The organism is Streptomyces sulfonofaciens (genome assembly GCF_014656295.1).
GTDB classification, from domain to species: Bacteria; Actinomycetota; Actinomycetes; order Streptomycetales; family Streptomycetaceae; genus Streptomyces; species Streptomyces sulfonofaciens.
In genome coordinates, this window is record NZ_BNCD01000009.1 from 1 (window position 1) to 57,671 (window position 57,671).

Below are 57,671 nucleotides of genomic sequence, written 5' to 3' on the forward strand. Positions count from 1 at the left end.
TCAAGGAACGGACACTTCCTTCGTACTCACCGCGACCCTCCGCGGCTTTCCTCCGGGCGTTTCCCTTCGGTGTTTCCAACCTTACCAGACTCGATTTCCTGCCGTTTCCGGTCGGAATTCTTCTCCGGTGGCCGTTGGAGGGCCTACGCTCTGGCTGCCTCTCGGCTTCCTTTTCGCGTGTCCCGACTTTATCAGATGGTTTCGGCCGGACTAACCGGCGTCATATTCCAATCGAGTCGGAGGACTCCTCCGGAATCCAGGACCACAGAGGAGTTCGCAGATCATAGCTGATACCCCGAACCGGTCTGATCGAACCAACCTGATTCAAGGCAACTGCTCTAACCTAGCTCCCCACCTAGTCCCTGTCAAGAGATCTCGGCGAAGTGAAGTGGACACTAGCAGCTCACGCGGTGCCGATGCACATCAGGCCGCCAGTGGGAGGTCCGCGCTGCGTTCCTCGGGGGCCAGGTCACCGGTCTCGCCGGCCCGTGCCGCCCTGCCGCCGACGACGAAGACGTACACAAGGAACGCCGCCTCCGCGGCGACTCCGGCTGCCACGCGTGCCCATGTCGGCAGTCCCGACGGTGTCACGAAGCCCTCGATGGCGCCCGAGACGAACAGGACCAGGGCCAGGCCGATGGCCATCCCCATGGCGGCCCTGCCTTCCTCCGCGAGAGCGGTCCTGCGCGGCCGCGGGCCTGGATCGATCACGGTCCACCCCAGTCGCAGTCCGGTACCCGCCGCGACGAAGACCGCGGTGAGCTCCAGGAGTCCGTGGGGCACGACGAGGCCGAGGAAGGTGTCCAGGCGTCCCGCTGAGGACATCAGGCCGATGCCCACGCCCAGGTTCAGCATGTTCTGGAACAGCACCCACAGGACAGGTACGCCGAGGAGGGCCCCCAGGACCAGGCAGAGGCCCGCGGCCTCCGCGTTGTTCGTCCAGACCTGGGCCGCGAACGAAGCCGCGGGGTGGCTGGAGTAGTACGTCTCGTACTCGCCGCCCGGCCGGGTCAGGTTCCGCAGCTCCGCGGGGGCCGCGATGGTGGCCTGCACCTCGGGGTGGGTGCCGATCCACCATCCCAGAAGGGCGGCTGTCGCCGTGGAGACCAGAGCGGTCGGCACCCACCAGTGCCTGCTGCGGTAGACCGCGGCCGGGAAGCCGTGCGTGACGAAGTGCGCCACGTCGCTCCAGGAGGCCCGCCGGGTGCCGGTCACCGCACTGCGCGCGCGTGCCAGCAACTGGGTGAGGCGGCCGGTGAGCCGGGGATCGGGGGCACTGGACTGGATCAGTGAGAGGTGCGTGGCGGTGCGCTGGTAGAGGGCGACGAGTTCGTCGGCCTCGGCACCGGTCAGCCGGCGCCGGCGGCGTACCAGGGCGTCGAGGCGGTCCCATTGCGCGTGGTGCGCGGACACGAACACATCGAGATCCATGCGGCCTCTCCTCGTAGCTCCTCGTAGCTCCTCGTTCCCCGCCGCCCCCGGCCCGGGCCGGGGGGCCGCACCGACCCCGGTCCGGCGCCGCCGGCCCCGGCCACGACGCGTACCGCGTCTCCTGGTGCGGCGCGACAGACGTCAGCTTGGCAGACTGGCCGCTCCCGGGTGCGGGTCGGGCCACCGCGCAAGTGGGCCCATGGGCGGGTTCGGGTGCGGGCGGAGAGAGGACGGCGGGCGTGAGCGAGCTTGTGACGGGTGAGGCGGTGGCGCTGGAGCTGCGGCCGGCGAGGCTGCCGAGCCGGGCGCTGGCCGAGCTGGTGGATCTGGCCGTCGCGCTGGCGGTCTACGTCACGTCGATGGTGGCCGTACTGGCCTCGACGTCGTCCCTGGACGATGCCGCCGAGGCGGCCATCGCGGTTGCGTCGTTCCTGTTGCTGCTGGTGGGTGCGCCGATCGCGGTCGAGACACTCTCCCATGGCCGGTCGCTCGGGAAGCTGGCGTGCGGACTGCGGGTGGTGCGGGACGACGGGGGGCCGATCCGGTTCCGGCATGCGCTGGTCCGGGGTGCGATGGGGGTCGTGGAGATCCTGCTGTCGACCGGCGTGATCGCGTGCGTCGCCTCGCTGGTGTCGGCGCGCGGCCGGCGGCTCGGTGACGTGTTCGCGGGGACGCTGGTCGTGCGGGAACGGGTGCCCGGGGCGCCCGGCGGGTTCGTTCCCCCTCCGCCGCCGTGGCTGGCGGGGCGCTTCTCGGGGCTGGACATGTCTGCCGTGCCGGACGGGCTCTGGCTGGCGGTCCGGCAGTACCTGACCCGTATGGGGCAACTGGACCCGCAGGTGAGCTGGTCGATGGCGGAGCGGCTGGCGGCCGATCTGGCGGGGCGCACGGGGGCTCCTGCGCCCTCTGACGTGCCGCCCGCCGCCTATCTGGCGGCCGTGGTGCACGAACGGCAGACACGGGATGTCCGACGGGCCTTCGGCGGGAGTGACGTGCCGGGTCACTGGAGCGGAGGGCCTTCAGGGGGTCCAGGGGAGTCGGGGCATCCAGGGGGCGCATGGGGTTCGGGGGGCGCCGCGTGGTGGCCGGCTCCGGCTCCCGCCGTACCTCTCGCACCCACTGGTGCCCCCGCGCCCCCTCGGGCCCCGAACTACGCGGACCCGGTCCCCGCCCCGGCTGCGGCCCCGAGCTCCGCTCCGGCCCCCTTCCCCGCTCCGAAGACGGAAACGGAGACGAGCACAGGGACAGGGGCAGAGGCAGGGCCGGAGGCGTCCGGCAGGCCCGGCACGGGATTCGTACCGCCTGCGTGATCCGGCGGCCACGTCCGCGCTCGTCGCAGAGCGGGCCCACGCCGGCCCCGCCCCTACGTGCACCGGCCCGGGCCCGGCCCCGCGTCCGGCCCCGCGTCCGGTCCCGAACCCGACACGGGCCCGCCCCGAGCCCGACCCGAATCGGGTCCCGGTCCTACCCGAGTCGGTCGAACGCCGACGGTGGCGATTCGAGGTCGTCGAGTTCGACGCCGGGAGCGGCGAGCACCACGTCGCCGGTGAGGTGGACGGTGCGCCGCTCACCCGTGTCCAGGGCGCTGACCTGGTATTCGTCCACGGTCAGAGGGCCGTTGTCAGTGGCGTGTGCTTCTCTCTTCACCAAGGCCCAGGACTGGTCGACGGTGCGGGGCGCCAGGACGGGGTGGGTGAAGGTGACGAGGCGTACCCGGGTCGCGGGGGAATCGGGGGTGAGGCGCAGCAGCCGTGCGGTCGAGACGAGGAATGCGGGGGAGGTGCCGGTGAAGGCGTGGGCAGGGGCGTTGCCCTCGGTGGCATGGGTGCCGGTGGGGTCGGTGCGGACCCAGGTGACACCGTCGAGTGCGGCCCCGCGCACCTGCCAGCTCGACGCATGGAGTTCTAGGCGGATCGGGCGGCCGAGCTCGTCCACGGCCAGGTCGACGGAGCCCGCGTGGTCGCCGGCGGGAGTCGTCAGTTGAGAGACGTAGCGCCAGCCGGAGGGGCCGGGGGCGCACTGGAAGTGTTCTTCGCCAAGGGGGGTGTGATCGTGCGGATCATGGAGCGAATAACGGCCGCGGGGCATGGGAGGTCCTGAATCTTCCGGCGCATGGGCACGGACGGCCGGGCCCGTACTCCACGAACCGTACCTCCGGAACGGAGCAGGCCCCCGGCACGGGGGTCCGGGGGCCTGCTCACATCCGGTTCACCGACCAGGCCGCCGCCGCACCGGGGCGGCGGGGCCCCACCCCGCCGCACACCGGCGGCAGAGCCGGGCCGGTGTGCCGCCGGCAGCGGCAGGTGACATCAGCGGCGGAGTCGGAGCCGGGGCCGGAGTCGAATCAGTAGCGGTAGTGGTCCGGCTTGTAGGGACCCGCCACCTCGACGCCGATGTAGGCGGCCTGCTCGGGACGGAGCTCGGTGAGCCTGACGCCCAGCGCGTCCAGGTGGAGGCGGGCGACCTTCTCATCCAGGTGCTTGGGCAGGACGTACACATCGGTCGGGTACTGGTCCGGCTTGGTGTACAGCTCGATCTGCGCCAGCGTCTGGTTCGTGAAGGAGTTCGACATCACGAAGGAGGGGTGGCCGGTCGCGTTGCCCAGGTTGAGCAGGCGGCCCTCGGACAGCACGATGATCTTCTTGCCGTCCGGGAAGGTCCAGGTGTGGACCTGCGGCTTGACCTCGTCCTTGACGATGCCCGGGACCTTCGCGAGGCCCGCCATGTCGATCTCGTTGTCGAAGTGGCCGATGTTTCCCACGATCGCCTGGTGCTTCATCCTGGCCATGTCGGCGGCCAGGATGATGTCGCGGTTGCCGGTCGTGGTGACGAAGATGTCGCCCTGCTCGACGACATCTTCGAGCCTCGCCACCTGGTAACCGTCCATCGCGGCCTGGAGGGCGCAGATCGGGTCGATCTCGGTCACGACCACGCGGGCGCCCTGGGCGCGCAGGGACTCCGCGCAACCCTTGCCCACGTCACCGTAGCCGCACACCACCGCGGTCTTGCCGCCGATCAGGACGTCGGTGGCGCGGTTGATGCCGTCGATGAGGGAGTGGCGGCAGCCGTACTTGTTGTCGAACTTGGACTTGGTGACGGCGTCGTTGACGTTGATCGCCGGGAAGAGGAGGGTGCCGTCGCGGTGCATCTCGTACAGGCGGTGGACGCCCGTGGTGGTCTCCTCGGTGACCCCGCGGATCTCGGCGGACAGGTTCGTCCACTTCTGCGGGTTCTCGGCGAGGGTGCGGGTGAGGAGCCCGAGGATGACGGCGTGCTCCTCGCTCTCGGCGGTGTCGACGGAGGGCACCTCGCCGGCCTTCTCGTACTCCACGCCCTTGTGCACGAGGAGGGTGGCGTCGCCGCCGTCGTCGAGGATCATGTTGGGGCCGCCGGTGGTGGCGTCAGGCCAGGTCAGCGCCTGCTCGGTGCACCACCAGTACTCCTCCAGGGTCTCACCCTTCCAGGCGAAGACGGGGACGCCCTGGGGGTTGTCCGGGGTGCCGTTCGGGCCGACCGCGACCGCGGCGGCGGCGTGGTCCTGGGTGGAGAAGATGTTGCAGGAGGCCCAGCGGACCCGGGCGCCCAGGGCGACCAGCGTCTCGATGAGCACGGCGGTCTGCACGGTCATGTGCAGCGAGCCGGTGATCCGGGCGCCCGCCAGGGGCTGCTGCGCTGCGTACTCCTCGCGGATCGCCATCAGGCCGGGCATCTCGTGCTCGGCGAGGGCGATCTCCTTACGGCCGAACTCGGCCAGTGAAAGGTCGGCGACCTTGAAGTCCTGGTCCTGTCGGTTGGCGACAGTCGACATACGGGCTGCTCCTCGTGATGAGTCGAGGTGGGTACGGCTGTTCTGCGCGAAACGGGCAAACGGGCATACGAATGCCCGGGTGCGCGCGGCGCAGTTCGTCGGAGGCCCTCTCTCCCTCGGTCGGCCTCCTGGGGCCGCCCGACCGCCATCAGCAGCGACGTCTGGCTCGGTCACGAATTTACACCGATCCGGCCCGGGGCCCCAGTCCGCTCCGGCACTTCCCGTTGGCATCTGCGTGGTTTGGCCAATGTTGTACGCCCGGTTCCCCGCTGCCGTCGGCGGTTCGCACATCCTGGGGCCCTACCCGTGCAGCGGGCGGCCATCACTTCGCACGGCACGGCCGTAGCGCCACGATCCCGCGGCAGGTGGATGCGCTGCTCACGGCGAAAGCGCTGCACTCCGGCCGCTTGGAGACGAAGGCGGCGTCCTGCGGACGCCCGCCCGGGAGCACCTGTCGCAGCAGGCCAAGGGCAGCGGGGGGCCGCCTGCCATGGGGGGAGAGGTGCCCAGGGCGGTCGGCAGTTGAAAACGGTGGCCGAAAAGTGCCCTTGGAGGGTCCTCTCTCGGCATGCCCGAGCGGCCGGGCGCCGCCGACCCGCCGCCGACCCGGCGGCAGGGACGGCGGCGGGGCCGAGGACTCCGACGCCCAGGACCCGGCCGAGACCGGTGTCACGACGGATGATTCCGGGACCGGTGTCAGCGGGACCGGTGTCAGGAGGATGAGGGCCCCGGCCTCAGCGGCCCGGGCCGGGAACTAACGGGGCCGGGAACGAGGCCGGGGCCGGAGCCGGGAACGAGGCCGGGGCCCGAGGCCCGGCAGGCCCGAAGCCGGGGAGCCGGCGTCCGAGGTCAGTGGTCCGAGTGGTCGTTCGCCGGTCCGGGGCCGCCCGGGGTGGCCGCGGGGTCGGGACCCGCGGCGGCCTCCTCGGCACTGTAGATGTCCGGCTCCAGGTAGATCACGCGGGCGATCGGAACGCTGCTGCGGATGCGCTCCTCCGCGGCGTTGATCGCGGCGGCCACCTCCGCGGCGGTGTCGTCGTGCCGGACGGCGATCTTGGCTGCGACCAGGAGTTCCTCGGGGCCGAGGTGGAGGGTGCGCATGTGGATGATGCGGGTGACCGTGTCGCCGTCGACCAGGGCCCGCTCGATCCTGCCCACCTCTTCCGCGCCCGCGGCCTCGCCGAGCAGCAGCGACTTCGTCTCGACGGCGAGCACCAGGGCGATCGAGATGAGCAGCACCCCGATGCACAGGGTGCCGACGCCGTCCCAGACGCCGCTGCCGGTGAGCAGCGCGAGGCCGACGCCGCCGAGCGCGAGCAGCAGGCCGATCAGGGCGCCGAAGTCCTCCAGCAGGACGACGGGCAGCTCCGGAGCCTTCGCCCGGCGGATGAACTGCGCCCAGGAGAAGGTGCCGCGCAGCTCGCTCGCCTCCTTGATCGCCGTGCGGAACGAGAACCCCTCGGCGATGATCGCGAAGATCAGGACGCCGACCGGCCAGTACCAGGAGTCCAGGTCGTGCGGGTGCTTCACCTTCTCGTAGCCCTCGTAGAGCGCGAACATGCCGCCGATCGAGAAGAGGACGATCGAGACGAGGAAGGCGTAGATGAAGCGCTCGCGGCCGTAGCCGAAGGGGTGCTGCGGGGTGGCGGCGCGCTTGGACTTCCTGCCGCCGAGCAGCAACAGGATCTGGTTGCCGGAGTCGGCCAGTGAGTGCACGGCCTCGGCGAGCATCGACGAGGAGCCGCTGAAGACGAACGCCACGAACTTCGAAGCGGCGATCGCCAGATTGGCGCCGAGCGCCGCCACGATCGCCTTGGTGCCTCCTGAAGCGCTCATGTCTCCCCGCATCCCCTTTGTCGCGTCGTTGTCGCGTGGTTGTCGCGTTTGGCCGCGCGTTCACCGCCTCATCGCGTGCAGCGCACCATCGCGTGCAGCGCACCGCAGTGACGCCGATGCGGTCGCGGCACCGCTGTGCCGTCACGCATCGCAGTCGCCGCTGCCGCCCGGTCCGGCTTTGCCCGTCCTTTGCGGTGGGTCATTGTTGCAGCCCGCGTCGGCGGCGCCGCATGCGGTGCTCCCTCAGGCGACCACGGTGGCTCGGAAGAGAGTTCCCTCTCCGGTCGCTTCGACCGGTTCATCCGCCGGTACGAACACCGACTCGCCCGGGCCCAGGCGCAGGCCGCCCGCATGGACGGCGCCTTCCGTGCAGAGCAGGATCTGCGGAGTGGGGGCGGTGAGCCGGCGGACCGGCCCGCCCTCGGCCAGGACGTACCGGGAGAGCCTGAACTCGTCGATCGGAGTCTCGTAGACCTGCTCGCCGTCCGGGCCGGCCGCCGGGCGGAGCACTCCGGGGCCGCCGGCCTCGAAGCGGACGATCCGCAGCAGTTCGGGGACGTCGACGTGCTTGGGGGTGAGGCCGCAGCGCAACACGTTGTCGGAGTTGGCCATGATCTCCACGCCGAAGCCCTGGAGGTAGGCGTGCGGTACGCCGGCGCCCAGGTACAGGGCCTCCCCCGGCTGCAGCCGGACGTGGTTGAGGAGCATGGCGGCGATGACACCGGGGTCGCCGGGGTAGTGGTGTGCGATGGAGGCGTACGCGGCGTACTCCGCGCCCCACGTGGCACCCGTGCCGCGGGCCTGCTCGGTGAGCCTGGCGCAGGCCGCGGCGGCCTCGGCGACGGTGACGGCCATCTGCTCCGGATCGGCCGTCAGCAGCGCGGTGAGCACCTCCCGCAGGGCGGCCTCTTGAGGGTGCGCGCCCAGCAGGTCGACGTAGGGCTTGAGGGAGTCGACCTCAAGGCGGGCCAGGAGTTCGGCGGCCGCGTCGGGCGCGCGGAAGCCGCAGAGGCCGTCGAAGAGTGTGAGCGCGCAGATCAGTTCGGGCTTGTGGTTGGGGTCCTTGTAGTTGCGGTGCGGGGCGTCGAGGGGGACGCCGCGGCGCTCCTCGTCGGCGTAGCCCCGCTCCGCCTGGGCACGGTCGGGGTGCACCTGGAGGGAGAGCGGCGCGCCGGCGGCCAGCAGCTTGAGGAGGAAGGGCAGTCGGGGGCCGAACCTGGCCGTGGCCCGCGGCCCGAGTGCCCGCTCGGGGTCGGCGGCGATCACCTCGTCCAGGGTGCCGCGTGGAGTGCGTGAGGGGGCGCCGGGGTGGGCGCCCATCCACATCTCTGCCTGCGGTTCACCCGTCGGCTCGACGCCGAGGAGGTGCGGGATGGCGGTGGCCGAGCCCCAGGCGTAGGGCCGGATCGGGTTGGCAAGGCGGTCCATGGCTTCTTCCGGGGCTCTTTCGGGTTCCGTCGGGGTCGGTTCGGCCTGTTGGGCCTGTTGGGCCTGTTGGGCCTGCTGGGCCTGCTGGACCCGGTGGGTCCTGCGGGTCCTGTGGGCTTGTTGCGGTTACGTCGGTTACGTCGGTTCCGTAGAGATTCTGGCCCAGTGCTTCCGGATGGAGCCGGCCGGGTCGACGGCGAGCGAACCCCGGCCCGGGCAGAGCAGCGGCCGGCGAGCGGCGGACCGCCGACGACAAGCGACAGGCGACGGCGACCGCACTGCGCGGGGCGGGGCCGGCCGGGTGGGGCAGGGCGGTTCAGTGCGCCTGGGTGGCCAGGCCGAGGTAGACGGCGGCGAAGTCGGTGATGGCGATCAGCTCTGCCAGGGTCTCCAACTCCTCGCCGTCCTCCGGTTCGAGCTCGCTGATCGCGGTGTCATGGCTGAGGGCCAGGTCACGGGCGGCCTGGGCGGCGCTGAGGTTGTCGGTGGGACGGTCCCGGAGCAGCACCACGCGCGCGTGCAGTACCTGGGCCTCCTCCACGCGGTCGCGGAAGAAGTCGTCGGGGTCGGCACCGGCGGCCAGGGCGCCGACCAGCAGGGCGCCGTGGGCGGGCATGGCCTCGGGCAGTTCGGCGGCGAGCGCGGGGCGGCCGGCGAGCTCCGCGAGCGCGGCGGCGAACCTGCGGCCCGCGGGCCCGGCGGACGGGCCCTCCGTCCAGATCAGCGGGAGCGCGTCGGCCAGCTCGGCGGCGAGCGTCTTGGCCGGGTTGCTGTAGGTGGCGATGGCCGGGCCGCACCGCTCGGCGACGTGGTCGAGCCGGTCGGCGACCTTCTGCAGGGTCGACGCGGACGCGGTGAGCAGGCCGGTGCGGTCGAACAGCATGAGCAGCGGTGTGAGCAGCGCCCACAGAGCGCCCGGCGCGGATGCGGCGTCCGGTTCGTCCTGCTCGTACGGAGCGGTGGCCATCGGTACGGCGAGGCCGTGCGCGCCGCCGACCGCCTCGGTGAGGGGTGTGCCGGAGGGCGAGACGGAGACGACCGTGCAGCCGCGGCGGTAGGCCTGCTCGACGAGGAGCGCGAGACCGGGCTCGGTGCCGTCCGGGGTGGTGATCAGCAGCAGGTCGACCGGGCCGGCCCAGCCGGGCAGCGCCCAGCGCAGCGCGCCCGCCGCGGGGGCCACACCGGTGGGGCTCAGCCGGGTGACCGGGCAGCCCGCGCCGACCAGCGTGCCGAGCAGGTCCGCGACTCCGACCGCGGCGGTGCCGGGACCTGCGATGAGCAGGGCCCGGGGGCGGCCGTCGGGCTTCAGCCCGGCGACACCGGACTCGGTGGCGTGCCGCAGGGCGGTGCGGACGCGGGCACCGGCCTCGGCGGCACCGCGCAACAGGCCCCGGCGGTCGGCCCTGGCCAGGTCGTCGGGTGCGTCGAGCAGCGATTCGTCCAGCATGGCTGGGGTGCCTCCGGGGTTACGCGGGGCGACGGGCCTCGTCGACGAGGAGTACGGGGATGCCGTCCCGGACGGGATAGGCGAGGCCGCAGTCCTTGCCGGTGCACAGCAGCTCACCGTCCTGGCCGCCGGTCCCCTCCTCCGTGAGCGGGGCGTGGCAGGCCGGGCAGGCGAGGATGTCCAGGAGGCCGGATTCGAGGGGCATGCGGGGTCCTTTTCTGGAGCGTGTTTCCCGGTCAGGGTAGCGCGGTGGCACCGGGCTTCCGCGGGGTGCTCGGGGCGGTGCGCAGCGGCCTGCACGGCGCCGCGCGGATGCTCGGGCGCCTCGGGAGCGGGCCCGGGGTGCCGCCCTGGGGCACGGGCGCCGCCAGGGACGGCAGGGCGTGGGCGGTGCGGTACGTGCGCGGGGCGTGCGGCGCGGGGCGCGGGCATACGCGGCATACGGCTTGGGCGGCGTGCGGCTCGGGCGGCCGATGTCGTGCCCGGGCCCGGAGCGCCCCGTGGGCCGAGGCACCGTCGCGGTGCCGCCGAGGCACCGCCGCGGTGCCGGACGCGGGACGGGCGGGCGCCGCGGTCACCCCCGGACGAGGGCGAGCACCTCGTCCCTGATCTTGCTCATGGTGGTCTCGTCGCGGGCCTCCGCGTTCAGCCGCAGGAGGGGCTCCGTGTTGGAGGCGCGGACGTTGAACCACCAGTCCGGGGCCGTGACCGTGAGGCCGTCGAGCTCGTCCAGGGTGACGTCCTCGCGGCCCTCGAACGCCGCCTTGAGCGCGGCGAGCCGGCCGGCTTGGTCGTCGACGGTGGAATTGATCTCGCCGGAGGCGGCGTAGCGGTCGTACTGGGCGACCAGGGCCGAGAGGGGGCCCTCCTGGCCGCCGAGCGCGGCGAGGACGTGCAGGGCGGCCAGCATGCCGGTGTCCGCGTTCCAGAAGTCGCGGAAGTAGTAGTGGGCGGAGTGCTCGCCGCCGAAGATCGCCCCGGTCCTGGCCATCTCCTGCTTGATGAACGAGTGGCCCACCCGGGTGCGCACCGGGGTGCCGCCGTTCTCGCGGACCACCTCGGGCACCGACCAGGAGGTGATCAGGTTGTGGATGACGGTGCCGGTGCCGCCGTTCCTCGCGAGCTCGCGGGAGGCGACGAGGGCGGTCACGGCGGAGGGCGAGACGGGGTCGCCGTGCTCGTCGACGACGAAGCAGCGGTCCGCGTCGCCGTCGAAGGCGATGCCGATGTCGGCGCCCTCCGCGCGCACCCGCTCCTGGAGGTCCACGATGTTGGCCGGGTCGAGCGGATTGGCCTCGTGGTTCGGGAAGGTGCCGTCCAGTTCGAAGTACATCGGCACGAGTTCTATGGGGAGGCCGGACAGGACCGTGGGCACGGTGTGGCCGCCCATGCCGTTCCCGGCGTCGACGACGGCCTTCAGCGGGCGGATCGAGGCGAGGTCGACCAGGGAGCGCAGGTGGTCGGCGTAGTCCTGGAGGGTGTCGCGCCGGGTGAGGGTGCCCGCGGTGGCGGCGGGAGCGGGGGCGGAGGAGGCCAGCCACTCCTCGACCAGGGCGCGGATCTCGGCGAGGCCGGTGTCCTGGCCGACCGGCGCGGCACCGGCCCGGCACATCTTGATGCCGTTGTAGCGGGCGGGGTTGTGCGAGGCGGTGAACATCGCCCCCGGGAGGTCGAGCGCGCCCGAGGCGTAGTAGAGCTGGTCGGTGGAGCAGAGCCCTATCTCCGTGACATCGGCGCCCTGGGCTGCCGCACCGCGCGCGAAGGCCCGCGACAGGCCGGGCGACGAGGGACGCATGTCGTGCCCGATCACCACGGCGTCCGCGCCCGTCACCCGCTGGAAGGCGGCGCCGAACATCTCGGCGAGCGGCTCGTCCCACTGGTCGGGGACCACTCCGCGGACGTCGTACGCCTTCACGATCTGCGACAGGTCAGCGGTCACAGTGAGCCCTCCTGAAGTCCTCTGCGGTAGGCCAACGCTACCCGCACGGACTGACGGTCACGTGTACGGAGCCCCGGCCGGCGCGGACCGTACGGCGACGTGCGCACCGGCGGGCCGGGGACACTCTCCGCCCTACCGGACGTATACCCCGTATCACCCGTGACCCATCCAACCCCTCCCCGGACTTCCCTGGCCCCTCGGCCCACCGGGCGCCCCTGGGGTCCTCGTGCCTCCCGGGAGGCACGGGGACCCCAGGGGGCTCCTCAAGGCAGCATCCACCCCAGGACCACCGTGCTCTGGGCCATCACGATCAGACACATGACCAGCAGCAGGAGCAGGCTCCACGGGAGCACCTTGCGCAGCAGATCGCCTTCGCGGCCCCTGAGCCCGACGGCCGCGCAGGCGATGGTGAGGTTCTGCGGCGAGATCATCTTCCCCAGTACGCCACCCGAGCTGTTGGCCGCCGCGAGCAGGTCCGGCGGGAGTCCGGACTGCTGTGCGGCACTGACCTGCAACGCCCCGAAGAGGGCGTTCGCGGACGTGTCGGAGCCCGAGACGGCGACGCCGAACCAGCCAAGCACCGGCGAGAGGAAGGCGAGCCCCGCACCCGCGGCGGCCACGAAGTGGCCGATCGTGGCCGCCTGGCCCGACAGGTTCATGACGTAGGCGAGCGCCAGCACCGAGGTCACGGTCAGGATCGCGTACCGCAGTTCGTGGACGGTCGCCGCCCACTCCCGTACCGCCACGCGTGCGTGGACCCCCAGTACCACCGCCGTGAAGAGGCCGGCCACCAGGACGAGGGTGCCGCCCGTGGACACCAGGGGAAGACTCAGCACATTGGCGCTGACGGGTGTGCCGTCCGGGCCCGCGACGTTCAGGAAGGGCCAGTCGATCGCCTGGGTCGCCTTGTCGAAGACGTCCTTGACGGGCGGTATCTGGGCCACCGAGAAGATCACCACGATGAGCGCGTAGGGCGCGTAGGCGCGCAGCACCTCGGGCCGCGGGTCCTCCTGGTCCATGTCCTCGCTGCGCGCGCCGGTCAGGACGGCGGCGCGCACCGGCTCCGCGGCGGGCCTGCGGGACCGCGGCAGCGCCACCAGCGCCCCCGCGCCGGCCAGCGAGGCACCGATGTCGGCGAGTTGCGGGGAGACGTAGTTGGACGCGGCGAACTGCACCACGGCGAAGGCCACCCCGCACACCAGGGCGGGCAGCCAGGTCTCGCGCAGCCCGCGGCGGCCGTCCACCAGCCCGACCAGCACGAGCGGCACGACCAGGGCCAGCAGCGGCGTCTGCCGGCCGACCACGGAGGCGACCTGGTCCAGCGGCAACCCGCCGACCTGGGCCAGGGTGACGACGGGGGTGGCCATCGCGCCGAACGCGACGGGTGCGGTGTTGGCGACCAGGGAGACGACGGCGGCGCGCACCGGGTCGAAGCCCAGCGCCACCAGCATCACCGAGCAGATCGCGACGGGCGCTCCGAAACCGGCCAGCGCCTCCAGGAGCGCGCCGAAGCAGAAGGCGATCACGAGGCCCTGGATGCGCGGATCGTCGGAGAGCCGCCCGAAGGAGCGGCGCAGGATGTCGAAGTGCCGCGTGCGGACGGTCATCCGGTACACCCACAGGGCGTTGACGACGATCCACATGATGGGCAGCAGTCCGAAGACGGCCCCCTCGGCGGCACTGGAGACGGTCTGGCCGACCGGGAGCCCGTAGGCCAGCCAGGCCACGAGCGCGGCGGCGAGGAGCCCCAGGAGTCCCGCGGCATGCGCCTTCATACGGACGACACCGAGGAGGACGAGGACGACGACGAGTGGGAGGCACGCGACGAGCGCGGACAGGCCCAGAGAGTCGGCGACGGGCTCAAGCTGTTGGGTGAACACGGACAAGCTCATCTCCCCGGATTCCATGATGCGGAAAGCGATCTCTCACGGGTGGGGGAATGCTCGTGTCTACGGGAGCGTGCGTCAATGGGTTGTACAGAATTGAACGACGAGGGTGTCCCACGCGCGCGTGGGCGCGGGCCTGCGGGCAGCACTCCAGGAGGGGGACCGGCGCCCGGGGCCGGGTCGGCGTCCGGGAGGTCAGGGCGTCGCGACGGGCTCGGCGGGCACTGGCGCGGCAGGCGCCGGCGGGGCCGGTGCGGACGGGGCGGGTGCAGGCAGGTTTCGGCTCAGTTGTCCGGGGAGCGCAGGACGCGCAGGTGGCCGCGGCGCGCGACCTCCATGGGGTCCGCCTGGCGTCCGCCGCCACCCGCCCCGGCGGCACGCTCCTGCGGCCGGGCCGCTTCCCGTACCGCGTTCGCGAGCGCTTCGAGGTCGTCGCCACTGGGGCGGGGCGGGCCCGAGGCGTCGGCGAGCCGGACGACCTCCCAGCCGCGGGGGGCGGTCAACCGCTCGGAGTGCTCGGCGCACAGGTCGTAGCAGTGCGGCTCGGCATAGGTGGCGAGCGGGCCGAGAACTGCGGTGGAGTCGGCGTAGACGTACGTCAGCGTCGCAACGGCAGGCCGGCCGCAGGCGGTGCGCGAACAGCGACGTACAGGGCTCACGACGTTGGACGGTACCGCACTCTTGAGCGGGCCGCGACGACTCTCCCGGAGGTCACCCCACCGTGTCGTGGCGGGATCTCGTCGCGGCGCATTTCGGACGATCCCGCACTGACCTGCACGGACAGTACGCGGTACGAGGGGCCGTGCCGCACGATCCGGTCATCACCCGCCATAAAACCCGTCAATTGCCATGAGCACCGCGGTCCGGGACAGAAATGTAATCGTGCTCAAGCCAAGCCCGAATGGTCGCGAAACGATGCGGTACGTGCACTGGCGAAACGGAGGGCGGACGGCGGTGGACGCCGGTGCGCGCCGCCGTCCCCGGCGCTGCCGGGCGCACCCGGCAGCACGGGCCCGGGCCCTCGGTCTCGCGCGCGCGGGCGGGTGTGCGAGGACTAGGCTTCATCAGTGATGGAGAACCCAGTACCGCCTCCCACGACGGGCCCGGGACCGCGCCGCCGCGACCGCCATGGACGGGGCATGCGCGGGCCCGTGGCACCACCGCAGGTACCGCTCTCGGCGAGCCGTGCCGAGGTCTTCGCCGACCTCGTGCAGGACTCCGTGGAGCGACTGGAGCGGCGCTGGCCGCAGCTCGCCGAGATCGACTTCCTGGTGCTCGAGGTGCCCCAGCCGGGGAGCGCTCCGGACGGCGGGGGATGGAGCGATGACGCGGTTCCGCTGGGCGGCACGGTGTCGGCGGGCCGGGGACGGCCCGCCCGGGTCGTGATCTACCGGCGGCCGGTGGAGATCAGGACCAAGAGCCGGGACGAACGCGCCGTGCTGGTCCACGAGGTGGTGGTGGAGCAGGTGGCGGAGTTGCTGGGGCTGACTCCCGAGACGGTGGATCCCGGGTACGGCGAGGAGTAGTCCTGCTCGCCCCCGCCCGATGGGCTCGCGCCCCTGCGGCTTCCGAATCCCGGCCGACAGGCTTCCGAGCCCGGCCGATGGGCGCCATCTGATCCCGGCCGATGGGCGTCCGATCGCGACCCCGCGGGCTCGTCGCGGCGCGCCCGACGACTCGTGGTGGGCGGCCCGCGGGCTCGTGGTCGCGTACGGGGCTCGTCCGCCGTCCCCTGCGGGCCCGTCCCCGCAACGAGCGCTGCGGCACGGCCCGGTGCGTGCCGCGGCCAGGGCGGCGGCCAGCGGCCGCCGCCCTGGGGCTACTTCTGCAGGATCGACAGGTCCTGTTCCGCCTTGGGCACCTGGACCATGCCGTGGTCGTCGGCCAGGGGCTGGACGGTGAACATGGGGATGCCGTCCTCGGGGAGTTCCAGGGTGCGGGCGGCGTAGAGGGGCCCGCCCGAGACGGGTTCGACCGTGACGGCGTAGGTGCCCTTCAGGCCCTGGGGGACGGGAGGCTGGACAGCGAGGGTGGTACGTGCCTTGACGGAGTACGTCCGGGAGACGGCAGAGCCGCCGCCGGTGCCCGCGGACGAGGTGATGCGCACCTGGACGGGGCCGTCCGGGGCGGTGAGCGAGAGGGTGGTGCCCTTCGCGTGGTTGCCCGCGGCCGTCGCCCGCTCGCCGACCGGGGCGGTGGCGGGGATGAACGCCGACTCCTGGTGCGCGCCCTGGCCGCGCACCACCCGCAGCGCCGCCACCACCGGCACCGGGCGCCCTTCCGCGTCCGAAGGGGTGAGCAGGAGCGAGCCGGCCTCGCCCCGGGTGACCGGCCCCAGGTCGACGGCGGCGGTCATCCCTGACTTGACGTGCAGCGTCTCGTGTCCGGCCGGAGTGATCGAACCGGTCGGCGAGGACAGCTTCACGTTCAGGTCGGCGTCGTCGTCCCCGGGCGCGAAGGCGACCAGTCGCACGGCTGTGGCGTCCTTGGGGATGCCCGGCATGACCAGGCTGCGCTCGGGCGAACCGGCCGCGGGCAGCCAGTCGCCGCCGGCCTCGGCATCGGCGACCCGCATGGCCGCCGCGACCCGGCCGCTGCGCACGCCCACGTGGACGGTGAGGTTGGTCTCCGGCCGATCGGTGAGTGTCGAAAGCAGCACACGGACGCTCTGGTGCGGCCCGACCTGGATGCCCTCTCCGACGTCCGACTTGATGGCGCCGCCCTTGCCGTACAGCTCGATGTCGGCGACGGCCGCGGAGTCGTCCGGGTTGGTGAGGTGGACGTAGTCGGTACGGTCGTCCGCCGTGCTCGCGCCCGGGAACCAGAAGTCCGTGTCCGGCGCCGAACAGGCCACTCCATAGAGGCCGCGGCCGTCACCCGCGGCGACCTGCGTGGTCTGCTGGACGGTCCAGCCGGGGGCCATGGCGCCGTCGGCGGAGCCGAGCAGCGCAGGGCGGTCGGCGCCCGAGGCGTCGGCGGAGGACGGCTTGCCGGGTTGCGTACCCGAGAGCACCGGCTTGCCGGCGGCCGCGCCGCCCTTGTCCCCGTCCGTGCTCTTTTCCCTGCTCCTGCCCTTGCCCTTGCCGTCGGCGGTCTTGTCGCCGCTCCCGTCCTTGCCGGCGTCCTTGCCGCCGGAGCTGTCGTCGGCCCCGCCGCCCGACTCCGACGGGTCCGCTGCGGGCAGCAGTTCGGCCGATCCCTTGGCGGTACCGCCCGTGGAACCCGGAGTGAACGAGGTGTACGTGGTCTCGGCGAGGTCCGAGGGGCCGGGCGAGGGGCAGAGCAGGCTGCTGCGCTCCACGGGTCGCCGCTGCGCAGAGCCGCCGGCGTCGTCGGCCGAGCCGTCCGGTGCGGTGAGGGCCGCCAGACCTGTGACGGCCACGAGCGCGGTGGTCCCGGCGATCAGGGACAGGGTGGTGCGGTTCACTGCTGGCTCCCGTCGGGGCGGTCGCTGTCGGTACCGTGCGGCGGCCTGGGGGGCGGTGGCGGCACCTGGCCGTAGCCGTTCTCGTAGCCCTGGCCGTAGGAGGGGTCGTAGCCGGGCTGGGCCCGGGGATCCTCCTGGCCCTGCTGGTCGTACCCGCTCCCGTACCCGTACGGGTCGTACTGGCCGCCCTGCCCGTACTGGCCGGCCTGCTCGAAGCGGCCGTCCTGGTAGCCGTCGACGGGGTACTCGCCCGACGGGTAGTCGCCGGAGCCCGCCGGGGCGTACTCACCCGGCTGGTACGCACGGCCGTACGCGTCCGTGGCGTACTGGCCGCCCTGGTACGCCGCCCCGTCCCCGAACTCGCCCTCCTGGTAGGCGCCGCCGGAGGCGTACGACCCCGACGCGTACGGGCCCTGGGCGTACTGCTCGTCGCCGTACGCGCCGTACCCGCTGGCTTGGTAGGACTCGCCCCGGCCGTCCCACTCGCCGTACCCGCCCTGCTGCGGGACCTGGCCGGGGGGCGCCTGGGGCGGCAGCGCGCCGGTGGGCTCCGGCCCTGCCGGCTCCTGCGGCACGGCGCCGGCCGGCTGCTCCGGACGGCCCGGTGCCATGGTGTCGTCGTCGGTAGTCGAGCCGGCCTCACCGGGGGCCGCGGCACCGGGGAGGCCAGGGCCCGTGTCGTCCCCCTGCGCGGCCGGGCCGCCGAAGTCCGCCTGGCCGCCGAAGCCGGACCGCTGCGCCGGGTCCGCGAAATCAGGCCGGTCCGACCGGGCTGCGGGCACCGCCGCGGCCACGGCCGCCGCCTCCGGTGCGCGCGGCCCGTCCTGCCCGGCGGCCGGAGCATCACCCGCGGCCCCGGCGGTCTCCATGGACTCCGCCTGGGCCCGCAGCCTGCGCGCGCGGCGGCCCTCGCCCTCGACGGGCTGGGCGGGCACCACGGGCTCCTCGGGCATGTCGTCGTCGACGTCGCGGCGCCGGCCCGGCAGGGCGAGGACGACCAGCACCACGGCGAGGGCGGCCTGCGCCCAGAGCCAGACGGTGTGGCCGATCGGGGTGTCGAAGGTGACGTCCAGACGACCGCCGGCGGCGGGCAGCCGGAAGCCCTGGGCCCAGCCGTCGACCGTCGTCCTGGCCAGCGGACGGCCGTCCAGCGTGGCCGTCCAGCTCGGGTCCGCGGTGTCGGCCAGGCGCAGCAGGCGTCCTTGGGCACCGGACGGGATGGTGGTGTGCAGTTCGACCGGCCCGGCGGCGACCGGCACGGGCTCGGCGGCACCGGCACCGGCACCGGCACCGGGCGGCGGTACCACGACCGCGCGTGCCACCTGCCGGTCGAGGCGCCACAGTGCGGTGCCGTCCTGCTGGCTGAGCCTGGTCAGGCCCGGGGTGGAGTCCAGGACGCGGCTCATCTGCCGGGGCGCGCCGTCCTGCACCAGTACATAGCGCACGGCGAAGCCGCCGAGCTGCGCGGCCTGGTCGGCTCCCGAGCCCGCGACGAGGTTGGCGACCACCTTGTCCAGCCGGGAGTTGTCGCCGAGCGCGCCGGCCAGCTCGGCGTCGCCGAGCCGGGCGCCCGAGCCGCGCACGAGGCTGTACGAGACCCTGGCGGCGGAGTCACCGTCGAGCACGAGGGTGCGCGCCTGGTCCTGGGTGCCGCTCTCCTCCGCGACGAACGCGGGCACCTGCACCGGGTCGCGCCGCTCCACGGGGCCGTCGGCGCCGCCGGCCATCCAGGAGAAGGCGGCCACCAGCGGTCCCACCGCCGCGGCCAGGGCGATGAGCGCGGCGACCGGCTGCCGCCAGCCGAAGCTCAGCTCCGCCACGCGTGCGCGTGCCCCGTCGGCTCCGACCGTCGCCGCCGCCAGGAGCGCGATGCCGTACACCAGGGTGGCGGGGCCGGCCCAGGTGGAGGAGTTGGAGAGCACCGCGAAGAGCAGAGCGGCGAGGGCGACGGCCCAGGCGGTGAACACGGCCGCCTGCCGCTCGCCGCGGAGCAGGGCGGCGAGGGCGGCGAGCGGGATCCCGATCAGCAGCAGTCCGGCGAGGGTGCCGGGGCCGCCGGGCGAGGCGCCCAGCAGGTCGAGCGCGGACGCCGCGCCCTTCCCGTACGGCAGGCCCGCCTCGCTGAAGAAGCCGAAGGGCAGCAGCGAGAGCGACCAGGGGGCCAGGATCAGCAGGGGCGTGCCGAGTGCGGCCAGGAAGCGCAGCCCGTGCGCCGCGAGGTCGTCGCGGCGCACGACGAGCACGCCGAGGCCGAGCACCAGTGCGAGGGGCCAGACGATGGGCGTGAAGGCGGTGGTCACCGTGAGCAGCAGGGCGTAGGCCCAGGTGGCACGCCAACTGCCGCGGGTGCCCGGTGCGGTGCCTGCGGCCAGTCCGCCGGCCGCGACGCCCGCGCGCGCGATGAGCGGCAGCAGGATGGCGAGCACCGCGGTGCCGAGCCGGCCGCCCGCGAGCGCGCCGGTGGCGGCGGGCAGGAAGGCGTAGGCGACGCTGGCCCAGGCGCGCAGCAGCCGGGACTCCACCAGCGGCCGCGAGGCGAAGTAGGCGGTGAAGCCGGCCAGCGGCACCGAGCAGACCAGCAGCACGGTGACCGCGAGGCCCGTGGAGCCGAACAGCAGGGTCGCGAGGAGCGCGACGACGGCCAGGTAGGGCGGCGCGGACTCGGTACCGCCGGTCCCGACCGGGTGCCAGCCGTCCGCGTAACGGCCCCACAGCTCGAAGACGTCGGCCGGGGCGGGCAGCAGGGCACCGCCGGAGAGGGCACCGCTGCCGAGCAGGGCGCGGCAGGCGACGAGGGAGATGAGGAGCAGCACCACGAAGAGCATCGGACCGGGCTTGCGGGCGATCCGCTTGAGGCGGGCGAACTGCTCGATCTCCAGGAAGTCGGCGTCGTCGCCGCCGGGTCCTGACTCGACGGCGCCGCCGTGCCGTCCGGCTCCGGCCGCGACCTCCGGGTCGGAGCGGCCCACCAGGTTGGCCGCGGCCTGCTCGATGGTGAGCCGTACGGTGGCGCCGGGCGGTGGGAACAGCGGACGCAGTTCGTCCTTCTCGACGGCGGGCGCCCCTCGACCGCGCCGGGCGGCGAGGATCCGCTCGGGCCGCAGCAGTGTCGCGAGCAGGCCGGTGATCTCGTCGAGCGCCTGGCCCGGGACCTTGCCGACGAGGTAGGCGAGGGTGCGCAGCAAGGTGCCGAGCACCAGCCGCAGCAGCACCCAGGGCAGCACGGCGGAGCGGGTGTTGACCAGGAGGGTGTAGGCCGCGCCCGCCTTGTCGACCTTGTGCGGTGAGGCCGAGGTGCGGCCGACGCAGTCGACGGTGCGGCGCTCGCGGGAGGCCGCCTCGGCATGGCGCACGACGGCGTCCGGAGCGATCAGGACGCGGTGGCCGGCGGTCTGGGCGCGCCAGCACAGGTCGACGTCGTCGCGCATCAGCGGGAGTCGGCGGTCGAAGCCGCCGAGCGCGTCGAAGACGTCGCGGCGGACCAGCATGCCGGCGGTGGAGACCGCGAGCACGGGCCGCACCTGGTCGTGCTGGCCCTGGTCCTGCTCGCGGCGGTCGAGTCCGGTCCAGCGGCGGCCGCTGTTGGCGATGGAGACGCCGACTTCGAGGAGCTGGCGGCGGTCGTACCAGCCGCGGAGCTTGGGTCCGACGACGGCGACGTCCTTGCCGGCCTCGTGCTCCTGCTCCACCACGCGCAGCAGTTCGGCGAGGGCGCCGGCCTCCGGGGCGCAGTCGTCGTGCAGCAGCCAGAGCCACTGCTCGGGCTCGCCGTAGGGCAGGTCGGGCATGTCGTACGCCTCGTCACGCCAGCTCCGGGTGACCGGGTCCCAGCCGCTGGGGCGCTTGAGGTAGGGCAGATCGTCCGGGGTGAGGGCGCCTGCGGTGCGGGCGGCCTCTTCGACGGCGGCGCCGAATCCGGTGCGCCGCGCGAGGTGCAGCACGCGGTCGGGGCCGATGGCCTCGGCGATCAGGCGTGCGGAGTCGTCGGCGCTGCCGGTGTCGGCGGCCACCACGCTCTGCACCGGGCGGTCCTGGCCGAGCAGGCCGGCGAGGGCGTCGGGGAGCCAGCGGGCGCCGTCGTGCGAGACGAGCACGGCGGTGACGACATGCCGCGGGAACTCCGGTGGCGTGGCCGGGTCGGAGAACGCCTGGTGGGCCGGGTCGGACAGCGCCTGCCCCGCCCCGCCGAACCCTGTGGCGGCGGCTGCATACTGCGTGGCCGAATGACTGTGCACGGACATCGAGGTACGGGCCCCGGTTCGCTGGACTGCGGTGGACGCACCGGGTGCCGACTCGGGTCGCGGTGCGTCTCGGACGAAGGCCCACACTAACGGCTGGCCCGCACGGCCAACCGCCGCCTGTGGACAACCCGCCACCGAGGGGCCTCCGGCCGCGCCGGCCGGGCGCCGCCACACCGCGCCGCACGGGACGGTGCCGGGACTCGGACGCGATGCGCCCGGGACTCGGGCGGGGCGGGCCGCCGGAACCCGGGGGCGGTGGCGCGCCCGACCCGGGCGGCGTCGCCTGCCGCGAGGCCGCGCGGTGGGAGGCGCTTCCGCACCCGTCGGGCGGGGACGAATCCGTGGTTCCGTGTCCGTTGGGCGGGGGCGGTTCCGCGGTTCCGTGTCCGAGGCGGACGGCGCGCAGCGGGCCTCGGGGCCCGCTCGGAGCCCGTGTCCCCCCGGTTCCCGTTCCCTAGGCTCCCGTTCCGTACCCGTTCCGCTCCGTACCCGTCCGAGGGGCGCGCGGGTGCGTGCCGCATCCCGGAAGGAGCCGCGCGGCAAGTCGAGGGCCCCTGGAAGGCGCCGGAGTGCGCAAGCGGTGTGCGCCGGTGCTCGGGCCGGCCGCTCAGGGCCGCGGTCCCGGCGCGAGTGGTGCGCTGCTCCGAAGGGACGTCAGACGGCGGCCTTCTTCAGACGGCGGCGCTCACGCTCGGACAAGCCGCCCCAGATACCGAACCGTTCATCGTTCGCAAGTGCGTATTCGAGGCATTCGGAGCGGACTTCACACGCAAGGCAGACTTTCTTTGCTTCGCGAGTGGAGCCGCCCTTCTCGGGGAAGAAGGACTCAGGGTCGGTCTGAGCGCAGAGCGCGCGCTCCTGCCAGCCGAGTTCCTCATCGGCCTCGACCAGCAGTTCCTCAAACAGCTCGGTCATATGTGCCCCTCGTCTGTCTTTGCGACCCCGTGGTGCGCCCGTACCGATTCCGGCCGAACGACACGAGTGAAATTACAAGTGCGACACTCCGGGGCAGTCAAGCCGAGATCTGCTATTGAGCCCCGTATTCACTCTGCGGAACCAACCCCTTGCCGAAAGTGTTCAAATCCGCATAAACCCGACGCAGGCCGAAGGCACGCCCCGGAAGCCGGTCATCGCACCGGTCCCGGGGGGTCCCGCCGGGCTCCGCAGAGTGCCGCGCGGCCTCCGCGGACCCGCCGCGGCCGCCGTGGCCCTTCACAGGGAAAGACGTAGGACACACCGATCCAGTTCAGCCACGGGGCCGGATCGTCGAGGTTCGCCGGATCCCCGACGGCTTCGGCAGGTCCAGGAGACCGGGGGGGACGGCGGACGGAGCGCCGGGCCTCAGCCGCGGCCCGTGCCGTGCGGGCCCCGCTCCACCCTCCCTGCTGCACAAACCTTTCGTCCAGTTGGGCAACCGGATGGGGTGAAACATCCCTCCCAAACCCGACATCCGATTGACAACGGAGGTGTGAGTCGATGTCCTTGTGGGCATGCTCGCGAACTCGGCGCTCACCGCGACCCGGCCCACCGGGTCCTCCAGTGCTGCCCTCGCGCGCGTGAGCTGTCGCTGTCGTTGCTGTTGAGCCTCTGACGCTCCGGCCGACCCGACCGCCGAACCCCGGCGGTCGTCCGCGACACCCCCGCACTCTCCAAGGACCTTCCGCCGTCATGAACAGCGACAGCGATCTGCAGATCGCCGGCGACCTCCTGGAGGTCCTGCACCTCCTTGGGCCCGCCCCCGAGCACCCCTCCACCGTGGCCGAGTTCGCCGGCCTCGCCCGCGAGGTCGCCGCCGACCCCGCGCAATGGCGCCACCTGGTGCGCTACGACACCACCACCCGCTGGTACCACCGGCTGCGCACCGGACCCGGATACGAGATGTGGCTGCTGACCTGGGTGCCCGGCCAGGGCAGCGGAACGCACGACCACGGCCCGTCCTGCGGTGTGCTGACCGTCCTGGAGGGCGCGCTCACCGAGCACACCCGGCGCGGCGCCCACACCCTCACCGCCGGCGCCCAGCGCGTCTTCGCCCCCGGCTACGTGCACGGTGTCGTCAACGACTCCCTGGAACCCGCCGTCAGCCTGCACATCTACCACCCGGGCCTGACCGAGATGCCGGTCCGCTCCGCACGCCGCGCCACCCGGCACCATCCGGCGCCCCACCGAACGACCGCACCCGACGAGTCGACCGGCCCCACCGGGCCCACCGACCCCGTGACGGCCACGTCGCCCTGACCCCGGGTCCGGGCCCTCGCACCGGAAGGCGGGCCCGCACCCGGCGGGCCCGCACCCGGCCGCCCGGGACCGCCTGGCCTGCGCCGCCGCGGCTCCCGGCGCCCGACCCGGGCCGCGCCCGACGCATTGTCGTACCCGCCTGCCAGACTGGGCGTTATGCGCATTGTGGTTCTGGCAGGCGGCATCGGCGGTGCCCGGTTCCTGCGTGGTCTCAAGAAAGCGGTCCCGGACGCCGAGATCACCGTCATCGGCAACACCGGCGACGACATCCACCTCTTCGGCCTGCGGGTCTGCCCGGACCTCGACACGGTGATGTACACCCTCGGCGGCGGGATCAACGAGGAGCAGGGCTGGGGGCGCACCGACGAGACGTTCCACCTCAAGGAGGAGCTCGCCGCGTACGGTGTCGGACCCGACTGGTTCGGCCTCGGCGACCGCGACTTCGCCACCCATGTCGTCCGCACCCAGATGCTCGGCGCCGGCTACCCGCTGAGCGCCGTCACCGAAGCGCTGTGCGACCGCTGGCAGCCGGGCGTACGGCTCATCCCCATGACCGACGACCGCGTCGAGACCCACGTCGCCGTCACCCTCCCCCCGGACGGGACGGACGGCACGGGAGTCACCGAAGGCACGGAGGGGCCGGGAGGCCGCTCGGCCGCGGGCGGCGAGCAGCGCGCCGTCCACTTCCAGGAGTACTGGGTGCGGCTGCGCGCCTCGGTGCCCGCGCACGCGGTGGTGCCCGTCGGCGCCGACCGGGCCAAGCCCGCGCCGGGCGTCCTGGAGGCGATCGCGGAGGCCGACACCGTCCTCTTCCCGCCGTCGAACCCGGTGGTGAGCATCGGCACCATCCTCGCCGTGCCCGGGATCAGGGAGGCGATCGCGGACGCCGGGGTGCCGGTCGTCGGCCTCTCCCCCATCGTCGGCGGCTCGCCGGTGCGCGGCATGGCCGACAAGGTGCTCGCCGCGGTCGGCGTGGAGTCCACCGCCGCCGCCGTCGCCGAGCACTACGGATCCGGCCTGCTGGACGGCTGGCTCGTCGACACGGTGGACGCCGCGGCTGTGGAGCGGGTGACGGCCGCCGGGATCCGCTGCCGGGCGGTCCCCCTGATGATGACCGACGTCGACGCCACGGCCCGGATGGCCGGGGAAGCGCTCGCCCTGGCCGACGAGGTGCGCGCATGACCGCCGGCACGCGCGCGACGGCCGGTGGCCCGCCGGCGCACTCCACCGCCTCGTACCACGTCTGGGCCGTGCAGGGCCTGCCCGAGGTGCAGCCCGGCGACGACCTCGCCAAGCTGATCGCGGCCGCCGAGCCGGGCCTCGCGGACGGCGATGTGGTCCTGGTCACCTCGAAGATCGTCTCCAAGGCGGAGGGCCGGGTGGTGGAGGCGGCCGACCGCGAGGCGGCCATCGACGCCGAGACGGTGCGGGTGGTGGCCCGCCGCGGCTCCCTGCGCATCGTCGAGAACCGCCAGGGGCTGGTGATGGCCGCGGCGGGAGTGGACGCCTCCAACACCCCGGCCGGTACGGTCCTACTGCTGCCCGAGGACCCGGACGCCTCCGCGCGGGCGGTCCGTGCCGGACTGCGCGACGTGCTCGGGGTTGACGTCGGCGTGCTGGTCACCGACACCTTCGGCCGCCCCTGGCGCAACGGCCTCACCGATGTCGCCATCGGCGCGTCCGGCGTCCGCGTCCTGGACGACCTGCGGGGCGGCGTCGACGCCCACGGCAACGCGCTCCAGTCCACCGTCATCGCCACCGCCGACGAGCTCGCCGCCGCGGGCGACCTGGTCAAGGGCAAGACCGCCGGGCTGCCGGTGGCCGTGGTGCGCGGCCTGCCGCACCTGACGCCGGCGACCGGCGCCCGGGACGGAGCGGAGAGCGGGCCGGACGGCACCGGCGACGGGCCGGGCGGCACCGGGAGCGGGTCCGGCGCGGACGAGGCGCAGGGCGCGCGGGCCCTGGTGCGCGTGGCACTGGACGACATGTTCCGGCTCGGCACCTCGGAGGCGGTGCGGGAGGCGGTGACCCAGCGGCGTACGGTCCGGGAGTTCACCGGCGAGCCCGTCGACCCGGGGGCCGTGCGCCGGGCGGTGGCCGCGGCGGTCACCGCCCCGGCGCCGCACCACACCACCCCCTGGCGCTTCGTCCTGCTGGAGTCGCAGGACTCCCGCACCCGCCTGCTGGACGCGATGCGGGACGCCTGGATCGCCGACCTGCGCGCCGACGGCAGGTCCGAGGCGTCCATCGCCGCGCGGGTGCGCCGCGGCGAGGTGCTGCGGGCCGCCCCCTACCTGGCGGTGCCCTGCCTCGTCACGGACGGTGCGCACTCCTACGGGGACGCCCGGCGGGACGGCGCGGAGCGCGAGATGTTCGTGGTGGCCATGGGCGCGGGCGTGCAGAACTTCCTCGTCGCCCTCGCCGGCGAGCGGCTGGGCTCCGCGTGGGTCTCGTCGACGATGTTCTGCCGCGAGGTGGTCCGCGAGGTGCTCGCACTGCCCGCCGGGTGGGACCCGATGGGAGCGGTGGCGATCGGGCACCCCGCGCGGCTGCCGAAGGCGCGGCCGGTACGGGACACGGAGGGGTTCGTCGAGACGCGGTGAACCGGCGGTCCCGGCGGCGCCGCACATCGGCGCTCCGGCATGCCCGTACCCCGGCACCTCGCCACCCCGCCACTCCGGCGGCCCGTGGCCCCGCGGCCCGTGGCTCACCGGCGGCCATCGCCGCGCGCACGGTGCGTCCGCAGGAGTGGCGGGGACCCACACGGGCAACCGCGCCGCCGCCCCGGGGCGCCCGGGCCCGGGCCGGGGTGCCGTCTCGGATGGACGTAGGGTGCACAGTGCGCAGCCGCATCGCGGAACGAGGTGCCCCCGGGCGCCCGGCCGCGACAGGCACCGCCTCATCGGCGCTACGCAAAGGACCGGCACCGTGGCAGGACGCTTCGCCCCCCGCCGCCCCACGCGCACATCGGTGCGCGGCGGCCACGCCGCCGTACCCGCGCAGTACCCCCGGGCTGCCGCGGGCCCGGCGGCAGCGGGCGGCCTGTCCGCCCCCGCTGCCCCCGCCGCTCCCACTGCGCCCGCGGCCCCCACCGCTCCCGCAGGCGTCTGCCGGACCACGGCCCTGACCCGTCGCTGGACGCCGCCGGGCCCGCTCGACCTCGGCCTGGTGCTCGGGCCGCTGCGCCGCGGCGGCGGCGACCCCACGGTCCGTGCGCTGCCGGACGGCTCGGTGTGGCGCGCCACCCGCACCCCCGCGGGGCCCGGCACGCTGCGTGTGGCGGTGAGCGGTGCCGATGTCGAGGCCGCCGCCTGGGGACCGGGGGCGCCCTGGCTGCTCGACCGGCTCCCCGAACTGCTCGGCGCCGCGGACGACCCGTCGGCCCTCGTGCCCCGGCACCGCCTGGTCGCCCTGACCCAGCGCCGCAGGCCGGGGCTGCGCCTGACCCGCACCGGCCTGGTCCTGGAGTCGCTGATCCCCTCCGTCCTGGAGCAGAAGGTCACCACCATCGAGGCGTACCGGGCGTGGCGGCGGCTGGTGCGTGCGTACGGCGAGCCCGCGCCGGGACCCGCGCCCGACCGGCTGCACGTGATGCCGGCGCCGCGCACCTGGGCGCTGATCCCGTCCTGGGAGTGGCACCGCGCCGGCGTCGACCAGAAGCGCTCGTCGACGATCCTGCGGGCGGTAAGGGTGGCCCGGCGCTTGGAGGAGGCCGTGGACCTGCCGCCCCGCGAGGCCCGCGCCCGGCTCGAACTGGTGCCGGGCATCGGATCCTGGACGTCCGCGGAGACCGTGCAGCGCAGCCACGGCGCACCGGACGAGGTGACCGTCGGCGACCTCCACCTGCCGGGCATCGTCGGCTACGCGCTGAACGGTGACCGCAACGCCGACGACGAGGAGATGCTGCGCCTCCTGGAGCCGTACGCCGGCCAGCGGCACCGTGCCGCGCGGCTGCTCCTGCTCAGCGGCAGGGCCCCGGCCCGCCGCGCCCCCCGGATGCCGCGCACGGACATCGGCCTGCTCTGACCCCGACCCGCCGCGGGAACGGCCCGCCGCGGCGGAACGGGCCACAGGCCAGGACCGACCACAGCCCAGGACGGCCGCAACCCAGGACCGGCCACAGCGCGGGACGGACCACAGCGCGGGACGGCCATTCAACGAATTCCTCGGCATTCATCGCCCGGACAATCACGGACAGCGCATCCGGCGGCCGGATCGGGCACCGCCTCCTGACAGGAGGCGTTTACCGTGCCCGGTTCACTCATTCGGCAGCACAACTCGGCGCACCGCCCCTCGTTTATCAGCGCAGTAACACACAAGACAGAGACAGAACCCCAGTGCAAGCACTGCCTGTCCGGCATCCGGGCGAAGACACCCGAATGCCTCGCAGGACGAAGTACGCAATGCGTTCGATACGAACAGAGGCTCTTCGTGATCCTGAAAAGAATCGCCGCCGTGTCGCTCTCCTCGGCGACCGTGCTCGCCGCCGGATCCGGCGTCGCGCAGGCCGACAACGACGTGTACGTCGTGAAGGATTCACAGGTGCTCAACTGCTTCAACCTGCGCATTGCCGAGGTCTCTGTCCTGTCGACCGGTAACGACAACATCGACTGCGCCACCAATGTGGGGCATGTCGAGGCGCCGGAAACAAATGCGGCCTCCGATGCGGTAGGACGATGAAACGGCACCCGTTCGGATCAATACCTGGCGGGCTTCCGGTTCGTTCACCAATTGGCAGCGCCCGATACTGACTCCCACGAAATGCACAACCCGTCAGGGTGCGCTTCCGTGGGCCGGTCGGCCGACGCCAGCAAACGTGGACTTCACATCCGCGGAATTACCCCCACTCCTCAAGGAGAAACAAGAAACATGATGCTCAAGAAGACCCTCGCCACCTCGTTCACTGCTCTGGCGCTGGCGGGCGTTGCTGCCGGGACGGCTTCGGCGCAGGACGACATCAGCAACGACAACAACGTGCTGAACTGCAACAGCATCCGCGTCATCGACGTGCCGATCCTGTCGGCCGCCAACGACAACATCGACTGCTCGCGGAACGTCGACATCGACGTCAAGGGCCACGGCTACTGAGCCGTACCCCGTCGACACCACCGCCCCCGGTCTCCCGGCCGGGGGCGGCTTCGCGTGAGCGGCCCCCCGCGGGGGCGCACCCTCACCGGTCGGGGGAGAACCGCACCGCGCCCGCGGGAAGAGACGCGTTGCACCAGATCCGGACACCGGCGAGCAGTTCGTTGTCGGCACCCACCGACGCCCCGTCACCGATGACCGCGCCGGTGACCACCGTGCGCGCCCCCACCCGGGCACCCTCGCCAATCAGCGAGTCGGTGACCACCGCGCCCGGCTCCACCACCGCGTCGCACAGCACCGCGCTGCCCGACAGCCGCGCGCCCGCGCCGATCAGCGCACGTTCGCCCACCACCGTGCCGCCGCTGAGCTTGGCACCAGGCGCGACCCGTGCCGAGGGCAGCACCAGGCGGTCCCCGCAGCGGCCCGGCACCGCGGGCGACGGCGCGCGTCCGAGGACGAGGTCCGCGGAGCCGCGCACGAAGGCCTCGGGGGTGCCCAGGTCCAGCCAGTAGGTGGAGTCGACCATCCCCTGCAGATGGGCGCCGGCGGCCAGCAGCCCCGGGAACGTCTCGCGCTCCACGGAGACCGGACGGCCCTCGGGGATGCTGTCGATGACGGAGCGCCGGAACACGTACGCGCCCGCGTTGATCTGGTCGGTGACGATCTCCTCCGGCGAGCCGGGCTTCTCCAGGAAGGCCAGCACACGGCCGGTGTCGTCGGTCGGCACCAGGCCGTACGCCCGCGGGTCGGTGACCCGGGTCAGGTGCAGGGACACATCGGCGCCGGAGGAGGCGTGGGCGGCGACCAGGGCGCGGATGTCGAGGCCCGTGAGGATGTCGCCGTTGAAGACGAGCACCGGGTCCTCGGGGCCGGAGCGCAGCCGGGAGGAGACGTTGCGGATGGCGCCGCCGGTACCGAGCGGCTCCCGTTCCGTGACGTACTCCAGGTGCAGCCCGAACGCCGAGCCGTCGCCGAAGTACGGCTCGAAGACCTCGGCCAGGTAGGACGTCGCCATCACGATGTGCTCGACGCCCGCGGCCCGGGCCCGCGCCAACTGGTGCGTGAGGAACGGCACGCCCGCCGCCGGCACCATCGGCTTCGGCGTGTTGACCGTGAGCGGGCGCAGCCGGGTGCCCTTGCCCCCGACCAGAAGGATCGCTTCTGTCACCTGTCGTCTCTGCTTTCCTGCTTAGGCCGGCCGGAGGTTCTTCCGGCCGGCCAGTCTAGGCAGAAGGACCGGGGCCGCTACCCGGCGTTTCGGCCGGGTGGGCGCGCCGGGGAGGCGCCCGGGCCCGCACGCCCGGCCCGGCGGCCGGGTGGGCGCGCCGCTCAGCGGCCCTGGAGCGCCGCGGCGCTGCTGCGGACCGTGCCGAGCATGCCGTACAAGCGGGTACCGGGGCAGTCGGTGTTGTAGCCGTCGCGGTGGCCCGAGACGACGTTCATCCGGACCTGCTCGCCCGCGGGGAAGAGGTTGCCGCCTGCGGACGTGAGCGAGGTGGTGCCCGCGGGGTCGGCCCCCGTCAGGCCGAGCTTCCAGGCGGCGAGCCCGGCGAGCGCGTCCACGGCCGCCTGCGGGGGGTCCTCGTCCGTGAAGGTGCCGAGGACGGCCATACCGGTGCTGTCCGTGTTGAACCCCATGGTGTGGGCGCCCATGACCGCCTTCTCCACGCCGCCCGCCCGGCCCTCGTAGACCGTCCCGCACTTGTCGACGAGGAAGTTGTAGCCGATGTCCCGCCAGCCCATGGTCTCCACGTGGTAGCGGTAGATGCCGCGGACCACCTCGGCGGCCTGGGCGCACGTGTAGTCGTTGCCCGTGTCGGTGTGGTGCACGAAGGCGGCCTTCACCGTCCCGGTGTAGCGGAACCCGCTCTCCCGCAGGCTCTCGTCGGCACCCCAGTCCGCGCGGCTGACGATGACCGGCCGCGGCGCCGCGTCGGGGACGGCGTCACGGACCGCGTCACGGACCGTGTCGGGGACGGCGTCACGGACGGCGGGTGACGCGGCCACCGGCTCCGCCGTGCCCGGCTCCGCGGAGGCGGCACCGCTCGGCCGACCCGCCGCCGCCCCGCCAGCCCGGGCCGCGGCGCTCACCGTGCTCGCTGTGCTCGCCGTGGCCGCGGGCGTTCCGCGCACCGCGGGAGCGCCGTCCGCGGTGCCGGGGTCGACGAGTTCCAGCCGCAGCCCGTCGGGCAGCGGGCTCGCCGCCCCACCGGTTCCGCCGTCGTCCGGTCCGCCGTCCCCCCGCCGCGCGACCGGCCCCGTGGACACCGGCTCCGCGTCCGCACCGGTCGGCACGCCGTCCGCAGCCCTCCGGCCCGCGCCGTCACCCCCTCCGCCGGTGGCGCCCGTCCCGCGTCCCCCGGCGGCGCCCGGGCCGCCTCTCTCCGCGGCGTCCGTGCCGCCTCCCCCCGCCGCGTCCGTGCTCCCCCGTTCGGCGGGCGCTCCCTTGCCGCCCCGCACCGCGGGTGTCACCCGGACCTGGACGCCGTCCGACCTGCCCACCCACAGTGGTGCCGTGGCGCCGCCCACCCGGGGCCCGGCGCGTTCCGCGGAACCCGGGTCGGGCGCATGGTCGTGGGCGTGCGTCGGGACGTCGCGCCAGCGCGACCAGGTGGTGCCGCCGGCCGGGCGGGTGCGGACCTGGACCCGGCCGTCGAGTCGGGCGTCCGGGTCGTCCCAGGCGACGCCGAGGAGGGAGAAGGGAGAGACATGACGCTGTGTCAGCCCCCGTGCCGGTGCGCCTCCCAGGGCACGGTCGGCCGCGAGGGGGGCCAGCGGCAGGGACCGCGTACCGCCCGAGGCGGCACCGGCCACCGGCGCGGACGGCGCGGCGGTCGCCGCCCGGGCACCGGACGGAAGGGTGAAGGGCAGGGAAAGGGCGGCCACGCATGTGACGCCCGCTGAGGAAGCAAGAAATCCACGCATGCATCCGATCGTTGACAGATGCCAGCAAAACTGTCCATTTCACCCCGCGCTCCCGCTCAGCCCCGGCTGACGCGCCGTCGGCCCAACCGGGTGGCCCCCGCCTCCCCCGCCCGGCCGCATCCGTCCGAGGCGCCCGCGTAGGCTTAGCGGCGTGAACACCACCGACCGCACCCCCGCCGACCTGCTGCGATCCGCACTCGCCGCGGACCCGGGCCGCCCTCTGGTGACCTTCTACGACGACGCGACGGGTGAACGCGTCGAATTGTCCGTGGCGACCTTCGCCAATTGGGTGGCCAAGACGGCGAACCTCCTCCAGGGCGATCTCGCGGCCGAGCCGGGTGACCGGCTCGCCCTGCTGCTGCCCGCGCACTGGCAGACCGCGGTGTGGCTGCTGGCCTGCTCCTCGGCGGGTGTGATCGCGGATGTCGGCGGTGACCCGGCGGAGGCGGATCTGGTGGTCAGCGGGCCTGATGCGCTCGATGCGGCGCGCGCCTGCCGCGGGGAGCGCGTGGCGCTCGCACTGCGCCCGCTGGGCGGCCGTTTCCCGCAGCCCCCGGAGGGCTTCACCGACTACGCGGTGGAGGTACCGGGCCAGGGCGACCGCTTCACGCCGTTCGCGCCCGTCGACCCCGCCGCGCCCGCGCTGATCGTCGCCGGCGCCGAGCTGTCCGGTGCGCAGGTGGCGGCGCGCGCCGCGGCCGACGCCCCGGGACTCGGCCTGACGGGCCCGGGCTGCCGGCTGCTGTCCACGCGCGGCTACGACACCTGGGACGGCCTGAGCGCCGGGCTCTACGCACCGCTGGCGGCAGATGGCTCCGTGGTGCTCTGCCGCCACCCGGAGCAGCTCGCCGGAGACACCCTGGACAAGCGCATCGGGACCGAGCGGGTGACGGCCACCGCCCGCTAGCCACACGGTCAAGGAACCCCCGGGCGGGACGCCCGCGCCTGCCACCCGCCTCCCGGACCACCCGCCTCCCGGCAGACTCGCCTCCCGCGCCACCCGGCCCCCGCACCACCCGTTCGGCCCCGTGCGCCCCGGGGTCCGCGCGCCGCGGCGGCGCCGGCGGGTCATGGTCGTAGGGACAGCCCGGGCACCGGCCGGGCAGCCGCTGCCGGGCCGGGCCGGGCACCGACGTCCCGAGGGGGTGGATGCACAGGTGGCCGACACCGAGGGCACGCCGGAGCCCGAGCGCCCGGACGACCGCGCGTCCGTACCGCCCGCACCCGGCACCCCCGCCGGCTCCGCCCCCACCGGCACGGGCGCCGTCCGCCGCAGGCGCCGCATGCTGCGCGGGGCGGCGCTGGGAGGCGCCGTGCTCGTGCTGGCCGCCGGCGGGGCGGGCTGGGTGGCCTACGAGGAGCTGAACGGCAACATCACCGCGGACACGGGCGCGGCCGCCGAACTGGAGCGGTACGAGAAGGAGCGGCCCACGGCACTGGTCCGCGGCGCCCAGAACATCCTGCTGATCGGCTCCGACAGCAGGGCGGGCGCGGTCAACCGCAGGTACGGCCACGACAACGGCACCCAGCGCTCCGACACCACGATCCTGCTGCACCTCGCGGCCGACCGGCGCCGGGCGACGGCGGTCTCCGTCCCGCGCGACCTGATGGTGCAGGTGCCGGCCTGCCGCAGGCGCGACGGCACCGGGACCCGGCCGGTCCGGGCGATGTTCAACCACGCCTTCGAGACCGGCGGTTCGGCCTGCACGGTCCGCACCGTCGAGAAGCTCACCGGCATCCGCGTCGACCACTACATGATCATCGACTTCCGGGGCTTCAGGCGGATGGTGGACGCGCTGGGCGGCGTGCGGGTCTGCCTCAGGCAGCCCGTGCGCGACGCCGACGCCCACCTGGCACTGCCCGCAGGACGGCAGACCCTCGACGGCGAGCAGGCCCTCGGCTACGTGCGCGCCCGCAAGAGCCTGGGCAACGGCAGTGACACCGACCGCATCGACCGCCAGCAGCGCTTCCTGGGCGCCCTGGTGGCCAAGGTGCGCAGCAACGGCGTGCTGCTCAACCCGGGCCGCCTCTACCCGGTGCTGGACGCGGCGACGTCGTCGCTGACGACCGATCCGGGCCTGGCGAGCCTGCGGGGCCTTTACGACCTGGTGCGGGGCGTGCGCAACATCCCCACAGGACATATCCAGTTCCTGACCCTGCCCCGCCGCCCGTACCCCGGCAACGCCAATCGTGATCAACTCGTCAGAAACGCGGCGGAAAAGCTCTTCGGCCAGCTCCGTACGGACGCTCCCGTGGAGGTCGTCCACGCGCCGCGGGAGGGTGCGCACGACAGGAACGGCGGAGCGAGGCGTTCTCCAGCCCCGACATTCCGGGGCAATACGGCGGCGCAGGACACGTGCGGATGAGGGCTACCGCACCCGAGCATGGCCCGAAGTACCCCACAGGAGTAAAACGATCGCCAACGGGGGCCCTTCGTTTCGCGGAATTGCGGGGGATTGCCCGGTTGTAGGGACGTGGAATTTGTCACCGTCGTCGTTCCGTACTGAAGTGGGCGGATAGTGTGAGCGGTCCGGTGCACCAGGCCACTTGGTCGCACACTGCTGGACGACTCACCGAGCGCCTCGACAGGCAAGGGGGAAGGCGCCGCGTGGCCCCGACGGAGGACGGACAACCGTGGACGCGCAAGGCCGTGGGCGGTCGGACGACATCGACCCCGCAGACCAGTGGGTACTGAACCCGGACACCGGCGATTACGAACTGCGACTGAACCCCTCCGCTGGGCAGTCGCCCATGCCGGGCCAGCGCGGCGGTGGGCGCGGCGGCCGTGCCGCGGAGCGGCAGGGCGGCGGCCGGCGCCGCCCCCAGCAGGGTGAGCGGTCGGCGCAGCGCGCCACCGGGGCGGACGCCGCGGGCCGGCGCCCGCCCGGCCGCCGGGCCGGCGGGCGCGGTGCGCCGCCCCAGGAGGACGTGGACGCCCCGAGGGTGCCCGGGCAGCGCAGGCGGCGCCCGGTCCAGGAGCCGGCGCCGGGCCGCCGCCGCGGACGGCCGAAGAAGAAGTCCACGGCGAAGAAGGCGCTGCTGTGGACCGGCGGCGTGATGGCGTTCGTGCTGGTCGGCACGGGCACGGCCGGGTACCTCTACTACCGGCACCTGGACAACAACATCAACACCACCGACGTCGCCGGTGCGGGCAGCAGCGGCTTCGCCAAGGACGCGGCCTTCAACGTCCTGCTGATCGGCACGGACAAGCGCACCGGCAAGGGCAACGAGGGCTACGGGGACAAGGGGAGCGTCGGGCACGCGGACACCAACATCCTGCTGCACGTCTCCAAGGACCGCACGAACGCCACCGCGCTGAGCATCCCGCGCGACCTGATCACCGACATCCCCGACTGCCCGACGAAGCAGCCGGACGGCTCCACCAGGATCGTGCCGGGCACGGACGACGTGCGCTTCAACACCAGCCTCGGTCAGGACGGCCGCGACCCGGGTTGCACCATGCGCACCGTCGACCAGATCACCGGTGTGCACGTGGACCACTTCATGATGGCCGACTTCAACGCGGTCAAGACGCTCAGCGCCGCCGTCGGCGGCGTCGACGTCTGCCTCGGCAAGGACGTGGACGACCCCGACTCGCACCTCAAGCTGTCCGCCGGGCACCACAACCTCAAGGGCGAGCAGGCGCTGGCGTTCGTGCGCACCCGGCACAGCTTCGGCAACGAGGGCGACCTGGACCGCATCAAGGTCCAGCAGCAGTTCCTCGGCTCGCTGATGCGGAAGATGTCCTCCAGCGACACGCTCACCAGCCCGAGCAAGCTGACCAGCCTCGCGGAGTCGGCGACCAAGGCGCTGACCGTGGACACCGGCATCGGCCACATCAGCACCCTCAAGGACGTCGCCCTGGAGCTGAAGAAGGTGCCGCCGAAGAACATCACGTTCACCACGCTGCCGGTGGTGGACAACCCGAACGAAGTGGTGCACGCGACGGTCGTCGTCAACAAGGCCCAGGCCGACCCGCTGTTCGCGATGCTCCGCGACGACGTGTCGCTGACCGAGGTCAAGAAGAAGGAGTCGCAGCACAAGGCCGAGCAGGCCGACCGCCTCAAGGGTCCCAAGTCGGCCGCGTCCGACGTGCGCGTCAACATCTACAACGGCGGCGCCGTGGCGGGCTCCGCCCAGGAGACCCTGAGCTGGCTGCAGAACACCGAGGGCGTGCTGAAGTCGAGCCAGTTGGGCAACGCCCCCGCCAACGTCGCGAAGACCACACTCGAGTACTCCCCCGACCAGGCCGACCAGGCGCGTGAGCTGGCCGACCTCATGGGGCTGCCCGCCTCGGCGATGAAGCCGGGCAAGAGCGAGGAGAACGACCAGGGGCTGCCCGCGGTCGTGCTCACCCTGGGGCAGGACTTCAAGGGCGCGGGGGTGCCCATAGCCGCTCCGTCGAAGGCGCCGGAGGGAATCCAGAAGGTCGAAGCCGACAAGGCGGTCTGCGCCAAGTAACCCTCAAGGGGTTTCACGCGTCTAACCGGGCGTAGGGGGCCCGAAGGGCGCAGGGTGGGGAGGCAGGGCATGAGGCAGAGCGGTGTACGTGGGGAGGGCGTACCCATCGGGGCGCGTGGCCCGGATGTCCGGTCGGCCCACGAGCTCGGGTGGGACGACAGCCTGTACCAGGAGGGCTCAGGCGCTGCCGGAGAGGCGGTGGCGGTCGCGGCCGGTGGTCGCGGCGGGCGCCACGGGCCGCCGGGTGGGCGCGAGGCGGCCGGTGCCGAGCGGCGCAGCGACGCCGGTGCGCCGCGGCGGGGCCGGCGGGTGCTGCGCTGGTCGGCGACCGTCCTCTCGGTGCTGATACTCGGCACGGCGGGCGCCGGCTACCTGTACTACCAGCACCTCAACGGCAACATCCGCACCGACCCGTTGAACATCGGCGACCACAAGGCACCCGCGCCCACCCCGAACGCCGCGGGTCAGACCCCCCTGAACATCCTGCTCATCGGCTCGGACGCGCGGGACACCAAGGAGAACCAGAAGCTCGGCGGCGCCCGGAGCACCTTCGGCGGCGCGCCGCGGGCGGACGTCCAGATGCTGGTGCACCTCTCGGCGGACCGCAGCAACATGTCCGTGGTGAGCATGCCGCGGGACACCCTGGTCCAGATCCCGCAGTGCACCGACCCGAAGACCGGCCGCGTGTACCCGGCGAGCACCGAGCGGACCCTGGCGAACCAGTCGCTGGAGCGCGGCGGCCCCGGCTGCACGGTCGCCACCTGGGAGCAGCTCACCGGCATCCACATCGACCACTTCATGATGGTCGACTTCGCGGGCGTGGTCTCCATGGCCGACGCCATCGGCGGCGTCCCCGTCTGTGTGGACGCCAACATCCACTCGAAGGACAGCCAGGGCCACGGCTCCGGGCTGAAGCTGACCAAGGGCACCCACTACATCAAGGGCGAGCAGGCCCTCCAGTGGCTGCGCACCCGGTACGGCTTCGAGGACGGCAGCGACATCGCGCGCACCAAGGCCCAGCACCAGTACATGAACTCGATGGTGCGCGAGCTGCGCAAGAACGCCACCCTGTCCAACCCGGGCAAGCTGCGCGGCATCGCCGAGGAGGCGACCAAGGCGCTCCGCGTCGACAACGGCCTGGACACCGTCAAGAAGCTCTACGACCTCAGCACCGAGCTGAAGAAGGTGCCCGCGGACCGCATCACCAGCACCACCATGCCGTACGACTACGTGGGCGCGCGGGTCGTGCCCAAGCCGGGCGACGCCGACCAGCTCTTCAGGCTGGTCCGCGACGACCTCGCGCTGGACGGCAAGAAGACCGGGGGCAAGAAGCCCGCGCCGCCGCCGGCGGCGTCCGAGGACGAGGCGGCACCGGACGGCGAGATCGCGGTACGGGTCCAGAACGGCACCCGCACGCCCACGCTGGCACCCGTCAGCGGCCGGGCCTCGGAAGTGGCGCAGCAACTGGGGCGGGAGGGCTTCACACGGGCCGTCGCGGACCCGACGACACCGCTCGCGCAGGAGCGGACGGTGCTGCGCTACCCGAGCGCGGACCTGGAGGGCGACGCGCAGCGGGTGGCCAAGGCGCTCGGTATTCCGCCGAGTGCCGTCGAGCGCTCGACGAACGTCACGGGCGTCACGCTGGTCGTCGGCGCCGACTGGCGTCTGGCGGGGCCTTACCCGAAGTCCGCCGGTACCGGCGACGACAAGGCTCCGAAGTCGGCCGACCCGCTCAACGGGGCGGACGCGTCCGCGTGCATGCACGTCAATCCGGCGTACTCGTGGTGAGCGTTCCCCCTCGGCCCCCCGCCGCGCCGCGCAGGACTGCGCGTGCTCCCCGCGCGGGGCGGCTCCAGGCCACCGGGGGCGCGGGCGGGCTCAGCGGCGGCTGGCGATGACCCGCCTGGCCAGGGAGCGGGGACTGGTCAGGAAGCCCCAGCCCCAGCACATGTGCATCGTCGCCAGCGCCACCGGGATCCACTTCCGCGACCGCAGGGGCAGCCCCCGGCCCGCGGGGACCGAGCCCGCCAGGATCGCGGCCAGGTAGGCACCGGGCACGAGCAGCGCCCACGGCGTGAGAGCCGCGCCCACCACCAGGCCGGCGGCGATCGCGCACAGGGCCGTCGGCGGGGCGAGGTAGCGGAGGTTGATCGAGCCCTCGTGGTACCGGGCGACCACGTGCCGCCAGCGGCCGTAGTCCTTGTACTGCCGGGCGAGCGCCCGCACGCTCGGCCGCGGCCGGTAGGAGACCCGCAGTTCGGGCGAGAACCAGACCAGCCCGCCCGCCTCCCTGATCCGGAAGTTCAGCTCCCAGTCCTGGGCCCGGATGAACTCCTCGTTGTACCCGCCCTGCTGCTCCAGGGCCGTGCGCCTGAAGACGCCGAGGTAGACCGTCTCCGCGGGCCCCGCCGTGCCGCCCGTGTGGAACGCGGCGTTGCCCACCCCGATCTTCGAGGTCATCGCGGCGGCCACGGCCCGCTCCCAGTCGCTCTCGCCCTCGGCATGCATCACCCCGCCGACGTTCTGCGCGCCGGTCTCGTCCAGGAGCCGCACCGCGGTGGCGATGTAGTCGGGCGAGAGCATGCCGTGGCCGTCCACGCGGACCACCACCGGATGGCGGGACGCCTTGATCGCGGCGTTCAGCGCGGCCGGGGTGCGGCCGGCGGGGTTGGGCACGGTGTGCACCCGCGGGTCCTCGCGGACGAGTTCCGCGGCGATCTCGTCGGTGCGGTCGGTGGAGGGACCGAGCGCGAGGACGACCTCCAGTTCGCCGTCGTACTGCTGGGCGAGGATCGCCTGCACCGCGGTGCGCAGGTGCCGCTCCTCGTTGAGTACGGGGATGACCACGGACACGGCGGGGGGCTTCTGGTCCGCGGAGCGGGAGGTGAGGGATTCCATGTCTTCTTTCGGCGTTCTCTCGGCCGGGGGCGCGGCTGCCACCGGCAGAACCGGCCGCCTCCCGGCGTGCGGTCCGCACGGGTGGCGCCCGGCCGCGGTTCTGCGCCCGCGGCACGGCGGCTTCAGCCCGTCACGTTACCGCGTACGGGGGAAGGGGGCGCGCGTCCGGGGGACACCGCCGCGCGCCGTCCGGCCGTAGCAGCGGGCCGGATTTCGTATGGACGTACTGTTCTGGGCGATCGTCCGGCCCCAGCACCGCGGAGGTGCCCCTGTGCCCACGCCGCCCCGCTCGCCCGCCCGCCACGACCGCCCGCCCCACCCGCCGCGCCGCACCCCGCGCCCCGCGCCCGCCCCCCGGCCGCGCGCCGCCATGGCTCCGGCCGGGCAGGAAGGGGTGGGCGCGGAGCGCTCCCGGTCGAGGGCGGCGACGGGCGGCGGGCGGGCGGCGGGACGGCGCAGGCCGGGGCCCCCTCCGAGACCCCCGAGACGGTGGGGGAACCCCCGCTGGGCGATGCGCACCGCGACCACCGTCTCGGTGCTGGTCCTGGCCGCGGCGGGCATCGGGCACGCGGTGGTCAGCAGCCTGAACGGCGGGATCGACCGCGTCGACCCGTTCAAGGACATGAAGAACCGGCCGGAGCCCGGCCACGGCATGAACGTCCTGCTGGTCGGCACCGACGGCCGCGACAGGATCACGCCGGAGGAGCGGACCGCCTACCGGCTGGGCGGCGCGCCCTGCCACTGCACCGACACGATGATGATCGTGCACCTCTCGGAGGACCGCGGCCGGGCCAGCGTGGTGAGCCTGCCCCGGGACTCGTACGCGGTGGTCCCCTCCCGCCGCGACCCGGGCACCGGCCGGCTGCTCCCGGCCCATCCCGTCAAGATCAACGCGGCGTACGCGGAGGGCGGGCCGCAGCTCACCGTGCGCACCGTCGAGCACATGACCGGAGTCAAGATCGACCACTACCTGGAGGTCGACTTCACCAGCTTCATGAAGACGGTGGACGTGCTGGGCGGAGTGGAGATCTGCACGCCGAGCCGTCTGACGGACGCCTACACCGGCCTCGACCTGAGCGCGGGCCGCCACCGGCTGGGTGGCGGCGAGGCGCTCCAGTACGTGCGCTCGCGGCACATCGACGGGGCGGCCGACCTGGGGCGGATGCAGCGCCAGCAGCGGTTCCTCGCCTCGCTGATCTCCGAGGCGACCTCCTCGGGCGTCCTGCTGAACCCGGTGAAGTTCGCCGGTCTCACCCGGACCGTGCTCGGCTCGGTGCGCGCGGACGGCGACCTCGGGCCGCGCGAGATGCTGGACCTCGGGCGCGCGATGCGGGGGTTCTCTCCGTCGTCGTCCGAGTTCGCGACCGTTCCGATCCGGGCGGCTGGGCTGCCCGTGAAGGGGCTCGGCGAAACGGTGCGGTGGGACGGCGCCAAGGCGCGGGAGCTCTTCGACGCCATCCGTGAGGACCGGCCGCTCTCGCCCGCCGCAGGCCCCCGGCAGGTCCGGGTGGTGGAGGTGGCGCCGCAGGGGATCCGGGTGCAGGTCGACAACGGCACGGCCACACCGGGGCTCGCCAGGCGCGTCGACACGGCGCTCAGGTCCACCGGGTTCCGTACGACGGGCACCCCCCGGACCGCGAAGGAGCACGACGTGCGGCGGACGGTCATCCTGTACGACCCGCACTGGAACCGTTCCGCGAGGTCCCTGGCCGCGGCCCTGCCCGGCAGCGAACTGCGGGCGGCGCCCGGCCGGGGCGCGGTGCTCAAGGTGATCGCCGGCTCCGACTTCAGGGAGGTCACCCGGGTCCGCACAAAGACCGCGGGGGCCGGGGGCACGGACACGGTGCGGGGGGACCAGGTGGCGTGCACCTGAGCGACCGGGGGCCGGCCCGGCGCCCTGGCGGGGCGGCGCCCTGGCGGGGGGCCGCGGGGGAGGCACGGGCCGCGGGAGGACGGCGCGCGGTGCCCCGGCCGGTGAGCCCGCCTTCTGTGGTGTGCGCCACAAATGTCATGCGGCACACCCCAAGGGCGCCCCCGCCCCCTTTGCCACCCCCCTACCACCCCTGTTTGCATCAGGTCTGCAACATCCCCGACCCGAAACATCCCGCGTCCTGTAAGCGCCGGGGGCGCAGCCTGCACACTGGCCCGTATGAGTGAATGGCAAGGGGGCTCCTCCCGTCCGGGGCGCACCGGAAACAGCGGGGGCCGGCCCGACGAGAGAGGCCAGGACCGCTACGGACGCGGCAGCGGCAGCGCACAGCCGGAGGGCGCGCGTGTGATGCCGCACATCCAGCGCGGGCAGGCTCCCCGGCCGCGCCCGTCCGCCCCGCCGTACGGCGCCCCCACCAGACGGCCGGGCATCCCGCCCCAGCCGTCCGGCAGACCCGGTGGCTCGTACTCCGACGGTTTCGAGGGCCCGGGCGGCCCCGGGGCGTACGACAGCGGGTACAACACGGGCCAGGTCTACGGCTCACCGCAGCACGGCGGCCACGGCGGCGGTGACGGCTACGACGGGTACGACGGCTACGGCCCCGCCGGCGCCCGCCCCCGGCCGAACTGGGGCCGCCGGATCAAGGCCGGCGTCATCACCCTGGTCGTCGTGGTGGTCGTGGCCTCCGTGGGCACCTACTTCTGGGCCGACTCAAAGCTGCGGCGGGACGTGGACCTCTCCAAGGTCATCAACCGGCCCGAGGCGGGCGACGGCACCAACTACCTGATCGTCGGATCCGACAGCCGAGAGGGCATGTCCGACGAGCAGAAGAAGGAACTGCACACCGGGTCCGCGGCGGGCAAGCGCACCGACTCGATGATCATCCTGCACGTCGGCGACAACGGCGACACGATGATCTCGCTGCCCCGCGACTCGGACGTGGAGATCCCCACCTTCAAGGGCTCCGAGTCCGGCAAGACGTTCCCGGGCACCGGCAGGCACACCAAGCTCAACGCCACCTATGCCATGGACGGCCCCGAGCTGCTGGTGCGCACCATCGAGTACAACACCGGCCTGCGCATCGACCACTACGCGGAGATAGGCTTCGCCGGCTTCGCGAACATCGTCGACGCGGTCGGCGGTGTGGAGATGACCCTGGACCAGGGCTTCAAGGACACGTACTCGGGCGCCGACTTCAAGGCGGGGAAGCAGACCCTCAACGGCCAGCAGGCCCTGGCCTTCGTCCGCACCCGGCACGCGTTCGCGGCCAGCGACCTCCAGCGCACGAAGAACCAGCAGAAGTTCCTGGCGGCCCTCGCCCACCAGGTGGCCACGCCGTCGACCGTGCTCAACCCGTTCAAGCTCTACCCGGTGCTGGGTGCGGGACTGGACTCGCTGATCGTCGACAAGGACATGAGCCTGTTCGACCTGGCGTCCATGTTCTGGGCGATGAAGGGCGTCTCCGGCGGGGACGGCAAGCAGCTCAACATGCCGATCTCCGGCTCGGTGGGCGGCAACCTGGTCTGGGACAAGGCGAAGGTCAAGACGCTGGTGGACGAGTTGAGGAACGACGAGAAGGTGACGGTGTCGGGCAACTGAGCAGGCCCCGCCCCGCCTCCGTGCCGCCACGGCCCGCCGACCCGTTCGGCGGGCCGTCGGCGTACCGTGCCCGCCAGGGCGGCGCACGGCGTCCGCACCTCCGCCCCCCGTCCTCCGCCTTTCGGACCCAGTGAGGCAGCCACGTGCTGAACGACACCCCCGCGACGACACCGCCGCCCGCCGGCGCGCCTGCCACCGCGCCCGACGAGCGCGCCCGGGTCGCGCGGTTCCGCGCGTCGCTCGGGCTCGACGCGCTCGTCGACGTCCACACCCACTTCATGCCGCAGCGCGTCCTGAGCAAGGTGTGGGCGTACTTCGACGCGGCGGGGCCGCTGGTCGGCCGCCGCTGGCCGATCACCTACCGGGCCGACGAGGAACGGCGGCTCGAGGTGCTCAGGGGATTCGGGGTGCGGGCCTTCACCTCCCTGCTCTACCCCCATCGGCCGGGCATGGCCCGGTGGCTGAACGACTGGGCGGCCGACTTCGCCGCCCGCACGCCCGACTGCCTGCACACGGCGACGTTCTTCGCGGAGCCGGAGGCCGCCGCCGACGTCCGCCGTGCCCTGGCGCAGGGCGCACGGGTCTTCAAGTGCCATGTGCAGGTCGGCGGCTTCGACCCCAACGATCCGCTGCTCGACGAGGTCTGGGGGCTGCTGGCCGACGCCGGGGTGCCGGTGGTGACGCACTGCGGCTCCGGTCCCGCGCCCGCCGCCTTCACCGGCCCCGGTCCGATCGCGGCACTGCTCGCCCGCCACCCCCGGCTGCGACTGGTCGTCGCCCACCTGGGCATGCCGGAGTACGAGGACTTCCTCGACCTGGCCGAACGCCATGCCGGGGTGATGCTGGACACCACGATGGCGTTCACGCCCTTCACGGAGTCCGAGGCCCCCTTCCCCCGCAGGGCCCTGCCCCGGCTGGCCGCCCTCGGCGACCGCGTACTCCTGGGCACCGACTTCCCCAACATCCCCTACGCCTACGGCGACGCCCTCACGGCCCTGGAGCGCACCGGCCTCGGCACCGCGTGGCTCCGCGCGGTCTGCCACGACAACGGGGCGCGGGTCTTCGGGCTGTGAGCGTCCCCGGGAATCCGCGCGCCGCCCGGCTCGTCCGGCTCTGCTCGGCACATCCTCTGGAGGAGGGTCGCCGGTGCTTCGCGTGCTCGTCGGCAGCCCGCCCGGGCGAGGGGGCGCAGGGGGCGGCCTCCCCGCCTTGCGGGGTGCGGCGGTGCCGGACGTTTGGGCGGGCTGCCGTCGTGCGGTTCTCCTTGTTCCCTGCGCCGGCCGGCTGCGGCGCTGCGTGACGGGAGGTGTCCCGGTTCCTGTCGAACGCCCGTGCCGGCCGGCTACGGCAGAACGTCGCCGGGACCGCCACCCGCGTGCAAGCGGTGACAGGCCGGCCGGTCCTCCCCGGCCGTTCGACAGTCACGACGATGTCGGGCGGTGTTGTGCCCCCAACGGCGGTTGCTCCGACGCACCGGAGCACCCGGGCGGACGTGCCACGTGCCCCGTGCATGTCGATCCGGACCTCGAAAAAGCCTCCGCCCTGCGAGGGATCCTGCCAGGGGAGGCCTCTCCGAGAGGATGCCGCCGGCATGTCCCCGTGATCGTCAGTGGTACTGCGCCGGTCACCCCGGCCGCGTGGGATCCGAGACCGGGAAGGCGGCGGACCAGCAGGCTTGGCAGACGTCAGGCGGTTTCCCGTTCCGTCAACCGTGATCGCTTGACCCACACGCCCGTCCCTCGGGAGCATCAGTCCCAGACGCGAGGCACTGCCAGCGGCATGGGAGGGGGATCCAGACCATGAAGGTCACCAAGCTGGTCAGCACGTGCGACATCAAGGACTGCCCGACGATCTACGCGACAGATCGCGGCACCGTCTTGGTGCAGGGCGGGACGCCAACGGACCACGGGCTTCAGATTCCCGCTCATGAAACCCTGGTCGAGATCCCGATGGAACTGCTCCAGAAGGCCATCCGTGACAAGCTCATCTAAGACCCTCGGCGACCTCTTCGGCTCCTTCCGGCGTGAGGCCTTTCGTCTGGAGACCCTGGACGACTACAGCAAGTCCGGGAACGTCGACGCGTATCACACCTACTTGGCCGGGGAACCGCAGCCGGAGGACTACAACTCCGGGTGGGTGGAGGAACTCCGCTCGCACACCGAGAACGGCAAGCGGGTCCATCGGGTGCACATTGTGTCGCGCCCGCTCACGGACTATCTCCGATTTGAACTCGGGTGGGGCTACCGGAAGAACATGACCGGCGGTGAAGAATTCTCCATCCTCGACGTCACCGACAGGCTCAATCCGCTGGCCGGCGTCCCGGACTTCTGGTGCTTCGATTCCGAGTCCGTGGCCGTGATGAACTACGACGGGGCGGGAAAGTACCTGGGCTCAAAAGCGCTGGAGCCGGAACGGGTGGCGGAGTTCACCAGGTACCGCGACACGGCACTCGCCCACGCGGAACCGTTCACCGAATGGTGGGCCAAGTACGGGGCGTGAACAGAGCACAGCTCGGGGCCGCGCTGCGGGCGCTGCGCATGGCGTCGGGAAAGGAAGCGAAGGTAGTGGCCCGCGGCGCCCTCATGTCTCCGTCCAAGCTGTCCAAGATCGAGAATGCCAATCTCGCACCGAGCGCCGCGGATGTGGAACGCATCCTGACCGCCATCGGCGTGTCGGATGAGGTCAAGGCCGAGTACACGGAGGCCGCCCGAGCATCGGCGACGGAAGCGACGGCGTGGCGCCTGCTGAAACGCATCGGCGTCCACAAGGGGCAGCAAGCCGCCATGGCCCTGGAATACCAGATGTCGACGCTGCGACTCTTTCAACCGGCACTGGTCCCCGGCCTGCTGCAAACCCCCGAGTACATCCGCGCCGTCCTGAAACGGCACAATCTGAGTGAAGACGCCCTCACACGCACGATCAACGGACGGCTTGAACGGCAAGCGGTTCTCTACGACAGCGCGAAGTCACTGCGGTTCGTCATCACGGAACCCGTACTGAGGTGGAAGATCGTCCCGCCGCAGATGATGGCGGCACAACTCGACCGCATCGTCTCTGTATCGCGCCTGCCTCATGTGGATATTCGGGTAGTTCCACTGGCGCTTCAGCAGAATGACATCGCCAATCACGCGTTCGTCATCCGGGATGACCATATGGTCACGATAGAGACCGTGCACGCCGAGGTCGTCGTCACGGACCCCAGAGACGTTGGACTGTACGTGGACAAGTTCGACGGGTTCACGGTCGTAGCCCTGTCGGGTGACAGAATGCGCGGCCTGCTCGAAGACACGGCCTGGCTCGGTGAGCGGCTGGCCGAATATGCGCCCCGGTTCGCAGCGGAGAAGGACCGAGACACCACCCGCCTGGCCAGACTGGTGAGTTCTGCTGCCGAACAACTGCGCTCGGGCACCGACGTGTCGTACGGCTTCTATCTCGAACGTCCCTCATATCTGTCCCTGGTGGTGGTGACGTGCTCGCCGAACCGTGCCGTTGCCGACGTGGCTTGCCCAGTCGCGTAGTCGGAACAACGAGGGCCCCGTCCATCCGCACGGGCCCCTTCGCTTCGGCCGGTCCACCGAAGCGAGCGAGCCGTGTCACCGGGGGTGGCGCCCGGCGCGGACGACCCCGCGGAGGCGTCAGGGGTCGTCCGATCAGCGTACGGCGACAGCCCCCGGCATCACGCCGGGGGCTGCGTTGTCTGTACAGGTCAGCGGACGTTTCCGGTCCGGCATCCGCCCAGGATTCCCCGGCATGACGCCCTGGAACGGTCCTGACCGGGCCGCAACGGGCAGAGAGCCGAAGCTGTCCTCTCGGACCCTCCGAACAGCCCCTGACCCGCAAAACCCCCGCTAGGGCAGGTTCCTGGCCATCACAATCCGCTGGACCTGGTTCGTGCCCTCGTAAATCTGCGTGATCTTGGCATCGCGCATCATCCGCTCCAGCGGATAGTCCCGCGTGTACCCGTACCCCCCGAGGAGCTGCACCGCGTCCGTGGTGATCTCCATCGCCGCGTCCGAGGCGAAGCACTTCGCCGCGGCTCCGTGGAACGTGAGGTCCTGCTCCTTGCCGCCGGCGGCGACGCGTTCCGACTTGGCCGCCGCCGCGTACGTGAGCTGGCGGGCCGCCTCCAGCTTCATCGCCATGTCGGCGAGCATGAACTGGACACCCTGGAAGTCGGCGATCGGCTTGCCGAACTGCTTGCGCTCCTTGACGTAGCCCTTGGCGTAGTCGAGGGCGCCCTGCGCGATGCCGAGGGCCTGGGCGGCGATGGTGATGCGGGTGTGGTCCAGGGTGCGCATCGCGGTGGCGAAGCCGGTGCCCTCCTCGCCGATCAGGCGGTCGGCCGGGACGCGTACGTCGTCGAAGTAGACCTCGCGGGTCGGAGAACCCTTGATGCCGAGCTTCTTCTCGGGCGCGCCGAAGGACACACCGGGGTCCGACTTCTCGACGACGAAGGCGGAGATGCCGCGGGAGCGCTTCTCCGGGTCGGTCACGGCCATCACCGTGTAGTACTCGGAGACGCCGGCGTTGGTGATCCAGCGCTTGACGCCGTTGAGGACGTAGTGATCGCCGTCGCGCACGGCCCTGGTCTTCATGCCCGCCGCGTCCGAGCCCGCGTCGGGCTCGCTCAGGCAGTACGAGAACATCGCGTCGCCCTTGGCGAGGGGGGTCAGGTACCGCTTCTTGACGTCCTCGGAGGCGGAGAGCACCAGCGGCAGCGAGCCGAGCTTGTTCACCGCCGGGATCAGCGAGGAGGAGGCGCAGACCCGGGCCACCTCCTCGATCACGATGACGGTGGCGAGCGCGTCGGCGCCCGCGCCGCCGTAGCCCTCGGGGACGTGCACCGCGTGCAGGTCGGCGGCGCGCAGGGCGTCGAGCGCCTCCTGCGGGAAGCGGGACTCCTCGTCCACCGCGGCGGCGAACGGTGCGATCTTCGCCTCGGCGAGCGACCGCACCGTCTCGCGGAGCATGGTGTGCTCCTCGGAAAGCTGATACAGGTCAAATGACGCGTTTCCCGCCGATCCCGCCACTGTCACTCACTCCCCAGACACATTGACCGTCAGACACCTGGACCGCCGCGCCCCGCCGACGCCGCGGACGCCGCCCGCACCGCCTCGGCACGGCTGCTAACTACCGTTAAGTAACCGCATCCTACGGGCCCGTCCCGGGCACGCACAGGTACGCGCGCGTGAGGTTGCCGACAGCACCCGGAGGCAGTGGTTCAGCACCTGCCCCCAGGGGCCCGCGGCTATGCTCGGGCCAGCGCGCCACCGGCCGGGCCCCGGGCGGCCCGGCCGGCGCAGACGTACACCTGCCCGCCCGCAGAAGTCCTGGAGCACGCATGTCTCTGAAGATCACCGTGATCGGCACGGGTTACCTCGGGGCCACCCACGCGGCGGCCATGGCCGAGCTCGGCTTCGAGGTGCTGGGTCTTGACGTCGCGCCCGAGAAGATCGAGATGCTCTCGCGCGGCCAGGTCCCGATGTACGAGCCGGGGCTGGAGGAGCTGCTGCGGGCGCACGTCGCCGGGATCGAGGGGTCCAGCGGACGGCTGCGCTTCACCATGGACTGGGCCGAGGCCGCCGAGTTCGGCGATGTGCACTTCCTGTGCGTGAACACCCCCCAGAAGCACGGCGAGTACGCCTGCGACATGTCGTACGTGAACTCCGCGGTCGACTCGCTCAGCAAGCACCTGCGCAGGCCCGCACTCGTGGTGGGCAAGTCGACGGTGCCGGTCGGCAGCGCGGCACGGCTCGCGGGCCGGATCGCCGAGCTCGCGCCCGCGGGCGGCGACGTCGAGCTGGCCTGGAACCCCGAGTTCCTGCGCGAGGGGTTCGCCGTCCAGGACACCCTGCACCCGGACCGCATCGTGGTGGGCGTGCGCGGCGAGCGCGCGGAGAAGCTGCTGCGCCAGGTGTACGCGGGGCCGGTCGCCGAGGGCTCTCCCTTCATCGTCACCGACTTCCCGACCGCCGAGCTGGTGAAGACCGCGGCCAACTCGTTCCTGGCCACCAAGATCTCGTTCATCAACGCCATGGCGGAGGTCTGCGAGGCCGCCGGCGGCGACGTGGCGGGGCTCGCCGAGGCCATCGGGCACGACGAGCGGATCGGCAGGAAGTTCCTGCGGGCCGGGATCGGCTTCGGCGGCGGCTGCCTGCCCAAGGACATCCGGGCCTTCATGGCCCGCGCGGGCGAGCTGGGCGCCGACCAGGCCCTGACGTTCCTCCGCGAGATCGACTCCATCAACATGCGGCGCCGCGGCCTGATGGTGGAGATGGCGCGTGAGGGGGTCGGCGGCAGCTTCCTGGGCAAGCGGGTCGCGGTGCTCGGCGCCGCCTTCAAGCCGGACTCGGACGACGTGCGCGACTCCCCCGCGCTGAACGTCGCCGGCCAGATCCACCTCCAGGGCGGCCAGGTCACCGTCTACGACCCCAAGGGCATGCCCAACGCCAAGCAGGTCTTCCCGACGCTCGGCTACGCCGACTCGGCGCTGGAGGCGGTGCGCGGGGCGGACGTGGTGCTGCACCTCACCGAGTGGCGCGAGTTCCGCGAGATCGACCCGGCCCGGCTGGCCTCCGTCGCCGCCCACCGCCTGGTCCTCGACGGCCGCAACGCCCTCGACCCCGCCCGGTGGCGCGCCGCCGGCTGGACGTACCGGGCGATGGGCCGCCCGACGGCGTGACCCCGCCCGGCCGGGGCCGGGGGCGGGGCGACACCAGGGGCAGGAGACCGGAGCAGGAGACCAGGTCGGAGGCAGGAGACCAGGTCAGGAGACCAGGTCAGGGGCGGGGGCACCCCGTCAGGGGCGCCCCCGGCCGTCCGGTCGCCGGCCGTCGAGTTCCCGGGGCGGCCGTGTCCCGGGTCAGCCGTCGAGTTCCCCGATCGTCGCGTTGGAGGGCCCCCGGGACGCACCGAGCTCCCGGGCCGCCGACTCCGCCGCGTCCAGTACGCGCACCGCGTTCTGCCAGGTCAGCTTGGCGAGGTCGGCGCGGGACCAGCCGCGGGTGCGCAGCTCGGCGATGAGGCGCGGATAGCCGGAGACGTCATCGAGGCCACTGGTCGTGAAGGCGGTGCCGTCGTAGTCGCCACCGATGCCGATGTGGTCGACGCCCGCCGTCTCGCGCATGTGGTCCAGGTGGTCGGCGACCGTGGCCACGGTCGCGATCGGGCGCGGGTTGCGCTCCTCGAAGGCGCGGTGCACCTTCCTCGCCTCCGGCGTGGTGTCCAGGTGGTGCAGGCCGTGGGCGCGCATGTTGTCGTCGGCGGCCCTGGTCCAGGCGACCGCGGCCGGCAGGACGAACTTGGGCACGAAGGTGGCCATCGCCACGCCGCCGTTCGCGGGCAGCCGCTCCAGGACGTCGTCCGGGATGTTGCGCGGATGATCGCACACGGCGCGCGCCGAGGAGTGCGAGAAGATCACCGGCGCCTCGGTGGTGTCCAGCGCGTCCCGCATCGTGGCGGGGGCGACGTGCGAGAGGTCGACCAGCATGCCCATGCGGTTCATCTCCCGCACCACCTCGCGGCCGAACGCCGACAGGCCGCCGACGGCCGGTTCGTCGGTCGCCGAGTCCGCCCAGGGAACATTGTCGTTGTGGGTGAGCGTCATGTAGCGCACACCGAGCCGGTGCAGGCCGCGCAGTGTCGCGAGGGAGCAGTTGATGGAGTGGCCGCCCTCGGCACCCATCAGGGACGCGATCCGCCCCTGCCCGCGCGCCTGCTCCATGTCGGCCGCCGTGCGCGCCCTGACCAGGGCTTCCGGGTAGCGGGCGAGAAGCTGCTCGACGCAGTCGATCTGCTCCAGCGTGGCACTGACCGCCGACTCCCCGGCCAGGTCGCTGCGCACGTACACCGACCAGAACTGCGCGCCCACCCCGCCCGCGCGCAACCGTGCCAGGTCGGTGTGCAGGTAGGCGCTCTGGTCTGCGGCGATGTCCCGCCGCCCGAGGTCGTAGCGGACCTGCTCGCGCAGCGCGTGCGGCAGGTCGTTGTGCCCGTCGGCGACGGGATACTCGCGCAGCAGGTCGAGGGCCTCGTCCAACGGGGAGCCGCCCGGCGGGAAGGAGGTCACGGCGGTCACTTCCCGGAGCCGAAGCCGAAGCCGGCCGAGGCGCCCTGCGTCCTGGCGCGCAGCCGCCTGCCCTTCTCGGTGGCCTGCTCGTTGAGCTGGCGCTGGAACTCCTGCATCCTGCCGAGCAGCTCGTCGTCGTGTGCGGCGAGGATCCGGGCGGCGAGCAGACCCGCGTTGCGGGCGCCGCCGACGGAGACCGTGGCGACCGGCACCCCGGCCGGCATCTGCACGATGGACAGCAGGGAGTCGAGGCCGTCCAGGTGCTTCAGGGGCACCGGGACGCCGATCACCGGCAGCGGGGTGACCGCGGCGAGCATGCCCGGCAGGTGCGCGGCGCCGCCCGCGCCCGCGATGATCGCCTTCAGTCCGCGCCCCGCGGCCCGCTCCCCGTACGCGATCATCTCCTGGGGCATCCGGTGCGCGGAGACCACGTCGACCTCGTAGGAGATCTCGAACTCGTCGAGGGCCTGTGCCGCCGCCTCCATGACGGGCCAGTCCGAGTCCGAGCCCATGACGATGCCGACGGCGGGGCCCGCCGGGGCCTGGGCGCCGGCTGCGGTGCGCCCGGGGTCGGTCACGGCGTCGGGGCCCGGCGCGGCCTCCTGGTCGGGGGAGCTGGTCATTCGGTGATCGTTCCTCTGAGGTAGCCGGCAGCGTGACGGGCGCGCTCCAGCACGTCGTCGAGGTCGTCGCCGTAGGTGTTGACGTGCCCCACCTTGCGGCCGGGTTTGACGTCCTTGCCATACATGTGGATCTTGAGCTGGGGGTCGCGGGCCATGCAGTGCAGGTACGCCCCGTACATGTCCGGGTAGTCGCCGCCGAGGACGTTGCACATGACCGTCCAGGGCGCACGGGGCCGCGGGTCGCCCAGCGGAAGGTCGAGCACCGCCCGCACGTGGTTGGCGAACTGCGAGGTGATCGCACCGTCCTGGGTCCAGTGGCCGGAGTTGTGGGGCCGCATCGCCAGTTCGTTGACGAGGACCCCGCCGTCGCGGGTCTCGAAGAGCTCCACGGCGAGGTGGCCGACCACGCCCAGTTCCTTGGCGATCCGCAGCGCCAACTGCTCGGCGCGCAGCGCGAGGTCCCGGTCCAGGCCGGGCGCGGGCGCGATCACCGTGTCGCAGACGCCGTCGACCTGGCGGGACTCGACGACCGGGTAGGCGACGGCCTGGCCGTGCGGCGAGCGCACCACGTTCGCCGCCAGCTCCCGTACGTAGTCGACCTTCTCCTCCGCCAGCACCGGCACCCCGGCCCTGAAGGGCTCCGCGACGGCGGCGTCGTCGGCGGAGTCGACCACCCAGACGCCCTTGCCGTCGTACCCGCCGCGCACGGTCTTCAGCACGAGCGGGAAGCCGTCGGCCGCTCCGCCGTCCGCACGGGCGCCCAGCTCGGCCGCGAACGCCGCCACGTCGGCGGGGTCCCGCACGATCCTGTGCCGCGGGCTCGGCACTCCGAGGGCGTCGAGGCGGGCCCGCATCACCCCCTTGTCCTGGGCGTGCACGAGCGCCTCGGCGCCGGGCCGGACCAGGACGCCGTCCGCCTCCAGCACGCGCAGGTGCTCCGTCGGCACGTGCTCGTGGTCGAAGGTGAGCACGTCGCAGCCCTGCGCGAAGGCACGCAGCGTCGCCAGGTCGCGGTAGTCGCCGGCGACGACGTCGCCCACCACCTGTGCCGCGGAGTCCTGGAGAGTGTCACTGAGAAGCTTGAACCTGATGCCCAGCGGGATGCCCGCCTCGTGTGTCATACGAGCGAGCTGGCCACCGCCGACCATGCCTACTACCGGGAACGTCACATGCCCAGGGTATCGGCCGCCGGAAGCGGCCCGAGCGGGCTGGTTAGCATGGGGCGGTTGACGCATCACGAGCGACGGGGGCTGGACGACACCATGGACCGGGACGATTCCGCCCATCCCGAGCGGCCGCCCGGCCGCGGGCCGTGGGTGCGCGTGGAGCGCGTGGTGCGCGAGCTGGCCAAGTTCGGCGCGGTCGGCGGTGCGGGCCTGCTCGTCAACCTGCTGGTGTTCAACCTGGTGCGCGGCGTCACCGACCTCCAGGTGGTGCGGGCCAGCGTGATCGCGACGGTGGTCGCCATCGCGTTCAACTACGTCGGGTTCCGCTACTTCGCCTACCGGGACCGCGACAAGAGCCGCCGCACCAAGGAGCTCACGCTCTTCCTGCTGTTCAGCGTGATCGGCCTGGTGATCGAGAACGGTGTGCTGTACGCGGCGACGTACTGGTTCGGGTGGGACGGCCCGCTGGAGAGCAACGTCTTCAAGTTCCTCGGCATCGGCATCGCCACCCTGTTCCGCTTCTGGTCGTACCGGACGTGGGTGTTCCGGGCGCTTCCGCAGGGCGGGACGCCCGCGGCGGAACCGGTCGGGGTGGGCCCGGCGGCCCACCAGGAGCCGGGCCCGGCCCCGGACGGCGGCGCGCCGCGCCGGCCGCCCGGTGCGGCGGGCCCCCTCATCTGACGGTGTGCTCCGCCCCCGGCTCGCCGGACGGCCTGCGCAGGGGCGTGCGGGACAGGAAGAGGCCGAAGACGGGCGGCTTGGGCTGGAGCATCTCCAGGCGGCCCCCGTCCGCCTCCGCGAGGTCGCGGGCGACGGCGAGCCCGATGCCGGTGGAGTTGCGGCCGCTGATGGTCCGCTCGAAGATCCTGGCGCCGAGGTCGGCGGGGACCCCCGGACCCTGGTCGGTGACCTCGATCACGGCCTGGTTCCCGGTGACGCGGGTGCGCAGGGCGACCGTGCCGCCGCCGTGCATCAGGGAGTTCTCGATCAGCGCGGCGAGCACCTGGGCGACCGCGCCCGGCGTGCCCACGGCCCTCAGGTGCTGCTTGCCCGAGTTGATGATGGCGCGGCCCGCGCTGCGGTAGGCCGGCCGCCACTCCTCTATCTGCTGCTTGATCACCTCGTCCAGGTCGAAGGCGACGGCGCTCCCGGTGCGCGGGTCGCGGGAGTTGGTGAGCAGCCGCTCCACGACGTCCGTGAGCCGCTCGACCTGGGTCAGCGCGATGGTCGCCTCCTCCTTGACCGTGTCCAGGTCCTCGGTGACGGTGATCTCCTCCAGGCGCATGGAGAGCGCGGTGAGCGGAGTGCGGAGCTGGTGCGAGGCGTCCGCCGCGAGCCGCCGCTCCGCGGTGAGCATCCGGGCGATGCGCTCCGCCGAGCCGTCCAGGACGTCGGCGACACGGTCGAGTTCCGGCACGGAGTAGCGCTTGTAGCGGGGCCGCGGATCGCCGGAGCCGAGCCGCTCCGCGGTCTCGGCGAGGTCGGTGAGCGGTGAGGTGAGCCGGTTGGCCTGGCGCACGGCGAGCAGCACGGCCGCCGCGACGGCCAGGGCGGCCACCGCGCCGATGATCAGCAGGGTCCTGCCGACCTCCTCGGTGACGGTGGACTGCGGCTCCTCGACGGTGACGATCTCGCCCCGGTCCCCCTTGGCGTCGGCCCTGATCACGTCGCCGGAGGGCCGGGTGCCCACCTCTATGGGGTGCCGCCCGGGGATGTCGATCACCGCGTACCGCTCGGCGACCTGGCCCTTGAGGATGTCGCTGGTGATCTGCTGGTCGGTGAGCAGCCGGCTGTTGACGATGCTGACCAGGCGCACCGCCTCGGAGTCGACCCGCTCGTGGGCGCTGTTGCTGATCGTGCGGGTCTCGACGATCACGAGCGAGACCCCGAAGACGGCGATCACGACGAGCACCACGGCGAGCGTGGAGTTGATCAGGCGGCGGCGCACGGCGCAGGCACCTCCGTAGGTCTGCCTAACTCTTCTCGAAGCGGAAGCCCACTCCGCGCACGGTGGCGATGTAGCGGGGGTTGGCCGCGTCGTCGCCGAGCTTCTTGCGGAGCCAGGAGATGTGCATGTCGAGGGTCTTGGTGGAGGACCACCACGTGGTGTCCCAGACCTCGCGCATCAACTGGTCGCGCGTGACCACCCGGCCCGCGTCCCGCACCAGGACCCGCAGCAGGTCGAACTCCTTCGCCGTGAGCTGGAGTTCCTCCTCGCCCATCCAGGCGCGGTGCGACTCGACGTCGATCCGCACACCGTGCGTGGCCGGCGGCTGCTGGGGCTCGGTGGCGCCGCGGCGCAGCAGGGCCCGCACCCGGGCGAGCAGCTCGGCGAGCCGGAACGGCTTGGTGACGTAGTCATCGGCGCCCGCGTCGAGCCCGACCACGGTGTCGACCTCGTCGGCACGGGCGGTGAGGATGAGGATCGGCACCGCATGGCCGTCGGCGCGCAGCCTGCGGGCCACCTCGAGGCCGTCCATGCCGGGCAGGCCGAGGTCGAGGACGACGAGGTCGACCTGGCCCTGCATGCCCGCGTCCAGCGCGGTGGGCCCGTCCTCCCGTACCTCGACCTCGTACCCCTCCCGGCGCAGGGCACGGGCCAGGGGCTCCGAAATGGACGCGTCGTCCTCGGCGAGCAGTACACGGGTCATGCACGTGATGGTAGTCCGCGCGGCCAGGAGCCCGTGGCGCGATCAGCGGCGGCTCCGGGGCGCGCGAGGCCCGGGGGCGGGGCGCACGGTGTGCGCCTGCGGCTCATGGATGCAATTCTGGCGAACACCTTCGAAAAGAGCTTGCGGAGCACATGGGACCTGTGATTCGTATCTCATGTACCTCTATAGAAGGCTCTGTCGTGCCGTAGGGTGTGAGAACGCCTGTAACAGTATTCAGCAGTACTCATCGGTACACAGAGCCACTTCGAGGCCTTTGGGACGCTTCACCGGATGATTCCCGAAGGTCGCTTCTGTATGTGCCGGTGAAGGGGCCGGTCCCGCCGGTCCGCGCCCCTGAGCAATGACCCGTGGCCGGGTTCCTGGCGCGTGCGCGCCGGGAGCGTGGATCCCGGCGTCGTCCGTCACCCGCTCCCGACCGGAGCGGGTGTCCCGTCTTCGGGGCCCGACGTGCGCCACCGGTTCCGGCCGCGCCCCCCACCGGCGCGCCGCGGCTCCGAAGGAGCAGGGGATCCCCGCGCGGCGCGTCCCGACCCACGAGGACCGACCCATGGCGTCCAGCCTGACGAAGGACTCGTCCGGTATCCCGGGCTCAGAGAAGACCTTCTTCGGCCACCCCCGCGGACTGGCCACCCTGTTCATGACCGAGATGTGGGAGCGCTTCAGCTTCTACGGCATGCGCGCCCTGCTACCGCTCTACCTCGTCTCCGGCGGCACCGCGGCCGCCGGCGGCTCCCAGGGCGGCGGTCTGGCCATGACCGCGGCCACCGCCACCGCCATCTACTCGATCTACCTCGCCATGGTGTACCTGCTGGCGATGCCGGGCGGCTGGTTCGGCGACCGTGTCTGGGGCCCGCGCAGGACCGTCGCCATCTCCGCCTCGGTGATCATGCTCGGCCACCTCACCCTGGCCCTGCCCGGGCAGGGCGCGTTCTTCGCCGGCCTGGCGCTGGTCGCGCTCGGCTCGGGGCTGCTCAAGGCGAACATCTCCACGATGGTCGGCCACCTCTACGACGGCCCGGACGACCCGCGCCGCGACGGCGGCTTCACCGTCTTCTACATGGGCATCAACCTGGGCGCCTTCGCCGCGCCGCTGGTGATCGGCACGGTCGGCCAGCAGGTCGGCTGGCACCTCGGCTTCGCGCTCGCCGCGGTGGGCATGGGCCTCGGCCTGGTGCAGTTCCTGTACGGCACCCGGCACCTGAACCCGCGCTCCGGGCTGGTTCCCGAACCGCTGACCCGCGAGGAGCGCAACAGGGTGCTGCGCAGGACGGTGCTCGTGGTGCTCGCCGCCGCGGTGTTCTACGGCGTCGTGGTCGTCGCCGGGCTGTACACCATGAACTGGGCGCTGGTGCCGATCACCGTGGCCGGTCTGCTGATCCCGGTCGCGGTGCTGGTGCGCATCAAGCGCGACAGGGAGCTGTCGGACGGCGAGCAGTCCAGGATGACCGGGTACATCTGGTTCTTCGCGGCCGCCGCCGTCTTCTGGATGATCTACGACCAGGGCGGCTCGACGCTGGCGATCTTCGCGGCCGACAAGACCGACACCTCGGTCTTCGGCTGGTCCTTCCCCGCCTCCTGGTTCCAGTCGGTGAACCCGGTACTGATCATGGCGCTGGCACCGCTGCTGGCCTGGATCTGGCTCTACCTGGCGCGCCGGGCCAAGGAGCCGAGCACCGTGGTGAAGTTCGCCGCGGGCCTGGCGCTGGTCGGTCTCTCGTTCTTCCTGTTCATACTGCCGCTGTCCGCGGCGGGCGGCGGCAAGGTCGGCCCGCTGTGGCTGGTCGGCATCTACCTGCTGCAGACCGTCGGCGAGCTGTGCCTGTCCCCGGTCGGCCTCTCGGTGACCACGAAGATGGCGCCGGCCAAGTACGCCTCGCAGATGCTGGGCGTCTGGTTCCTCGCCGTCACCGCGGGCGACTGCGTCACGGGCCTGCTCTCGCTGGCCGGCGTCGACCTCAACACGACCGGCGTCGTCGCCCTGGAGGCCGCCGTCGCGGCGCTTGCGGGCATCGGGGTGTACGCGTACCGGGGCAAGGTCAGGACGCTGATGGGAAGGGTGCACTGAGGCGTTCCCCCGCGCCCGCTCCTCCTCCGCGCCCGCAGGGGCGCGGGGAGGCACCCCTCTCAGGCCGGCGGAGCCCCCAGCTCCGCCCACACCGTCTTGCCCGGCAGCCCCGGCGCCCGGATCACACCCCAGTCGAGGCAGAGCCGTTGGACGATGAACATGCCGTGCCCGCCGGGGCGCCCGGCGCGGTGCGGCGTGCGGGGCGCGGGCTGGCCCGAGCCCCGGTCGGTCACCTCGATGCGCAGCACCTTGCGGTCGCAGGCGATCCACAGCTCCTCGGGGCCCTCGGCGTGCAGGCAGGCGTTGGTGACCAGCTCCGAGACGACCAGCAGGACATCCTCCGCGGCGGCGCGCTGGTCCGCCCCGACCGCCGGGAGCCAGCCCCAGGCGTACAGGGCCTGCCGGGTGAAGTCCCTGGCCATCGGGACGATGCCGGTGGCGTCGCGGAAACTGAGCCGCCGGGAGCGCCGCCCCGCGGCGTCCACCTCGTCACCGGTGTCC

Annotated in this window: 43 protein-coding genes and 1 pseudogene (1 of these 44 running past the window's edge); 21 read left to right on the top strand and 23 right to left on the bottom strand. The window is 72.9% G+C overall.

Features of this window, described 5'->3' with window-relative positions:
• Positions 1-423: 423 nt before the first annotated feature.
• The gene (locus IE313_RS16180) at positions 424-1,431 is read right to left on the bottom strand and encodes a stage II sporulation protein M (protein WP_189932719.1); all 1,008 of its coding nucleotides are present in this window, start codon (positions 1,429-1,431) and stop codon (positions 424-426) included.
• A 239-nt stretch (positions 1,432-1,670) separates the two neighbouring features.
• Here IE313_RS16180 and IE313_RS16185 point away from each other — a divergent pair, with 239 nt between their 5' ends.
• A complete protein-coding gene (locus tag IE313_RS16185) occupies positions 1,671-2,741 on the top strand; it encodes an RDD family protein (RefSeq protein WP_189932721.1) in 1,071 nt (356 codons plus the stop codon).
• A 154-nt stretch (positions 2,742-2,895) separates the two neighbouring features.
• Here IE313_RS16185 and IE313_RS16190 read toward each other — a convergent pair whose 3' ends face one another.
• From IE313_RS16190 to IE313_RS16230, 9 genes are all read right to left on the bottom strand, one after another.
• Positions 2,896-3,519, bottom strand: a complete 624-nt coding sequence (locus tag IE313_RS16190) for a hypothetical protein (RefSeq protein WP_189932723.1) — start codon at positions 3,517-3,519, stop codon at positions 2,896-2,898.
• 256 nt (positions 3,520-3,775) lie between these two features.
• Positions 3,776-5,239, bottom strand: a complete 1,464-nt coding sequence (gene ahcY / locus IE313_RS16195; RefSeq protein WP_189932725.1) for an adenosylhomocysteinase — start codon at positions 5,237-5,239, stop codon at positions 3,776-3,778.
• A gap of 849 nt (positions 5,240-6,088) precedes the next feature.
• Positions 6,089-7,075: a cation diffusion facilitator family transporter gene (locus tag IE313_RS16200; RefSeq protein WP_189932727.1), complete on the bottom strand. Its 987-nt coding sequence runs from the start codon at positions 7,073-7,075 to the stop codon at positions 6,089-6,091.
• Positions 7,076-7,318: 243 nt separating this feature from the next.
• Entirely contained in the window at positions 7,319-8,503 is a 1,185-nt protein-coding gene (gene manA / locus IE313_RS16205) for a mannose-6-phosphate isomerase, class I (RefSeq protein ID WP_189932729.1), read from the bottom strand.
• Between the two features lie 316 nt (positions 8,504-8,819).
• Positions 8,820-9,950, bottom strand: a complete 1,131-nt coding sequence (locus tag IE313_RS16210; protein ID WP_189932731.1) for an SIS domain-containing protein — start codon at positions 9,948-9,950, stop codon at positions 8,820-8,822.
• 19 nt (positions 9,951-9,969) lie between these two features.
• Positions 9,970-10,155: a Trm112 family protein gene (locus IE313_RS16215; RefSeq protein ID WP_189932734.1), complete on the bottom strand. Its 186-nt coding sequence runs from the start codon at positions 10,153-10,155 to the stop codon at positions 9,970-9,972.
• Between the two features lie 369 nt (positions 10,156-10,524).
• The gene (locus IE313_RS16220; RefSeq protein ID WP_189932736.1) at positions 10,525-11,889 is read right to left on the bottom strand and encodes a phosphomannomutase/phosphoglucomutase; all 1,365 of its coding nucleotides are present in this window, start codon (positions 11,887-11,889) and stop codon (positions 10,525-10,527) included.
• A gap of 263 nt (positions 11,890-12,152) precedes the next feature.
• Entirely contained in the window at positions 12,153-13,769 is a 1,617-nt protein-coding gene (locus IE313_RS16225; RefSeq protein WP_189933096.1) for an L-lactate permease, read from the bottom strand.
• A gap of 290 nt (positions 13,770-14,059) precedes the next feature.
• Complete coding sequence (locus tag IE313_RS16230) at positions 14,060-14,536, bottom strand: DUF3499 domain-containing protein (protein ID WP_189933097.1); 477 nt, start codon at positions 14,534-14,536, stop codon at positions 14,060-14,062.
• Between the two features lie 309 nt (positions 14,537-14,845).
• Here IE313_RS16230 and IE313_RS16235 point away from each other — a divergent pair, with 309 nt between their 5' ends.
• Entirely contained in the window at positions 14,846-15,301 is a 456-nt protein-coding gene (locus IE313_RS16235) for a metallopeptidase family protein (protein ID WP_189933099.1), read from the top strand.
• A 293-nt stretch (positions 15,302-15,594) separates the two neighbouring features.
• On the opposite strand, the gene IE313_RS16240 is transcribed toward IE313_RS16235, so the two are convergent.
• The 3 genes from IE313_RS16240 to IE313_RS16250 form a co-directional block, all read right to left on the bottom strand.
• On the bottom strand, positions 15,595-17,202 hold the full coding sequence (locus IE313_RS16240; protein ID WP_189932738.1) for a DUF5719 family protein: 1,608 nt from the start codon (positions 17,200-17,202) through the stop codon (positions 15,595-15,597).
• Positions 17,199-21,443: a glycosyltransferase gene (locus tag IE313_RS16245; protein WP_189932740.1), complete on the bottom strand. Its 4,245-nt coding sequence runs from the start codon at positions 21,441-21,443 to the stop codon at positions 17,199-17,201. Before IE313_RS16245 ends, IE313_RS16240 begins: the two co-directional genes overlap by 4 nt.
• A gap of 654 nt (positions 21,444-22,097) precedes the next feature.
• A complete protein-coding gene (locus IE313_RS16250; protein ID WP_189932743.1) occupies positions 22,098-22,358 on the bottom strand; it encodes a WhiB family transcriptional regulator in 261 nt (86 codons plus the stop codon).
• A gap of 753 nt (positions 22,359-23,111) precedes the next feature.
• On the opposite strand from IE313_RS16250, the gene IE313_RS16255 reads away from it, so the two are divergent.
• The 6 genes from IE313_RS16255 (at position 23,112) to IE313_RS16280 (ending at position 28,766) form a co-directional block, all read left to right on the top strand.
• The gene (locus IE313_RS16255; protein WP_189932745.1) at positions 23,112-23,678 is read left to right on the top strand and encodes a cysteine dioxygenase; all 567 of its coding nucleotides are present in this window, start codon (positions 23,112-23,114) and stop codon (positions 23,676-23,678) included.
• Positions 23,679-23,834: 156 nt separating this feature from the next.
• On the top strand, positions 23,835-24,860 hold the full coding sequence (locus IE313_RS16260; protein WP_189932747.1) for a 2-phospho-L-lactate transferase: 1,026 nt from the start codon (positions 23,835-23,837) through the stop codon (positions 24,858-24,860).
• Entirely contained in the window at positions 24,857-26,281 is a 1,425-nt protein-coding gene (locus IE313_RS16265; RefSeq protein ID WP_189932749.1) for a coenzyme F420-0:L-glutamate ligase, read from the top strand. Before IE313_RS16260 ends, IE313_RS16265 begins: the two co-directional genes overlap by 4 nt.
• A 325-nt stretch (positions 26,282-26,606) precedes the next feature.
• Complete coding sequence (locus IE313_RS16270) at positions 26,607-27,704, top strand: DNA-3-methyladenine glycosylase family protein (protein ID WP_189932751.1); 1,098 nt, start codon at positions 26,607-26,609, stop codon at positions 27,702-27,704.
• A gap of 405 nt (positions 27,705-28,109) precedes the next feature.
• Positions 28,110-28,358: a hypothetical protein gene (locus IE313_RS16275; RefSeq protein WP_189932753.1), complete on the top strand. Its 249-nt coding sequence runs from the start codon at positions 28,110-28,112 to the stop codon at positions 28,356-28,358.
• Between the two features lie 189 nt (positions 28,359-28,547).
• The gene (locus tag IE313_RS16280; protein ID WP_189932755.1) at positions 28,548-28,766 is read left to right on the top strand and encodes a hypothetical protein; all 219 of its coding nucleotides are present in this window, start codon (positions 28,548-28,550) and stop codon (positions 28,764-28,766) included.
• 82 nt (positions 28,767-28,848) lie between these two features.
• Here IE313_RS16280 and manB read toward each other — a convergent pair whose 3' ends face one another.
• Positions 28,849-29,931 carry a mannose-1-phosphate guanylyltransferase gene (gene manB, locus IE313_RS16285; protein WP_189932757.1) on the bottom strand — a complete coding sequence of 361 codons (1,083 nt, stop codon included), beginning with the start codon at positions 29,929-29,931 and terminating at the stop codon, positions 28,849-28,851.
• Between the two features lie 161 nt (positions 29,932-30,092).
• A complete protein-coding gene (locus IE313_RS16290) occupies positions 30,093-31,649 on the bottom strand; it encodes a peptidoglycan recognition protein family protein (protein WP_308439178.1) in 1,557 nt (518 codons plus the stop codon).
• A gap of 190 nt (positions 31,650-31,839) precedes the next feature.
• On the opposite strand from IE313_RS16290, the gene IE313_RS16295 reads away from it, so the two are divergent.
• The 4 genes from IE313_RS16295 (at position 31,840) to IE313_RS16310 (ending at position 37,937) form a co-directional block, all read left to right on the top strand.
• On the top strand, positions 31,840-32,595 hold the full coding sequence (locus IE313_RS16295) for a TIGR03089 family protein (protein ID WP_189932761.1): 756 nt from the start codon (positions 31,840-31,842) through the stop codon (positions 32,593-32,595).
• A 250-nt stretch (positions 32,596-32,845) separates the two neighbouring features.
• Positions 32,846-34,054, top strand: coding sequence for an LCP family protein (locus IE313_RS16300; RefSeq protein WP_229924685.1), 1,209 nt, complete (start codon positions 32,846-32,848; stop codon positions 34,052-34,054).
• Positions 34,055-34,322: 268 nt separating this feature from the next.
• The gene (locus tag IE313_RS16305; RefSeq protein ID WP_189932765.1) at positions 34,323-36,149 is read left to right on the top strand and encodes an LCP family protein; all 1,827 of its coding nucleotides are present in this window, start codon (positions 34,323-34,325) and stop codon (positions 36,147-36,149) included.
• 69 nt (positions 36,150-36,218) lie between these two features.
• Positions 36,219-37,937: an LCP family protein gene (locus IE313_RS16310; RefSeq protein ID WP_189932767.1), complete on the top strand. Its 1,719-nt coding sequence runs from the start codon at positions 36,219-36,221 to the stop codon at positions 37,935-37,937.
• Positions 37,938-38,027: 90 nt separating this feature from the next.
• Here IE313_RS16310 and IE313_RS16315 read toward each other — a convergent pair whose 3' ends face one another.
• On the bottom strand, positions 38,028-39,047 hold the full coding sequence (locus IE313_RS16315) for a glycosyltransferase family 2 protein (RefSeq protein WP_189932768.1): 1,020 nt from the start codon (positions 39,045-39,047) through the stop codon (positions 38,028-38,030).
• A gap of 217 nt (positions 39,048-39,264) precedes the next feature.
• Here IE313_RS16315 and IE313_RS16320 point away from each other — a divergent pair, with 217 nt between their 5' ends.
• From IE313_RS16320 to IE313_RS16345, 6 genes and pseudogenes are all read left to right on the top strand, one after another.
• Positions 39,265-40,920 (top strand): LCP family protein, encoded by a 1,656-nt coding sequence (locus IE313_RS16320; protein ID WP_444546250.1) that lies wholly within the window; start codon positions 39,265-39,267, stop codon positions 40,918-40,920.
• Positions 40,921-41,196: 276 nt separating this feature from the next.
• Entirely contained in the window at positions 41,197-42,576 is a 1,380-nt protein-coding gene (locus IE313_RS16325) for an LCP family protein (protein ID WP_189932772.1), read from the top strand.
• A 143-nt stretch (positions 42,577-42,719) separates the two neighbouring features.
• The gene (locus IE313_RS16330) at positions 42,720-43,649 is read left to right on the top strand and encodes an amidohydrolase family protein (protein ID WP_373317002.1); all 930 of its coding nucleotides are present in this window, start codon (positions 42,720-42,722) and stop codon (positions 43,647-43,649) included.
• A 726-nt stretch (positions 43,650-44,375) separates the two neighbouring features.
• Positions 44,376-44,567 carry a hypothetical protein gene (locus IE313_RS16335; RefSeq protein ID WP_189932774.1) on the top strand — a complete coding sequence of 64 codons (192 nt, stop codon included), beginning with the start codon at positions 44,376-44,378 and terminating at the stop codon, positions 44,565-44,567.
• A complete protein-coding gene (locus IE313_RS16340; RefSeq protein ID WP_189932776.1) occupies positions 44,551-45,075 on the top strand; it encodes a DUF6879 family protein in 525 nt (174 codons plus the stop codon). Before IE313_RS16335 ends, IE313_RS16340 begins: the two co-directional genes overlap by 17 nt.
• Positions 45,072-45,860: pseudogene (locus IE313_RS16345) on the top strand (helix-turn-helix domain-containing protein); the annotation flags it as partial. The gene IE313_RS16340 and the pseudogene IE313_RS16345, both read left to right, overlap by 4 nt.
• A 564-nt stretch (positions 45,861-46,424) precedes the next feature.
• Here IE313_RS16345 and IE313_RS16350 read toward each other — a convergent pair.
• Positions 46,425-47,606 carry an acyl-CoA dehydrogenase family protein gene (locus tag IE313_RS16350; protein WP_268256713.1) on the bottom strand — a complete coding sequence of 394 codons (1,182 nt, stop codon included), beginning with the start codon at positions 47,604-47,606 and terminating at the stop codon, positions 46,425-46,427.
• A gap of 311 nt (positions 47,607-47,917) precedes the next feature.
• Between IE313_RS16350 and IE313_RS16355 the strand changes: the two genes are divergently transcribed.
• The gene (locus tag IE313_RS16355) at positions 47,918-49,258 is read left to right on the top strand and encodes a UDP-glucose dehydrogenase family protein (protein WP_189932779.1); all 1,341 of its coding nucleotides are present in this window, start codon (positions 47,918-47,920) and stop codon (positions 49,256-49,258) included.
• A gap of 180 nt (positions 49,259-49,438) precedes the next feature.
• Here the strand turns inward: IE313_RS16355 and IE313_RS16360 are convergent, their stop codons facing one another.
• The 3 genes from IE313_RS16360 to IE313_RS16370 all read right to left on the bottom strand — a co-directional run bounded on the left by IE313_RS16360 (position 49,439) and on the right by IE313_RS16370 (position 52,436).
• Positions 49,439-50,653 (bottom strand): dipeptidase, encoded by a 1,215-nt coding sequence (locus IE313_RS16360; protein WP_229924686.1) that lies wholly within the window; start codon positions 50,651-50,653, stop codon positions 49,439-49,441.
• Entirely contained in the window at positions 50,650-51,156 is a 507-nt protein-coding gene (gene purE / locus IE313_RS16365; protein WP_189933105.1) for a 5-(carboxyamino)imidazole ribonucleotide mutase, read from the bottom strand. Before purE ends, IE313_RS16360 begins: the two co-directional genes overlap by 4 nt.
• A 107-nt stretch (positions 51,157-51,263) precedes the next feature.
• Complete coding sequence (locus IE313_RS16370; RefSeq protein ID WP_189932781.1) at positions 51,264-52,436, bottom strand: 5-(carboxyamino)imidazole ribonucleotide synthase; 1,173 nt, start codon at positions 52,434-52,436, stop codon at positions 51,264-51,266.
• Between the two features lie 93 nt (positions 52,437-52,529).
• On the opposite strand from IE313_RS16370, the gene IE313_RS16375 reads away from it, so the two are divergent.
• Positions 52,530-53,114 carry a GtrA family protein gene (locus IE313_RS16375; protein WP_189933107.1) on the top strand — a complete coding sequence of 195 codons (585 nt, stop codon included), beginning with the start codon at positions 52,530-52,532 and terminating at the stop codon, positions 53,112-53,114.
• On the opposite strand, the gene IE313_RS16380 is transcribed toward IE313_RS16375, so the two are convergent.
• Both IE313_RS16380 and IE313_RS16385 read right to left on the bottom strand, forming a co-directional pair.
• Positions 53,107-54,381, bottom strand: coding sequence for a sensor histidine kinase (locus IE313_RS16380; RefSeq protein ID WP_189932782.1), 1,275 nt, complete (start codon positions 54,379-54,381; stop codon positions 53,107-53,109). The genes IE313_RS16375 and IE313_RS16380 overlap by 8 nt on opposite strands.
• A gap of 25 nt (positions 54,382-54,406) precedes the next feature.
• Positions 54,407-55,084, bottom strand: coding sequence for a response regulator transcription factor (locus tag IE313_RS16385; protein WP_189932784.1), 678 nt, complete (start codon positions 55,082-55,084; stop codon positions 54,407-54,409).
• A gap of 568 nt (positions 55,085-55,652) precedes the next feature.
• Here IE313_RS16385 and IE313_RS16390 point away from each other — a divergent pair.
• A complete protein-coding gene (locus IE313_RS16390) occupies positions 55,653-57,170 on the top strand; it encodes a peptide MFS transporter (RefSeq protein ID WP_189932785.1) in 1,518 nt (505 codons plus the stop codon).
• A gap of 59 nt (positions 57,171-57,229) precedes the next feature.
• Here IE313_RS16390 and IE313_RS16395 read toward each other — a convergent pair whose 3' ends face one another.
• Positions 57,230-57,671, bottom strand: the 3' portion of a protein-coding gene (locus tag IE313_RS16395) for an ATP-binding protein (protein WP_189932787.1). Its footprint extends 200 nt past the window's final position; only the last 442 of its 642 coding nucleotides appear in the window; the start codon falls outside the window, past its right edge — the gene reads right to left on this strand; the stop codon is at positions 57,230-57,232.

Bases quoted from the DNA above. Each gene is read 5' to 3' on its own strand.
- IE313_RS16335 (WP_189932774.1), top strand. From the start codon at position 44,376: ATGAAGGTCACCAAGCTGGTCAGCACGTGCGACATCAAGGACTGCCCG.
- IE313_RS16315 (WP_189932768.1), bottom strand. From the start codon at position 39,047: ATGGAATCCCTCACCTCCCGCTCCGCGGACCAGAAGCCCCCCGCCGTG.
- IE313_RS16390 (WP_189932785.1), top strand. From the start codon at position 55,653: ATGGCGTCCAGCCTGACGAAGGACTCGTCCGGTATCCCGGGCTCAGAG.
- IE313_RS16250 (WP_189932743.1), bottom strand. From the start codon at position 22,358: ATGACCGAGCTGTTTGAGGAACTGCTGGTCGAGGCCGATGAGGAACTC.
- IE313_RS16310 (WP_189932767.1), top strand. From the start codon at position 36,219: ATGAGGCAGAGCGGTGTACGTGGGGAGGGCGTACCCATCGGGGCGCGT.
- IE313_RS16255 (WP_189932745.1), top strand. From the start codon at position 23,112: ATGAACAGCGACAGCGATCTGCAGATCGCCGGCGACCTCCTGGAGGTC.
- IE313_RS16325 (WP_189932772.1), top strand. From the start codon at position 41,197: ATGAGTGAATGGCAAGGGGGCTCCTCCCGTCCGGGGCGCACCGGAAAC.
- purE (WP_189933105.1), bottom strand. From the start codon at position 51,156: ATGGGCTCGGACTCGGACTGGCCCGTCATGGAGGCGGCGGCACAGGCC.
- IE313_RS16280 (WP_189932755.1), top strand. From the start codon at position 28,548: ATGATGCTCAAGAAGACCCTCGCCACCTCGTTCACTGCTCTGGCGCTG.
- IE313_RS16320 (WP_444546250.1), top strand. From the start codon at position 39,265: ATGGACGTACTGTTCTGGGCGATCGTCCGGCCCCAGCACCGCGGAGGT.
- IE313_RS16235 (WP_189933099.1), top strand. From the start codon at position 14,846: ATGGAGAACCCAGTACCGCCTCCCACGACGGGCCCGGGACCGCGCCGC.
- IE313_RS16260 (WP_189932747.1), top strand. From the start codon at position 23,835: ATGCGCATTGTGGTTCTGGCAGGCGGCATCGGCGGTGCCCGGTTCCTG.
- IE313_RS16355 (WP_189932779.1), top strand. From the start codon at position 47,918: ATGTCTCTGAAGATCACCGTGATCGGCACGGGTTACCTCGGGGCCACC.
- IE313_RS16180 (WP_189932719.1), bottom strand. From the start codon at position 1,431: ATGGATCTCGATGTGTTCGTGTCCGCGCACCACGCGCAATGGGACCGC.
- ahcY (WP_189932725.1), bottom strand. From the start codon at position 5,239: ATGTCGACTGTCGCCAACCGACAGGACCAGGACTTCAAGGTCGCCGAC.
- IE313_RS16200 (WP_189932727.1), bottom strand. From the start codon at position 7,075: ATGAGCGCTTCAGGAGGCACCAAGGCGATCGTGGCGGCGCTCGGCGCC.
- IE313_RS16190 (WP_189932723.1), bottom strand. From the start codon at position 3,519: ATGCCCCGCGGCCGTTATTCGCTCCATGATCCGCACGATCACACCCCC.
- manA (WP_189932729.1), bottom strand. From the start codon at position 8,503: ATGGACCGCCTTGCCAACCCGATCCGGCCCTACGCCTGGGGCTCGGCC.
- IE313_RS16215 (WP_189932734.1), bottom strand. From the start codon at position 10,155: ATGCCCCTCGAATCCGGCCTCCTGGACATCCTCGCCTGCCCGGCCTGC.
- IE313_RS16375 (WP_189933107.1), top strand. From the start codon at position 52,530: ATGGACCGGGACGATTCCGCCCATCCCGAGCGGCCGCCCGGCCGCGGG.
- IE313_RS16210 (WP_189932731.1), bottom strand. From the start codon at position 9,950: ATGCTGGACGAATCGCTGCTCGACGCACCCGACGACCTGGCCAGGGCC.
- IE313_RS16385 (WP_189932784.1), bottom strand. From the start codon at position 55,084: ATGACCCGTGTACTGCTCGCCGAGGACGACGCGTCCATTTCGGAGCCC.
- IE313_RS16265 (WP_189932749.1), top strand. From the start codon at position 24,857: ATGACCGCCGGCACGCGCGCGACGGCCGGTGGCCCGCCGGCGCACTCC.
- IE313_RS16245 (WP_189932740.1), bottom strand. From the start codon at position 21,443: ATGTCCGTGCACAGTCATTCGGCCACGCAGTATGCAGCCGCCGCCACA.